General features: G+C 64.6%; 49 protein-coding genes and 1 pseudogene. 14 read left to right on the forward strand and 36 right to left on the reverse strand.

The features are described from left to right. Positions 1-110 precede the first annotated feature (110 nt). From FJ418_RS29680 to FJ418_RS29690, 3 genes are all read right to left on the reverse strand, one after another. Positions 111-536 carry an EVE domain-containing protein gene (locus tag FJ418_RS29680; RefSeq protein WP_140784520.1) on the reverse strand — a complete coding sequence of 142 codons (426 nt, stop codon included), beginning with the start codon at positions 534-536 and terminating at the stop codon, positions 111-113. Beyond that, a complete protein-coding gene (locus tag FJ418_RS29685; RefSeq protein ID WP_140871759.1) occupies positions 533-913 on the reverse strand; it encodes a VOC family protein in 381 nt (126 codons plus the stop codon). Before FJ418_RS29685 ends, FJ418_RS29680 begins: the two co-directional genes overlap by 4 nt. Positions 914-983: 70 nt before the next feature. Then, positions 984-1,694 carry a YafY family protein gene (locus FJ418_RS29690; protein WP_140871761.1) on the reverse strand — a complete coding sequence of 237 codons (711 nt, stop codon included), beginning with the start codon at positions 1,692-1,694 and terminating at the stop codon, positions 984-986. A 101-nt stretch (positions 1,695-1,795) separates the two neighbouring features. Here FJ418_RS29690 and FJ418_RS29695 point away from each other — a divergent pair, with 101 nt between their 5' ends. The 7 genes from FJ418_RS29695 (at position 1,796) to FJ418_RS29725 (ending at position 9,316) form a co-directional block, all read left to right on the forward strand. After that, positions 1,796-2,281 carry a DUF1772 domain-containing protein gene (locus FJ418_RS29695; protein ID WP_140871763.1) on the forward strand — a complete coding sequence of 162 codons (486 nt, stop codon included), beginning with the start codon at positions 1,796-1,798 and terminating at the stop codon, positions 2,279-2,281. An 87-nt stretch (positions 2,282-2,368) separates the two neighbouring features. Next, on the forward strand, positions 2,369-3,451 hold the full coding sequence (locus tag FJ418_RS29700; RefSeq protein WP_140784524.1) for a class I SAM-dependent rRNA methyltransferase: 1,083 nt from the start codon (positions 2,369-2,371) through the stop codon (positions 3,449-3,451). Further along, positions 3,452-4,312: an RNA methyltransferase gene (locus FJ418_RS29705; RefSeq protein WP_140784525.1), complete on the forward strand. Its 861-nt coding sequence runs from the start codon at positions 3,452-3,454 to the stop codon at positions 4,310-4,312. It abuts the gene before it with no gap. 10 nt (positions 4,313-4,322) lie between these two features. Further along, complete coding sequence (gene lspA / locus FJ418_RS29710; RefSeq protein WP_140644574.1) at positions 4,323-4,811, forward strand: signal peptidase II; 489 nt, start codon at positions 4,323-4,325, stop codon at positions 4,809-4,811. Positions 4,812-4,865: 54 nt separating this feature from the next. Further along, complete coding sequence (locus FJ418_RS29715) at positions 4,866-5,855, forward strand: MDR family oxidoreductase (RefSeq protein ID WP_140871765.1); 990 nt, start codon at positions 4,866-4,868, stop codon at positions 5,853-5,855. Positions 5,856-5,965: 110 nt separating this feature from the next. Further along, positions 5,966-8,245 carry a PAS domain-containing hybrid sensor histidine kinase/response regulator gene (locus tag FJ418_RS29720; protein WP_140871767.1) on the forward strand — a complete coding sequence of 760 codons (2,280 nt, stop codon included), beginning with the start codon at positions 5,966-5,968 and terminating at the stop codon, positions 8,243-8,245. Between the two features lie 183 nt (positions 8,246-8,428). Next, positions 8,429-9,316, forward strand: a complete 888-nt coding sequence (locus FJ418_RS29725) for a GNAT family N-acetyltransferase (protein WP_140644577.1) — start codon at positions 8,429-8,431, stop codon at positions 9,314-9,316. 99 nt (positions 9,317-9,415) lie between these two features. On the opposite strand, the gene FJ418_RS29730 is transcribed toward FJ418_RS29725, so the two are convergent. Then, entirely contained in the window at positions 9,416-10,048 is a 633-nt protein-coding gene (locus FJ418_RS29730) for a trimeric intracellular cation channel family protein (protein ID WP_140871769.1), read from the reverse strand. 101 nt (positions 10,049-10,149) lie between these two features. Continuing rightward, the gene (gene grpE / locus FJ418_RS29735) at positions 10,150-10,782 is read right to left on the reverse strand and encodes a nucleotide exchange factor GrpE (RefSeq protein ID WP_140644579.1); all 633 of its coding nucleotides are present in this window, start codon (positions 10,780-10,782) and stop codon (positions 10,150-10,152) included. A gap of 250 nt (positions 10,783-11,032) precedes the next feature. On the opposite strand from grpE, the gene FJ418_RS29740 reads away from it, so the two are divergent. Continuing rightward, positions 11,033-11,200: a hypothetical protein gene (locus FJ418_RS29740; protein WP_319023000.1), complete on the forward strand. Its 168-nt coding sequence runs from the start codon at positions 11,033-11,035 to the stop codon at positions 11,198-11,200. Between the two features lie 21 nt (positions 11,201-11,221). On the opposite strand, the gene FJ418_RS29745 is transcribed toward FJ418_RS29740, so the two are convergent. From FJ418_RS29745 to cysG, 8 genes and pseudogenes are all read right to left on the reverse strand, one after another. Beyond that, entirely contained in the window at positions 11,222-11,842 is a 621-nt protein-coding gene (locus tag FJ418_RS29745; protein ID WP_140644581.1) for a DJ-1/PfpI family protein, read from the reverse strand. 195 nt (positions 11,843-12,037) lie between these two features. Continuing rightward, a pseudogene (locus FJ418_RS29750) lies at positions 12,038-12,350 on the reverse strand (GMC oxidoreductase); the annotation flags it as partial. Continuing rightward, complete coding sequence (locus FJ418_RS29755; protein WP_140871813.1) at positions 12,350-12,475, reverse strand: GMC family oxidoreductase N-terminal domain-containing protein; 126 nt, start codon at positions 12,473-12,475, stop codon at positions 12,350-12,352. The gene FJ418_RS29755 and the pseudogene FJ418_RS29750, both read right to left, overlap by 1 nt. A 78-nt stretch (positions 12,476-12,553) precedes the next feature. Next, positions 12,554-13,087, reverse strand: coding sequence for a DUF934 domain-containing protein (locus FJ418_RS29760; RefSeq protein ID WP_140871771.1), 534 nt, complete (start codon positions 13,085-13,087; stop codon positions 12,554-12,556). Between the two features lie 166 nt (positions 13,088-13,253). Then, positions 13,254-14,018 carry a phosphoadenylyl-sulfate reductase gene (locus FJ418_RS29765; protein WP_140784529.1) on the reverse strand — a complete coding sequence of 255 codons (765 nt, stop codon included), beginning with the start codon at positions 14,016-14,018 and terminating at the stop codon, positions 13,254-13,256. After that, positions 13,993-15,663, reverse strand: a complete 1,671-nt coding sequence (locus tag FJ418_RS29770; RefSeq protein ID WP_140784530.1) for a nitrite/sulfite reductase — start codon at positions 15,661-15,663, stop codon at positions 13,993-13,995. Before FJ418_RS29770 ends, FJ418_RS29765 begins: the two co-directional genes overlap by 26 nt. Positions 15,664-15,706: 43 nt before the next feature. Continuing rightward, on the reverse strand, positions 15,707-16,000 hold the full coding sequence (locus FJ418_RS29775; protein WP_140871773.1) for a DUF2849 domain-containing protein: 294 nt from the start codon (positions 15,998-16,000) through the stop codon (positions 15,707-15,709). Then, on the reverse strand, positions 15,997-17,445 hold the full coding sequence (cysG, locus tag FJ418_RS29780) for a siroheme synthase CysG (protein ID WP_140871775.1): 1,449 nt from the start codon (positions 17,443-17,445) through the stop codon (positions 15,997-15,999). The genes FJ418_RS29775 and cysG overlap by 4 nt, the downstream gene beginning before the upstream one ends. A 417-nt stretch (positions 17,446-17,862) precedes the next feature. On the opposite strand from cysG, the gene FJ418_RS29785 reads away from it, so the two are divergent. Next, positions 17,863-18,303, forward strand: a complete 441-nt coding sequence (locus FJ418_RS29785; RefSeq protein ID WP_140644587.1) for a host attachment family protein — start codon at positions 17,863-17,865, stop codon at positions 18,301-18,303. Here FJ418_RS29785 and FJ418_RS29790 read toward each other — a convergent pair. Beyond that, the gene (locus FJ418_RS29790) at positions 18,291-18,476 is read right to left on the reverse strand and encodes a hypothetical protein (RefSeq protein ID WP_140871777.1); all 186 of its coding nucleotides are present in this window, start codon (positions 18,474-18,476) and stop codon (positions 18,291-18,293) included. The genes FJ418_RS29785 and FJ418_RS29790 overlap by 13 nt on opposite strands. Before the next feature lie 37 nt (positions 18,477-18,513). On the opposite strand from FJ418_RS29790, the gene ybaL reads away from it, so the two are divergent. After that, positions 18,514-20,313, forward strand: coding sequence for a YbaL family putative K(+) efflux transporter (ybaL, locus tag FJ418_RS29795; RefSeq protein WP_181167144.1), 1,800 nt, complete (start codon positions 18,514-18,516; stop codon positions 20,311-20,313). Positions 20,314-20,319: 6 nt separating this feature from the next. On the opposite strand, the gene FJ418_RS29800 is transcribed toward ybaL, so the two are convergent. Beyond that, positions 20,320-21,126 (reverse strand): helix-turn-helix transcriptional regulator, encoded by an 807-nt coding sequence (locus FJ418_RS29800; RefSeq protein WP_140871779.1) that lies wholly within the window; start codon positions 21,124-21,126, stop codon positions 20,320-20,322. A gap of 123 nt (positions 21,127-21,249) precedes the next feature. Here FJ418_RS29800 and FJ418_RS29805 point away from each other — a divergent pair, with 123 nt between their 5' ends. After that, complete coding sequence (locus FJ418_RS29805; RefSeq protein WP_140871781.1) at positions 21,250-22,167, forward strand: zinc-binding dehydrogenase; 918 nt, start codon at positions 21,250-21,252, stop codon at positions 22,165-22,167. Between the two features lie 10 nt (positions 22,168-22,177). Here FJ418_RS29805 and FJ418_RS29810 read toward each other — a convergent pair whose 3' ends face one another. From FJ418_RS29810 to FJ418_RS29840, 7 genes are all read right to left on the reverse strand, one after another. Next, positions 22,178-22,927: an SDR family oxidoreductase gene (locus FJ418_RS29810; protein ID WP_140644591.1), complete on the reverse strand. Its 750-nt coding sequence runs from the start codon at positions 22,925-22,927 to the stop codon at positions 22,178-22,180. A 65-nt stretch (positions 22,928-22,992) separates the two neighbouring features. After that, the gene (locus tag FJ418_RS29815; protein ID WP_140710174.1) at positions 22,993-25,248 is read right to left on the reverse strand and encodes a transglycosylase domain-containing protein; all 2,256 of its coding nucleotides are present in this window, start codon (positions 25,246-25,248) and stop codon (positions 22,993-22,995) included. Between the two features lie 192 nt (positions 25,249-25,440). After that, the gene (locus tag FJ418_RS29820) at positions 25,441-27,408 is read right to left on the reverse strand and encodes an acyltransferase family protein (RefSeq protein WP_181167145.1); all 1,968 of its coding nucleotides are present in this window, start codon (positions 27,406-27,408) and stop codon (positions 25,441-25,443) included. A gap of 51 nt (positions 27,409-27,459) precedes the next feature. Then, a complete protein-coding gene (locus FJ418_RS29825; protein WP_112096623.1) occupies positions 27,460-27,606 on the reverse strand; it encodes a hypothetical protein in 147 nt (48 codons plus the stop codon). A 53-nt stretch (positions 27,607-27,659) separates the two neighbouring features. Further along, complete coding sequence (locus FJ418_RS29830) at positions 27,660-27,860, reverse strand: hypothetical protein (RefSeq protein ID WP_140803336.1); 201 nt, start codon at positions 27,858-27,860, stop codon at positions 27,660-27,662. 52 nt (positions 27,861-27,912) lie between these two features. After that, entirely contained in the window at positions 27,913-28,533 is a 621-nt protein-coding gene (locus FJ418_RS29835) for a ribonuclease D (protein ID WP_140644596.1), read from the reverse strand. A 121-nt stretch (positions 28,534-28,654) separates the two neighbouring features. After that, positions 28,655-30,040, reverse strand: a complete 1,386-nt coding sequence (locus FJ418_RS29840; protein ID WP_140871785.1) for a M20/M25/M40 family metallo-hydrolase — start codon at positions 30,038-30,040, stop codon at positions 28,655-28,657. Between the two features lie 427 nt (positions 30,041-30,467). On the opposite strand from FJ418_RS29840, the gene polA reads away from it, so the two are divergent. Then, a complete protein-coding gene (gene polA / locus FJ418_RS29845) occupies positions 30,468-33,422 on the forward strand; it encodes a DNA polymerase I (protein WP_181167146.1) in 2,955 nt (984 codons plus the stop codon). 157 nt (positions 33,423-33,579) lie between these two features. Here the strand turns inward: polA and FJ418_RS29850 are convergent, their stop codons facing one another. From FJ418_RS29850 to FJ418_RS29885, 8 genes are all read right to left on the reverse strand, one after another. Further along, positions 33,580-33,984 (reverse strand): Fur family transcriptional regulator, encoded by a 405-nt coding sequence (locus tag FJ418_RS29850; RefSeq protein WP_041003614.1) that lies wholly within the window; start codon positions 33,982-33,984, stop codon positions 33,580-33,582. Positions 33,985-34,132: 148 nt separating this feature from the next. Further along, positions 34,133-35,179, reverse strand: coding sequence for an L-glyceraldehyde 3-phosphate reductase (gene mgrA / locus FJ418_RS29855; protein WP_140871789.1), 1,047 nt, complete (start codon positions 35,177-35,179; stop codon positions 34,133-34,135). Between the two features lie 111 nt (positions 35,180-35,290). Next, positions 35,291-36,433, reverse strand: a complete 1,143-nt coding sequence (locus tag FJ418_RS29860) for a Gfo/Idh/MocA family oxidoreductase (RefSeq protein ID WP_140871791.1) — start codon at positions 36,431-36,433, stop codon at positions 35,291-35,293. 5 nt (positions 36,434-36,438) lie between these two features. Beyond that, positions 36,439-37,191, reverse strand: a complete 753-nt coding sequence (locus FJ418_RS29865) for a sugar phosphate isomerase/epimerase (RefSeq protein WP_140871793.1) — start codon at positions 37,189-37,191, stop codon at positions 36,439-36,441. Positions 37,192-37,222: 31 nt separating this feature from the next. After that, complete coding sequence (ugpC, locus tag FJ418_RS29870; RefSeq protein WP_140709606.1) at positions 37,223-38,323, reverse strand: sn-glycerol-3-phosphate ABC transporter ATP-binding protein UgpC; 1,101 nt, start codon at positions 38,321-38,323, stop codon at positions 37,223-37,225. 2 nt (positions 38,324-38,325) lie between these two features. Continuing rightward, positions 38,326-39,258 carry a carbohydrate ABC transporter permease gene (locus FJ418_RS29875; RefSeq protein WP_140871795.1) on the reverse strand — a complete coding sequence of 311 codons (933 nt, stop codon included), beginning with the start codon at positions 39,256-39,258 and terminating at the stop codon, positions 38,326-38,328. Further along, positions 39,251-40,144, reverse strand: coding sequence for a sugar ABC transporter permease (locus FJ418_RS29880; RefSeq protein ID WP_140871797.1), 894 nt, complete (start codon positions 40,142-40,144; stop codon positions 39,251-39,253). The genes FJ418_RS29875 and FJ418_RS29880 overlap by 8 nt, the downstream gene beginning before the upstream one ends. A gap of 79 nt (positions 40,145-40,223) precedes the next feature. Continuing rightward, entirely contained in the window at positions 40,224-41,462 is a 1,239-nt protein-coding gene (locus FJ418_RS29885) for an ABC transporter substrate-binding protein (RefSeq protein ID WP_140836146.1), read from the reverse strand. A gap of 74 nt (positions 41,463-41,536) precedes the next feature. On the opposite strand from FJ418_RS29885, the gene FJ418_RS29890 reads away from it, so the two are divergent. After that, positions 41,537-41,836, forward strand: coding sequence for a hypothetical protein (locus FJ418_RS29890; protein WP_140871799.1), 300 nt, complete (start codon positions 41,537-41,539; stop codon positions 41,834-41,836). A gap of 12 nt (positions 41,837-41,848) precedes the next feature. Next, positions 41,849-42,895, forward strand: coding sequence for a LacI family DNA-binding transcriptional regulator (locus FJ418_RS29895; RefSeq protein ID WP_140871801.1), 1,047 nt, complete (start codon positions 41,849-41,851; stop codon positions 42,893-42,895). Here the strand turns inward: FJ418_RS29895 and gndA are convergent. From gndA to FJ418_RS29925, 6 genes are all read right to left on the reverse strand, one after another. Next, positions 42,892-44,412, reverse strand: coding sequence for an NADP-dependent phosphogluconate dehydrogenase (gene gndA / locus FJ418_RS29900; protein WP_281407593.1), 1,521 nt, complete (start codon positions 44,410-44,412; stop codon positions 42,892-42,894). The genes FJ418_RS29895 and gndA overlap by 4 nt on opposite strands. Before the next feature lie 38 nt (positions 44,413-44,450). After that, complete coding sequence (locus tag FJ418_RS29905; protein WP_140871805.1) at positions 44,451-46,088, reverse strand: copper resistance CopC/CopD family protein; 1,638 nt, start codon at positions 46,086-46,088, stop codon at positions 44,451-44,453. A 51-nt stretch (positions 46,089-46,139) separates the two neighbouring features. After that, positions 46,140-46,655: a YcnI family protein gene (locus FJ418_RS29910; protein WP_140871807.1), complete on the reverse strand. Its 516-nt coding sequence runs from the start codon at positions 46,653-46,655 to the stop codon at positions 46,140-46,142. A gap of 30 nt (positions 46,656-46,685) precedes the next feature. Then, complete coding sequence (locus tag FJ418_RS29915) at positions 46,686-47,240, reverse strand: copper chaperone PCu(A)C (RefSeq protein WP_140871809.1); 555 nt, start codon at positions 47,238-47,240, stop codon at positions 46,686-46,688. 89 nt (positions 47,241-47,329) lie between these two features. Next, positions 47,330-47,677, reverse strand: coding sequence for a hypothetical protein (locus tag FJ418_RS29920; RefSeq protein WP_140871811.1), 348 nt, complete (start codon positions 47,675-47,677; stop codon positions 47,330-47,332). A gap of 241 nt (positions 47,678-47,918) precedes the next feature. Further along, a complete protein-coding gene (locus FJ418_RS29925; protein ID WP_140836152.1) occupies positions 47,919-48,821 on the reverse strand; it encodes a GntR family transcriptional regulator in 903 nt (300 codons plus the stop codon). Positions 48,822-49,053: the final 232 nt, after the last annotated feature.

Consider the following 49,053-nt stretch of genomic DNA (forward strand, 5'->3'; position numbering starts at 1 on the left):
TCGGCTCCACTTTCGGAAACCCGGCAAGCCTGGTCAATTCATCAAGCCGACCTGTCCACCCCCAGGGGCGCACTCCAGTTTTGCGACAACGACATGCATCAAGCAACGACCTAGGTCAGGTTGGCCCCCATCGCTTCGCCGATCAGCCGGAAATCGCGTTCGCTGATCTCGAACAGGCCGAAGCGCAACTGGTAGCCCCAGTTCGGCTTGCCCGCCGTAAAATCGAGCCTGCCGAGCAACGGCTTGATCGGCGCTTCCTTGGCCTCGCGCCAGTCGACGTCGCGCCGCGCAGGCGTGAACCCGCCGCCCATGACGCCCTCATAGACTTCCCCTTGCCGCACCGTGCCTATCGCCGTGAAAGAATGCAGCCCGTCCTTCTCGCCGAGCACGGTGCTCGGCGAGTAGTAGACGATGCCGTCGCCCGGCTTGATACGGCGCAACGGGGCCGCCTTGCCGTGATTGACCTGCATGAAGCCATCTTTGCGGCCGATCCGCACGTGCTCGGCCGATGCGACGGCAACCCAGAAGGCGCTCATCCTTGCGCTCCCTCGAACGGCCAGTAGACGCGCAGACGATGATTGTCCGGATCGAGCGCGACGAAAGTACGGCCGAAATCGAGATCGGTTGGGGCCTGCAGCACGTTGAGGCCTCTGCCAGTCCAATCCGCGTAAGTGGCATCGACCGCCGCCGCGTTCTCGACGGCAAGCACAAGCTCGCCACCACCGCCTGTGGCCGTCGCAGCCGGCTCCACCGTGCGACGTGACCAGAGGCCGAGCTTGAAACCCTTGTCGAGCACGAACATCGCGAAGGTCGGCGAGGATTCGACCGGCTCGCGTCCAAGCAACGAGGCGTAGAACGCACCACTCCTTTCCGGGCTGTCGACATAGAGGATGACGAAATTCGGCGTGGTCATGTCTGATCTCCAAAGTGTCTGAACCTTGAGAACCATACGTTGGCCTGCTGTCAGATTCTGGCAGCATCGATCAGCCGGAAGCGTCTTTCGCTCCATTCTGACCCGGCGCACCGAGCGTCGCCCGCCATTCTTTCAGCATCGCCTGGCGGCGGCGCGGATAGCGGATGTCGGTCGCTGTCAGGTCGGATATCCGGTCGGCGCGGAAATGCCGGAAATCCTGGCGCGTCTCGCACCACGCCGCCATCACCCGTACCTTGTCGAAGAAGGCGAGCGCGAATGGCCAGACCACGCGCTTCGACGTCGAACCGCCGGCATCGCGATAGAGGAAACCGAGCTTGCGCTCCTCGCGGATCGCCTGCCGCACGACACCGAGGTCGATCGTTTCGACGCTTTCCGATCGCGGTCCGACAAGCAGCGTTGTTGCGTCGAGGTCCTCGCGCAAATCATCCGGCAGCACCGCCGCGATCTTTGCCAGCGCATCGGCCGCGGCGGCGGCCAACCTTCTATCCGGCTGCTTCGCCACCCAGCGCGACCCGAGCACGATCGCCTCGATCTCCTCATCGCTGAACATCAAAGGCGGCAGCATGAAGCCGGGCTTCAGCACATAGCCAAGCCCGGCCTCGCCTTCGATCGGCGCGCCCTGCCCCTGCAGCGTCGCGATATCGCGATAGAGCGTGCGGATCGAGACGCCCATCTCGTCCGCAAGCATGCGGCCACTCACCGGCCGGCGGTGGCGGCGCAGGATCTGGACAAGGTCGAGCAGGCGGGCTGAACGGGACATGATTGGCTAACCGATGTGCTGGACAATAGGGCTGGCCCGCGCATCACGGCAAGCAGACAGATGCCACGGAACGCCTGCGTCCTGTTCCCGTTGTGTGCGCAATGGAGATGCGCGGATTCCTGCTGTTCTGGTCGGTGCTGACTGCTTTCGTCGCGGCGCTCAGCCTTGGGCCCTCCTTTGCCCATGTGCTGGAATCGCTGCCCAGGTTGACCAGATGGTCGCCGGCGCTCTGGCGTGAGGCGACGGTCTTCAACGCGCAGTTCCAGCTCTTTGCCGTGATCGGAGCGCCGTTGGACGTCGTGGCGATCCTCTGTCCGGCGCTGCTTGCCTGGATGCTGCGTCAAGACCCGCTTGCCTTCCGGTTCGTGCTCGCAGCCGCATTGCTTTATGCGGTCTCGCTGGCGCTCTGGTTCGGCCTCGTCAAACCCGCCAACGACAGTCTTGCGACCTGGACGCCCGGACCGATCCCGGACAATTTCGAGGCCGTCCGGCTCCGTTGGGAGACCGGCCACATGGCGGTGACCGTGGCGAAGGCGCTTGGCTTCATTTCGCTTTGTTTCGGCCTGCTCGGTCTCCGGCAAGGCTGATGACCCACCATTGAATGAGCCGCGCTTTATTGCGCCGGTGGGCTGAGCTGTGGCAGAAGCGGGCCGAACCGCCGGAGATGATCTTTCTTGAAATCTTTTCGCGACAAACGCCGCGATGGCCGCCCGCATCCCGCAAGGGCGGAACAGCCCCGCCCGCGTGATGCGTCCCCGGCCGGACGGCAGCAGGCCGCACCCGCCGAGCGACGTGAAACGAGACCGGCGGACCGGCAGGACGCCAAACCGGCGCCGCGCGTGCTCGCGCGCCGCGAGGGCGTGCTGCCCGCCGAGCGCCTGCCATTGATCCTCGAAGTCGCGCCCAACGCCGATTACGCGCTGCTGGACAGCGGCGCCGGCGAGAAGCTCGAGCAATACGGCCCCTACCGCATCGTGCGTCCCGAAGGCCAAGCGATCTGGCAGCGGGCCCTTCCGGCGAAGGAATGGCAGCGCGCCGACGCCATCTTCACCGGCGACACCGATGAGGAAGGCATCGGCCGCTGGCGCTTTCCTAAGGCGCCGCTTGGCGAAACCTGGCCGATGAAGCATGACGGCATCGACTATCTCGGCCGTTTCACCTCGTTTCGTCACGTCGGCGTCTTTCCGGAACAGGCTTCGCATTGGGACCATATGGCGGGGCTGATCGCGGCGGCGAAGCGTCCGGTCAAGGTGCTGAACCTGTTCGGCTATACCGGTCTTGCCTCGCTGGTGGCGGCCCGCGCCGGCGCCGAGGTCACCCATGTCGATGCCTCGAAGAAGGCGATCGGCTGGGCGCGCGAGAACCAGGAAATGGCCGGCCTTGCCGACAAGCCGATCCGCTGGATCGTGGAGGACGCGGTGAAGTTCGCGGAGCGCGAGGAGCGCCGCGGCAGCCGCTACGACATCGTGCTGTTCGACCCGCCGGCCTATGGCCGCGGTCCCAAGGGCGAGGTCTGGCAATTGTTCGAGGACCTGCCGGGCCTCACCGACCTCTGCCGCTCGATCCTGACGCCGAAGCCGCTCGCCGTCGTTCTCACCGCCTATTCGATCCGCGCCTCCTTCTTCGCCATCCATGCGCTGATGCGCGATACCTTCGCCGGCATGGGCGGCACGATCGAATCCGGCGAACTGATCATTCGCGAGAAATCGGCCGGCCGCGTGCTGTCGACCTCGCTGTTCTCGCGCTGGGTGGCTTGAATGACGGCACATGACGGCGCGCGCCCTGTCGGGCAGGTCAAGGAAGTCACCAGCCTTGCCAATCCCCTGGTCAAGGACATCAAGGCGCTGGCGCTCAAGAAATTCCGCGACCAGCAGAACGCCTTCATGGCCGAGGGCCTGAAGCTGGTCATCGACGCGCTAGACCTCGGCTGGTCGATCAGGACCTTGGTCTTCGCCAAGGCCGGACGCGGCAACGCGGCCGTCGAAAAGACCGCCGCGCGGACCGTTGCCGCCGGCGGCACGGTGCTCGAAGTCTCGGAAAAGGTGCTCGCGGCCATCACCCGCCGTGAAAACCCGCAAATGGTGGTCGGTGTCTTTGCGCAGCAGACCGTGCCGCTGAAGGACATCCGCGCCAGGGACGGCGACGTCTGGGTGGCGCTCGACCGGGTGCGCGACCCGGGCAATCTCGGCACCGTGATCCGCACCGTCGACGCCGTCGGCGCCAAGGGCGTCATCCTGGTCGGCGACACCACCGACCCGTTCTCGCTGGAGACGGTGCGCGCCACCATGGGCTCGATCTTCGCCGTGCCGGTCGCCAGGGCGACCGAGCAGGCCTTCCTTGCCTGGCGGCGCGATTTTTCCGGGCTGGTCGCCGGAACGCACCTCAAGGGCGCGGTCGACTATCGCTCCGTCGATTTCTCCAGGGGGCCGGTCTTGCTGCTCATGGGCAACGAGCAGCAGGGCCTGCCGGACAGCCTCGCCGAAAGCTGCGACCGGCTGCTCAGAATCCCCCAGGCAGGCCGGGCCGATTCGCTCAATCTGGCGGTCGCCACCGGCGTGATGTTGTTCGAGATCCGGCGCGGCGCGTTGAAGCTCGAGCCTGCCAACGACAGCCGATGAGGACTGCTAAGTGAAATCCTGGTCCCCTTACGTCGTGCTGGTCGTCATCGCCATTGCGCTCGACCAGTGGATCAAGCAACTGGTCGAGAACGGTCTCGCCTTTCAGGAGAAGGTCGATCTCCTGCCGTTCCTGGCGCTGTTCCGCACCTACAACACCGGCATCGCCTTCTCGATGTTCCAGTCCTTCGGCGATACCGGCCTGGTGGTCATCGCCGTGCTGGTCGTCGCCTTCGTGCTCTACCTCGCCGCGCGCACGCCTGCCGGCCATGTCGTCGCCCGCATCGGCTTTGCGCTCATCATCGGCGGCGCCCTCGGCAACCTCATCGACCGCGCCGTCTACGGCCACGTCATCGACTACATCCTGTTCCACACGCCCGTCTGGTCCTTCGCGGTGTTCAATCTCGCCGATGCCTTCATCTCGGTCGGCGCCGCGCTTGTCGTCTTCGACGAGCTGATCGGCTGGGGCCGCGAGGCCAAGCCGCAGGATCCGGGCAATTGACCTCACGCGGTTGAAACCGCAGACTTCTCAACAGCCAGAACCGAGGAGAAAAAAATGTCGGATACCTTCAAAGCCATCCTCGTTTCGCGCGATGCGGAGAAGAAGCAGTCCGTCGATGTCGTCGACCTCGCCGAGGCCGACCTGATGGAAGGCGATGTCACCGTCGCCGTCGAGGCGACGACGGTGAACTACAAGGACGGGCTCGCCATCACCGGCAAGGCGCCGGTCGTGCGCCACTGGCCGCTGGTTCCAGGCATCGATTTCGCCGGCACCGTGATCTCCTCCTCGCATGCCGACTGGCGCAAGGGTGACAAGGTGATCCTCAACGGCTGGGGCGTCGGCGAGACGCATCACGGCGCCTATGCCGGCCGGGCGCGCGTCAAGGGCGACTGGCTGGTGCCGCTGCCCGAGGGCATGAGCGCGCATGATGCGATGGCCGTCGGCACGGCGGGCTACACGGCAATGCTCTCCGTCATGGCGTTGGAGCGGCACGGCATCGTGCCGGACCGCGGCCCGGTGGTGGTGACGGGTGCTGCCGGTGGCGTCGGCTCGGTCGCCATCTCGATCCTGTCGAGCCTCGGCTACCATGTCATCGCCTCGACCGGCCGCAACGCCGAGAGCCCCTATCTGATCGACCTCGGCGCGGCCGAGGTGATCTCGCGCGAGGAGCTCAGCCAGCCGGCGAAGCCGCTCGCCAAGGAGCGCTGGGCAGGCGGCGTCGACTCGGTCGGCAGCCATACCTTGGCCAATGCGCTGTCGATGACCTTCTACGGCGGCGCGATCGCCGCTTGCGGTCTGGCCGGCGGCATGGACCTGCCGGGAAGCGTCGCGCCCTTCATCCTGCGTGGCGTCTCGCTGCTGGGCATCGATTCGGTGATGGCGCCGAAGGCGGTCCGCCTGGAGGCATGGCGCCGCATCGGCACCGATCTCGACTTGAAGAAGCTGTCGACATTGTCGCGCACGATCGGTTTCGACGGCATTGTCGCCGCCGCGCGCGACATCGTCGAAGGCAAGATCAGGGGCCGCGTCGTCGTCGATATGTAGCTGGAAATGGCGGTTTCGCCCGCGCATGCGGTGGTTAGAATCCGCGCAATCGCTAAAATTCGAACGATCCGTCCCAGTCTTCCATAATTTCTGTCTGGCATGGTCTGCGCATGGTCGCGGACTCCGATATCAGACAGGACAGCAAAGCCGCGGGCGCTGACAGGCTCATACCCAATGCGCCGAAGCGGCGGGTGCTCGTCGCGCCGCCGCTGGCTCCTGAATTGCCCGCGGCGAGCCACGAAGGCTTGCCGTTCCTGACGATCGTCGCCATCGCCGTCATGGCGGGGCTGGCGCATCTTACCGGCGCGCCGCTCATCATCACAATCGGCCTTGCCGCCGCCGCGCTTGCCGGCCTTGCCATGCATCTGCGCAGCCGTCGCGACGAGCGGCGCACCGCAGCGCTTCTCGATGAGACCGCCGCCCGCAGCCGCGCCGAGATCGAGACTCTCGCCGATCGCATGTGGGAGATGCAGGAGAGCGAGGAACGCTTCCGCGGCCTGATCGACGCGCTTGGCGACCTCGTCGTCCACCGTGATCGCGACGGCCATATCGTTTACGCCAACAGCGTCTTCGCCTCGCTTGTCGAGGTCGACGCGCGCGATCTTGCGGGCAAGACCTTGTCCGAGCTTGGCATCGATGTCGGCATCGTTCCCGACGCCGCCTTCTCCGATCATGAATGCCTGAGTTCCACCGATGTCGCGATCCGCACCCCGAACGGGCCGCGCTGGTTCTCCTGGATCGAATTGTCGGTGCGCGACAAGGACACGGGCGCGGTCTCGCACCGCGCGATCGCCCGCGACATCACAGCCCGCAAGCGCGCCGAATCCTCACTGATCACCGCGCGCGAACGGGCCGAATACGCCAGCCTGGCCAAATCGCGCTTCCTGGCCACCGTCAGCCATGAGATTCGCACGCCGATGAACGGCATCATGGGTATGGCGAAGCTGCTTGCCGACACCGACCTCTCGCCCGAGCAGCGCACCTATGTCGGCGCCGTTTCCACCTCGGCCAGCGCGCTGCTCGCGCTCATCGAGGACCTGCTCGACTATTCCAAGATCGAGGCAGGCCGCTTCGAGCCCGAGCCGCAGCCGACCTCGCTGCGCGAAATCGCCGACAACATCATCGAGCTTCTGGCCGCGAAGGCCTTCGCCAAGAACATCGGCCTCGGCTGCCATGTCGAGCCCGACGTGCCGCAGATGATCACCGCCGATCCCGGCCGCGTGCGCCAGGTGCTGCTCAACCTCATCGGCAATGCGGTGAAGTTCACCGACGCGGGCGGCGTGCTGCTCACCGTGGCGCGCGCTCGCACCGAAACCACGGACCGCATCTGCTTCACCGTCGCCGACAGCGGCCCGGGCCTGCGCGAAGAGGACATGGAGCGCATCTTCGAGGAATTCGAGCAGTCCGACGGCACCTCGACCAGGGTGCATGGCGGCGCGGGTCTCGGTCTTGCCATCTCGAAGCGGCTGGCGACGGCGATGGGCGGCGCGATCTCGGTTTCGAGCCGGCTCGGCGAAGGGTCCGAATTCGTCCTCGAGCTTCCGGCAGTCGCCGCGACCGAGCCGCCGCCGCATCGCCATAACATCCTTGCCGACCGGCGGGCGGTGATCGTGTCGAAAAACGCCATCGAGGCCGATGCCATCGCCCGCACGATCAGGGCCCATGGCGGCATCGTCGAGATCGCGGCGACACCAAGCCAGGCCGCCCCCTTCGCCGCCGGCTGCAACGTGCTCCTGATCGACGCCGCGCTCGAAAACAGCGACGGCAGGCTGCTCAAGCGGTTGCGCGACTCGGGCTTCGCCGACTGCGAGGCCGTCACCCTGATCGCGCCGACGGATCGCGGCATGCTCGGCGAATTCCGCGCCAGCGGCTACGCCACCTTCCTCGCCAGGCCGGTGCGCGGCGAGACCCTGCTGCGGGTGCTGTTGACCAGCCATGGCTCCACGCTCGCCCAGCCGCGGCCGGAGCCGCGCGGGGCGCCCTCGGTGCGCAAGCGCGACCAGGGCCTGTCGGTGCTGATCGCGGAAGACAATGACATCAACGCCATGCTCGCGCGTGCCACGCTGTTGAAGGCCGGGCATCGCGTCAAGATCGTCGGCAACGGCAAGGCCGCGGTCGATGCCATTACCGATGCCGGCCTCAAGTTCCGCTTCGATGTGGTGCTGATGGACCTGCATATGCCTGTCATGGACGGGCTGGACGCGATCGCCGCCATCCGCCGTCATGAAGAGTCGCTGGCAATGCCGCCGATCCCGATCATGGTGCTTTCGGCCGACAGCCAGGAAAAGACCCGGCATGCCGTGCTCGCCCATGGCGCCAGCGGTTTCGTGACCAAGCCGCTCGACCCGGACGCGCTTGTCCAGGCAGTCGAGGGCCAGGTTGCCGCCTGAGGAAATTTTTAACCCTTGAACGCCTTGGCTTGCCTGGCTTTCGCGATCACAAGATAGCCGGTTGAGGGTATTGCCCAGCCGACAAAGTATTGCCCGCCACGTCGTATCACGGTACTGTCACAATCCTGTTGCACCTACACCGTATCCCCGTGCCAAGAGGGATGGCTCGAAGGAGAATCACTCGTGCATACAGTCGTGCCTGAATGTGACACTCGGCCGAATGCCGGCGGCGCCCTGCTCGCCGCCCGTACCGCCGACGCCGTCGCAAGCGGTGCTCCGCTGGGCCGCATCGGCAACCTCGAAGTGCGGCTCGCCCGCAACGAGGCCGAAATCGCCGCCGCCCAGGAAGTGCGCTATCGGGTATTCTACGACGAGCTTGGCGCGAGGAAGGACCTGTTCCAGGCGCAGGACCGGCGCGACGCCGACCGTTTCGACCCGCTCTGCGATCACCTTCTTGTGTCCGATACCTCCCTTCCCGGTCCTGAGCATCGCCGCATCGTCGGCACCTACCGCTTGCTGCGGCAGGAGATCGCCACGGCCGCCGGCGGCTTCTATTCCGAGGGCGAGTTTGAGCTCACCAAGCTGATCGCGCGGCATCCCGGCCAGCGCTTCCTCGAGCTCGGCCGTTCCTGCGTTCTGCCGGAATACCGCTCAAAGCGCACCATCGAGGCGCTCTGGCAAGGCATCTGGGCCTATATCAACCATTACGGCATCGGCGTGATGACCGGCTGCGCCTCCTTCCATGGCATCGTGCCGGCGGCGCATGCCGAGGCGCTGACCTATCTCGCCCATCATTGCCGCACCGATTCCGCCTGGGATGTCCGCGCGGTTCCGGGACGCTACTGCTCCATGGATCTGATGCCGATCGAGGCGGTGAACACCAAGGCGGCGATCGCCGCCATGCCGCCGCTGGTCAAGGGCTATCTGCGCGTCGGCGCCCGCATCGGCGACGGCTGCGTCATCGATCACGAATTCTCGACCGTCGACGTCTTCGTCGTCATGCCGGTCAAGGAGATCGGCGCCCGCTACGTCAACTACTATGGCGGCGAAGGCCAGCGCTTCGCGGCGTGATTCTAGTGAGTAGTGAGTAGTGGTGAACACCATCACTCGAGCTTTGTCACTACTGACTACTGACTACTGACTACTGACTACTCACTAACCCCTACTCCTTCACGGAATATCCTCCGGCCTTCGCCCCGGCCGGCTCTTATAGGCCGGAAACGACCAGCCGAATTTAAGCGCCCCGCCGCGCACCATGAATGCGCCCGCGAAGCCGAGCAGGCTGGACACCAGCGCAGGCAGGCCGGCAAGATCGCCAAGGGTGAAGATTGTGGCGCCGGCAAGGGCGGCCGTGACATAGATCTCGGGCCTGAGCAGAACCGAGGGCTCGCCGGCTAGCAGGTCGCGCAAAATGCCGCCGAAGGTCGCGGTCAGCACTCCCGTGATGACCGACACGACGGGCGAGCCGGCGATCGCCAGCCCCTTGGCCGCGCCCATCACCGAAAAAGCGGCAAGTCCGATGGCATCGAGCCACAGCAGCAATTTGTAGCGGGATTCGAACCGGTGGGCGCTGAAAAAGACCAGCACCGCGACCACGGCGCAGATCAGCACATAGCCGCTGTTGGCGACCCAGAACACCGGCAGGTTGAGAATGACGTCGCGCAGCGTCCCGCCGCCGATGCCGGTGACGCTGGCCAGGAACAGGAAGCCGATGATGTCGAGTTCTTTGCGCGACGCGGCAAGCGCGCCCGTCGCCGCGAAGACGGCGACGCCGGCATAGTCGAGCAACGCGATGGGGTTCATGGCTGAGCGAGTAGTGAGTAGCGAATAGTGAGTAGCGAAATAGCACGAAGCCGCGGATAAATATCAGCCCCTGCTCACTACTCCCTATTCGCTACTCACTATCAAGCATCCTTCTCGGCCTGCTCGTTCACCGGGCCCGGCTCGACCTTGGCCTCGGCGGCCGTCTTCGGGCCGCCCTTCGCGACACCGACCATCGCCGGCCGCAGCACGCGCTCGCCGATCGAATAGCCCGGCTGCACCACCTGGACGACGGTACCGGCCGGAACCTCCGGATTGGGCACCTCGAATATCGCCTGGTGGAAGTTCGGATCGAACTTCTCGCCTTCGGGCGCGAGTTTCTTCACGCCATGGCGTTCCAGCGCCGAAAGCATGGCGCGCTCAGTGAGGTCGACGCCCTCGATCAGCGCCTTGAAACCGGCGTCGCCGCCAGCCTTCGCCTCGGCGGGGATCGCATCCAGCGCGCGGCGCAGATTGTCGGACACCGACAGCATGTCGCGCGCGAAATTGGCGACGGCGTAGGCGCGGGCGTCCTGCACGTCGCGCGCGGTGCGCCGCCGCAAATTCTCCATTTCGGCCGCCGTGCGCAGCGCGCGGTCCTTCAGTTCCTCGTTTTCCTTCAGCAGCCGCACCAGCGCTTCGTAGTCGCCGTCGACGCCACCTTCCGCACGCTCGCCGGAAGCCTGGGTGGCTTCCATGTCTTCGGGCGTGCGTTCGTCTTTTGCCTGGTCGCTCATCGCGTTTCCCGTCATTCGGATTGGTCTGGATTTGCGCCCGATATCGAGGTTTGGAAGCGAAAAATCAAGGGGTAAGCGCTGGCGTCCAATGTCGGGCTGCCATTCCAAATTAATTCAAATTTTACCGTACCACGCGGCTTTGCTTGCCCTCAAATGCCGTTGCGGGAACCATAAGCGGGCTGGAGGAGTTTCGAAGCCAACACAGGATTTTGGGGCTATGAACGGCAACAAAGGCAACAGGCGCGCCGAATTGGCCAACGATATCAGGCGGCAGGCGGGCAGCGAAGCGACCAAGCGCTTTCTGCGCACCTTGCCCGCATTTCGCCTGGAAAAGGAAGTGCCCCGGCAACTGAGCGACCTGCTTGACCGCCTCAGCGGCGCAGAGGCTGAGAATGCAGGCGGCGGGCGGCGTCGGTAGCCGCGCGCCGCGACTGACGATTCAGGCCGCCTTCCGGTCGTCACGCATCAGCGCTTCGCCATGGCGGATCTCGGTGCCGAGCACTTTCAGGCATTCCCGCATGAAGGCGGCAAGGCCCGGCCAGCCCTTGGCTGAGACCAGATTGCCGTCGACATGCGCGCCGGTCGGCGCGACATCGATATAGATGCCGCCGGCAAGCGTCACTTCCGGCTCGCAATAATGCAGCGCCGCCACTTCCTTGCCGCGCACCACGCCATCGACCGCGATTAGGATCTGCGCGCCATGGCAGATGGTGAAGATCGGCTTGCCGGTCTCATGGAAATGCCTGACCAGCGCCTGCACGCGCTTGTCGATGCGGATATATTCCGGCCCGCGCCCGCCCGCCGCGTAGACCGCGTCGTAGTCGGCCGGGTTCACCTCGGCGAAGGTCTTGTTGAGGATGTAGTCGTGGCCGAGTTTTTCGGTATAGGTCTGGTGGCCCTCGAAGTCGTGCAGTGAGGTCTTGAGCACGTCGCCGGCCTTCTTGTCCGGGCAAACGACATGGACGGTGTGGCCGACCGCGTGCATGGCCTGTTCGAAGACGAAAATCTCGTATTCCTCGCTGAACTCGCCAACGAGCATCAATATCTTCTTGCCTGCCATGCCGTTTCCTCCCTTAGCTGACTATTTATTTCGCAGCACGAAATAATGACCCTATCCTAAGGGCAAGATAACGGGAGGGGAAGTCAAAATCGCACAAGTGGTCTGACCAGATGAATTTGATTGCACCTGCCGGCATACACGAACGACGCCGTGCCGGGAAAATCGAAGAGGCTGGTCCGACCAAGAAACCAAGCGTCAGGTGGTCGCCCGGATCATGTCCCGGCCTTCTTGGCGATCATGATCGTTGGCGCATTGGTGTTGCCGCCGATTAGGGTCGGCACCACCGAGGCGTCGACCACGCGCAACCCCTCCAGCCGCGCACCTTGAGCTGCGGGTCGACCACGGCCATGTCGTCGACGCCCATCTTGCAAGTGCCCGCGGGGTGGTAGATCGTGTCGGCGCGCGCCCTGATATGCGCCATCAAATCGGCACCGCTCGAAGCGTCGGCGCTGTAGATCTCCCTGGCGCGATACTTCGCCAACGCCGGCGCCTCCAATATGGCGCGCGTCACCGCACGCCCTTGAGCAGAAGAGCGGCGAGCAGGCAGACCGTCTTCGACGGGTCTTCGGAAAACCTGGCGGCAAGCGTCGAGCCGGCGGAGCCGCCGCCGGCGATGACATAGTCGTAGCGCATCCTCTCCTGCCGGCGGATGTTTCCGTCCGTTCACCTGAGAGAATGCCCGCCGGCGTGGCTTGCAAAGATGCCGCGGCGTCAGCTGGGACGCTTGCGCCGCCACGAATATTTCGGACCCCTGGGCTCCACTTCCACGGCCGGCTGGTAATAGACCGGCAGGCCACCGGTGCGGCCTTCCTCCAGGCGCTTCAAGAGCACCGGATTGGAGACCTCGAACTCGTCGAAGCCGAGCCGCAGCATGTGCGGCAACTGGTCGACCAGAACTTGCCCAGTGGCGCGCACCGCGCCCTTGAAGTCATGCCGGGCGCGCAGCAATTCGCCCTTGGAAAAGGAGCGGCCGTCATTGAAGGCGGGGAAGGCGAGCGCCACCAGCGACAGATGGTCCAGCAGGCCGGTTATCTTGTCGAGCTCGTCGCCAGGCTGCAGCAGCACGCCAAGGCGTTCGCGCGCCGACTTGCGGACCTCTTCGTCCAGCCCCAGGAAGACCTGCAGCGGCAGGATGAAGCGGCCATTGCCGGCTAGCGCCTCGGCGCTTTCGGCATGCGTCCACTCATCCTCGCGAAAACCATCCGGGGTCCAGAGGCGGGTCCCCCCTGTCGTCGATCCAGTCATCAAAATTCCTAAGTTCAAAAATCCAAGGTATGTCGAGAGTCAGGTCAGGCCGAGCCGAGAATGGTGGCTTCCGAGACCCGGAGCGGAGCGTACTTCAAGTACGTGAGCACCGGAAGCGCAGGAAGCCGCCGTTCGCAGGCCGGCCTCACCTGACTATCGGCATAGCCTAAAGTGAGGCGTCGGTCAGCGACTTTTCCAAACCGGAGAGGTGAATGCCGCACTCGGTCTTGGCGTGGCCTGCCCAGCGGCCGCTGCGCGCATCCTCGCCCGGCTGCACCGGCTGCGTGCAGGGAAAGCAGCCGATCGAAAGATAGCCATAGGCGACCAGCGGATTTTCGCGCAGCGCATGCGCGCGCATGTAGTCGGCCTGGTCGGCGGTCGTCCAATGCGCCAGCGGATTGATGCGGATGCGCGAGCCGACCGCCTCGAAGACGGGCAGTGCCGCGCGTGTCGAAGCCTGGAAGCGCTTGCGCCCGGTGAACCAGGCGCGGAACGGCTCGACGCCGCGCGCCAGCGGCTCGACCTTGCGCACATTGCAGCAGGCGTCGGTGTTGGTCTCATGCAGCCTGCCGGTCGGATCGACCTGTTCGAGCGCGGCCTCCTCCGGCTTGATCACCCTGATATCGGTCAGGCCGAAATCGGCGACCAGCGCGTCGCGATAGCCGAGCGTCTCCTCGAAATGCTTGCCGGTATCGAGGAAGATCACCGGCAAGGTTCGGTCGATCTCCGAGATCATGTGCAGAAGCACGGCGGAGTCCGCGCCGAAGGACGACACCGCGGCGACTTCGCCGCGGAAGGCTTCGCGCGCCGAGCGCTCGATGATCTCGATCGGCTTCAGATGGCCGAGCAGCGCGTCCAGCCCCGCCGCTTCCGCGGCAACGCCGGCCTCGACGCCGACTACCCTGTCAAGCGGCCTTGGTTTCGCCAGCATAGAGCGCCTCCTTGAACGGCGCGGGACCGACACGGCGGTAGGCGTCGATAAAACGTTCTTCGGGATTGAGCCGAAGGCCAAGATAGGTATCGACGATCTGCTCGATGGCATCGGTGATCTCTTCCGAGGAGAAGCCGCGGCCGATGATCTCGCCGACCGAGGTGTTCTCATCGGCCGAGCCGCCGAGCGTCACCTGGTAGAGCTCGGAGCCTTTCTTCTCGACGCCGAGGATACCGATATGGCCGACATGGTGGTGACCGCAGGCGTTGATGCAACCGGAGATCTTCAGCTTCAATTCGCCGATCTCGCGCTGCCGCTCGAGCGAGGCGAAGCGGCGCGAGATTTCCTGAGCCACGGGAATGGAACGCGCCGTGGCCAGCGCGCAATAGTCGAGGCCCGGGCAGGAGATGATGTCGCTGATCAGGTTCGAATTGGCGGTCGCCAGGCCGATCTCGACCAGCGCGTCATAGACCGCCTTCAGATCGGCGCGCGCCACATGCGGCAGGATCAGGTTCTGCTCGTGGCTGACGCGCAATTCGTCGAACGCATGCTTCTCTGCGATGTCGGCGACTGCTTCCATCTGACTGTCGGTGACATCGCCGGGCACCTCGCCGATGCCCTTGAGCGAAATCGTCACCGCCGCGTAGTCGGGATGGCGATGCGTCACGACATTCTGGTCGAGCCATTCCGAAAAGCTCTTGGAATCGAGCCGCGCTTGCTTGACGAGGGCATCGCCTTCCGGCCGGGCCAACAGCGCCGGCGGCGCGAAATAGGCGTTGATCGCCTGGATGTCGGCCTCCGGCAACTTCAAATCGGTGTCCTTGAGCTCCTGCCATTCGGCCTCGATCTGCCGCATGATCTCCTCGACGCCGGTCTCGTGCACCAGGATCTTGATGCGCGCCTTGTACTTGTTGTCGCGGCGGCCGTAGAGGTTGTACACGCGCAGGATCGCCGTGCAGTAGGACAGCAACTCGGCCTCCGGCAGGAAGTCTCGGATCTTCTTGGCGATCATCGGCGTGCGGCCCAGGCCGCCGCCGACATAAACGGCAAAACCCAGTTCGCCGGCCGCGTTCTTCTTCAGGTGCAGGCCGATGTCATGCGCCTGGATAGCAGCCCGGTCGCGCTCGGCGCCCGTCACCGCGATCTTGAACTTGCGCGGCAGGTACGAAAATTCCGGATGGACCGAGGACCATTGCCGCAGGATTTCCGCGTAGGGACGCGGATCGGCGACCTCGTCCGCGGCCGCCCCCGCGAAATGGTCGGCGGTGACGTTGCGGATGCAATTGCCGCTGGTCTGGATGCAATGCATCTCGACGCTGGCGAGATCGGCCAGGATCGCCGGAACGTCGGCGAGCGCCGGCCAGTGGAACTGCAGGTTCTGGCGCGTGGTGAAATGGCCGTAGCCCTTGTCGTACTTGCGCGCGATGTGGCCGAGCATGCGCAATTGCCGGCTGTTGAGCGTGCCGTAGGGCACCGCAATGCGCAGCATATAGGCATGCAACTGCAAATAGACGCCGTTCATCAGCCGGAGCGGCCGGAACTGGTCCTCGCTGATTTCGCCGGCAAGCCGGCGCTTCACCTGGTCGCTGAACTCGGCGACACGGGCCTGAACGAAATCGTGGTCGAACTCGTCGTAACGGTACATGCTTCGTCTTTCAGGGCGCGTCCGCCCGCTGCCTACCTTGGATTTAAACCGCCCGCGCCGCTTGCTTGCCGAGATCGGGGTGGATGGTCGGGCCGGCGGCGCGGATCTTCTCGCGCAACCGCACCGGCTCCACCAAGCCATCGACAACCGTGACGTCGATCACGTTGACGTCCAGGACTTCGTTGTTGGCGGCGGCAGCGGCGCCGATCGCTTCCAGCCGGTCCTCCGTCGCCTTGTCATGCGCGATATCGGCATGACCGACCGTCTCCGCCCAGCCGCCATCGGCGTACCAGACGGCGATGCCGTCGGAGAGCCTGTTCGCGGTGAGAACCTTCATTGCTCAACTCCTTCGGCCACGGCTGAAGCCGCGCCCTCGTGCTTATGTGCCGCGAGCGGCTCGGATTGTTCAAAATTGGCGCCGGCGACTGCGTCGCCGATGATCGTCATCACCGGTCCGGTGAGATCGGCGCGCTCCTCCAGCGACGGCAGGTCGGCAAGCGTGCCGTGGAAACGGCGGCGTTCGCCGAGGCTGGCGTTCTCGACGACGGCAACCGCCGTGTCCGGCGACAGCCCCGCTTCGATCAGCCGGCCGGCGACCTCGGCCGCGACCGAACGGCCCATATAGACGGCGACAGTCGCACCCGAGATGGCGAGCTTGGCCCAGTCGGGCAGCGAGTTGCCCTTGAGATCGTGGCCGGTGGTGAACACCATCGATGACGAAACGCCGCGCAGCGTCAGCGGCAGCTCGAAATCGGCGGCGGCGGCGAAGGCGGCGGTGACGCCCGGAACCACTTCATAGGCGATACCGGCCTCGCGAAGTGCTGCCATTTCCTCGCCGGCGCGTCCGAACACCAGCGGATCGCCGGACTTCAGCCGCACCACGCGCTTGCCGGCACGGCCAAGCTCGATGAGCAGCGCATTGATTTCAGCCTGGCTCTTGGAATGGCAGCCCTTGCGCTTGCCGACCGGCAGGCGCTCGGCGTCGCGCCGGCCCATGGCCACGATCGCCTCCGGCACCAGTGCGTCGTAGACGATGGCATCGGCTTCCATCAGCAGGCGATGCGCGCGCAAAGTCAAAAGGTCCTCCGCGCCCGGACCGGCGCCGACCAGCGCGATATGTCCTTCAACCGGAGCATCCTGGGCCAAAAGCTCGAGCGCCGCGCCATGCGCCTGAGCGAATTCGCCGGCTTCGATGGCCTTGGCCGGCGCGCCGGCGAAGAAATCGCTCCAGAAGCGGCGGCGGCGACGGCCCTTCGGCAGCGTCTCGGCGGCAGTGCGGAAAGAAGCGGCAAGCGCCGCCAGCCGGCCAAGCGACGGCGACAGCATGCGGTCGATGCGCCCGCGCAGCATCTGCGCCAGGACCGGTCCGGCGCCTTCGGTGCCGATGGCAATCGCCACCGGCGCCCGGTTGACTAAGGCCGGGGTGAAGAAATCGCAGAGATCGGGACGGTCCACGGCGTTGACCGGGATGCCCAGCCGGCGTGCGTCCTCGGCTATGCGGCGGTCGACCGCTTCATCGCCGCCGGCCGCGAACACCAGGACGGCACCTTGGAGATGCACGGCCTCATAGGCAGCGTTGATATGGACGGCGCCGGCCGACGCGATGAAATCCAGCAGGCCGTCGCTGGCATTGTCGGCAACAATGCGCAGCACCGCGCTCGATTGCGAAAGTAGCCGCGCCTTGGCAAGCGCCTCCTCGCCATTGCCGACAATGGCTACGGCTTCGCCGTCGACCCGCATGAAGACGGGAAAGGCATTGAGCTTGGCGTTGGCTGGCGACATGGCGATGAGCAATAGTGGAACAGTTTGGCAGTTTTACGCGGCCACGCCAAAAATCAGAAGGCAAGCACTCGCGCGCCGCCGAACGGCAGGCAATCGCTTTTTCGCAACCGCGAAAGGCAAGAGAAAAAAATTCTACCTTGGGAGTGAAGCCGCCAGAGCGGCATAAGAAACTGCCTTGATCCGTCGTAATTTTTAGCGCCGGACGGGGAAAGCTGCAAAACAGTTTTTTCTAAATTCTACTAAGTTAGTAGATTAAAGCCTACCTCGGCTGTTTCGGCGCCAACCTCGTCGGCTGAGAGTGATCTAAGCGCGGCCGCCAGATCGGAACAATCATGCTTCGCGGCTCGTTTGCTTAGCAATCCATTTGTCGATCCGAAGCTCCATCGATCGGCAATCATGCAAGCAAGGAGGAACGCGATGAGCATCAAGCTGAAGCACGGATTATGGGTCGTCGTGGCCGATGGCGAGAAGGCGCTCTTCCTGCGCAACCAGGGCGACAGCAAGTTCCCAAATTTGGAAGTGGTGCAGGAGATGGAGCAGGAGAACCCCGCCACGCGCGAGCAAGGCAGCGACAAGCCAGGCCGCCAGAGCAACGAGGGTCCCCGCAGCGCCGTCGAGGAAACCGACTGGCACCGTCTCGGCAAGGAACGCTTTGCCGTCGAGATTGCCGACCGGCTCTACAAGCTCGCGCATCGCGGCGAGTTCGACGCGGTCGTGCTGATCGCACCGCCGCAGGTGCTTGGCGAGATGCGCCAGAAACTGCACAAGGAGGTCGGTGAGAAGGTACAGGCGGAAATCCCGAAGACGCTCACCAACCACACCATTTCCGACATCGAGAACCTGCTTCAGGCGGCATGAAGCGGCGGAACGAACGCAGCTTCGAAGCCTGATTGATCTAAGAGCCACCTCTTTGGCGGCGCGGCGCCGATTTTCCGGCGCGCGCCGTTGCGATTCTGCGCGGCGATGGTTGCATCATCGCCGCTCTCCCCGCCATATTGCCAGGAGGCGTCGGCCCTTTGGACGGCGCTCATCCGACATCGTCAGTTTTTGAAAGGCGCTCCATAGACAATGCCGCATGACACACCCCTTATCGCCACCATCGTCGCCGGTCTGGGGCTTGCTTTTGTCTTCGGGGCTTTAGCCAACCGGTTCCGCATCCCGCCGCTCGTCGGCTATCTTGTCGCCGGCGTCCTTGTCGGGCCGAACACGCCCGGCTTCGTCGCCGATGCCAGCCTTGCAAATGAGCTCGCGGAAATCGGCGTCATCCTTCTGATGTTCGGCGTCGGCCTGCATTTTTCGCTGAAGGACCTTCTGTCCGTCCGCGCCATCGCCGTGCCGGGCGCCATCGTGCAGATCGGCTTTGCGACGCTGCTTGGCGTTGGGCTTGCCTGGCTGCTCGGCTGGTCGCTGGGGGCCGGCCTGGTCTTCGGCCTCGCGCTTTCGGTCGCCTCGACCGTGGTGCTTTTGCGCGCACTTCAGGAGCGGCGGCTGATCGAGACCGAGCGCGGCCGCATCGCCGTCGGCTGGCTGATCGTCGAGGATCTCGCCATGGTGCTGGCGCTGGTGCTTTTGCCGGCGCTCGCCGGCGTGCTTGGCGGCCAGCCCCAGGTCGACGACCATGCGAGCCTGCTCTCGCTGCCCGCCAGCTACGGCATATGGGGCGTGGTCGGCATCACGCTCGCCAAGGTCGCCGCCTTCGTCGTCGTCATGCTGGTGGTCGGCCGCAGGGTCATTCCATGGATCCTGCATTACGTCGCCCATACCGGCTCCCGGGAATTGTTCCGGCTCGCGGTGCTGGCCATCGCGCTCGGCGTCGCCTTCGGCGCGGCGAAGCTGTTCGGCGTCTCGCTGGCGCTCGGCGCCTTCTTCGCCGGCATGATCATGAGCGAATCCGAGCTCAGCCACCGCGCGGCGGAAGAATCGCTGCCGCTGCGCGACGCCTTCTCGGTGCTGTTCTTCGTCTCGGTTGGCATGCTGTTCGACCCGTTCAGCCTGATCAGCAACGGCCTGCCCATCCTCGCCACCTTGGCCATCATCGTCATCGGCAAGTCGATCGCTGCTTTCGTCATCGTCATTGTCTTCCGCTACCCGATCGCCACCGCGCTGATGATTTCGGCGAGCCTTGCCCAGATCGGCGAATTTTCCTTCATCCTGGCCGAGCTTGGCGTCGGCCTGAAACTGTTGCCAGAGCAGGGCCGCGACCTGATCCTGGCCGGCGCCATCCTGTCGATCCTGCTCAATCCGCTGATGTTCCTGATCGTGGACTGGATGAAACCCTGGCTGGAAAAGCGTGCCGGCAAGGATGCCGCGCCGGCCGTGGAGCAGCGACCAATCGGACCGGCGACCGAGCCCGGCCAGGTCGCTTCGGTGTCGGCCCCGGGCAAGGAAGACGGCCCGCCACCGAAAACGGCGCTTGCCGGCCATTCCATCCTGATCGGCTACGGCCGCGTCGGCAGCCTGGTGGGCGTGGCTCTGAAGGAAGCCGCCCTGCCCTTCCTGGTCATCGAGGATGCCGACAAGACGCTGGCGAAGCTGCGGGACGACGGCGTCGAAACCGTTGCCGGCAACGCCGCCAATGCGGATGTCTTCGCGGCTGCCAACCCGGAAGGCGCCAGGCGGCTGATCCTCGCCATCCCCAACGCCTTCGAGGCGGGGCAGGTCGTGCTCAGGGCCCGCGCGGCCAATCCGGCGATCAACGTCATTGCCCGCGCGCATTCCGACGCCGAGGTCGAGCATCTGAAAGGCCTCGGCGCCGACACCGTCATCATGGGCGAACGCGAGATCGCCCGCGGCATCGTCGAGGTGGTGACCGGCAAGACCGTCGATCGGGCCGGGCCTGCCATGGAGATCAACCCGCAGCCCGCTTGATTGGCATCACGCCACGAACGCAGAGCCGCCGTTTTGCGCGATATCGCTGAGATATTTGGCCGGCGGCTTGCCCAGCGCTTTCTTGAACATGGTGATGAAGGCGGTGACGGATTCGTAGCCGAGATCGCCCGACACCTGCTGCACGCTGGCGCCGGCGGACAGTTCCCTGAGTGCTACGATCAGGTGCAGCTGCTGGCGCCAGCGCCCGAAACTCAAGCCGGTCTCCTTCACCACGAGGCGCGCCAGGCTGCTTTCGCTGAGCGCAACGCGGTTTGCCCAATCGGCCAAGGTGCTGCGATCGGCGGGGTCGTCCGCCAACGCTTCGGCGATCCGTCGCAACCGCGGCTCGGCCGAGATCGGCAGGTGCAACTGCTGAACCGGCATAAGTGGCAGCTCGGCAAGCAGGACCTTTCCCAGGAAATCACATCTCGGCTCGTCCGGCGCGCACTCCGATAGCTCGATGATCAACTCGCGCAGCAGCGGCGAGATCGAAAGTGTGCAGCACCGGTCCGGCAACTCGGCGGCGCCCGGCTCGATATAGACGAAGAAAATCCGCGCATTCGCCGTCGCGATGTTGCTGTGTTCCATGCGGCTCGGCACCCACACCCCGCAATGCGGCGGCACCATCCAAAGCCCGCTCGGAACGCGGCAGGTGACGCCGCCGCCGAGCGCGAAGACGAGCTGCCCTTTGCGATGCCAATGCGCCGGCACCTCGGCCTTGGTCCCCGTGACATCGACGCCAATGGCGATCGCCGGCGCGGCCACGTCGTCGACGTCGAAATCCAGCCAGGGCCAGCGGAGCGGCTGTCTCATATCTGACGGCTTTTAGTGATCATTTGGCTTTATCTCTAAATTCCACAGCCGCGAAAGTCGATAGGTTTCGAGCCGTTTCCGTCGCAATCGATCGCGGCTCTCGAGCGTCATTCAAGGTGGTCCATGCTTGCTCTCGCTATCTCTTCAGACAGTCCGAACAGGCTGAAGCTCGTCGAAATTGATGAGCCAAGCTGCAATACGAATGAAGCATTGGTGGCTGTTCATGCAACATCGTTGAACCGTGGCGAGCTGCGCCTGCTCGGCATCCGTCCCGACGGCTGGATCCCTGGCCAGGACATCGTCGGCATTGTCGAGTGCGCGGCGGCCGATGGCTCCGGCCCGGCTGCCGGCACGCGCGTCGCGGCTTTGAACGACCAGGCCGGCTGGGCTGAACACGTCGCCGTTCCGACCGACCGCCTTGCCGTCCTGCCGGACGTGGTCAGCTTCGCCGACGCAGCCACGCTCCCGGTGGCGGGCACGACGGCGCTGAGAACTTTGCGCCATGGTGGCGATCTCGCCGGCCAGCGGGTCCTGATCACCGGCGCGAGCGGCGCGGTCGGCCGCTTCCAGATCCAGATCGCCCGCGAGCAAGGCGCTTCGGTGACGGCGATCGCCTCGGCCCGGCACCACGATGATCTTCGCGATCTGGGCGCCGAGCGGGTCGTCGAGTCGATCGAACTGACCGGGGGACCATTTTCATTGATCACCGAGTCGGTCGGCGGCAAAAGCCTCGCCGACGCGATCGAGCGTGTCGCGCCCGGCGGGACTGTCGTCATGTTCGGCTCGAGCAGCGGCGAGCTCACGCCGATCGGATTCCGGCAGTTCGTTCCGGGCCACGAGGGCGCAAGGCTCCAGACTTTCGCCTACTATACGTCCGGCTCGGCCATCGGCGCCGACATCGCCACGCTGCTCGATCTGGTCGCGGCCGGTCGGCTGGAGACCCGCGTGGCGATGACCGTGCCATGGACGGACATCGGCCAGGCCCTGGACGCGCTGCGGCAGCGCGGCATCAGCGGCAAGGCTGTCCTCACCATGGCCTGAAGTCAGCCAATCACACGTGCTGGCCGCCATTGATGTGGATTTCCGAGCCGGTGACGTAGGACGCCTGGCCGGAGCACAGGAAGAAGATGATGTCGGCGACTTCCGAGGTGGCGCCAAGCCGTCTCAGCGGGATCGTTTCGACGATCTTGTCGGTGCCGGGCGAAAGGATCGCGGTGTCGATCTCGCCCGGCGCGATCGCGTTGACGCGGATGCCGTGCGGACCGAAATCATGCGCCATCTCGCGCGTCAGCGAGCCGAGCGCCGCTTTCGATGTGGCATAGGCCGTGCCGGCGAAAGGATGCACGCGGGTGCCTGCGATCGAGGTGACGTTGACGATCGACCCCTTGGCGGCGGCGAGCTCCTTGAACAGCCCCCTTGCCAGCATGATCGGCGCGAAGAAATTGACCTGGAACACGTCGCGCCAGACATGCATCGGCGTCTCTATCGAATCCATGCGCCTGCCGTCTTTCAGCTTCGGCGAGATGCCGGCATTGTTGACCAGCGCGTGCAGTTGTCCGCCATGCGCCTCCAGCCGGTGGCGGATTTCCGAGACGGCGATGCCGACATCCTCCTGGTCGGCGAGGTCGACCTTGATGTGGTCCTCGGGGCCGGCCGGCCACGGGCAATCCTCGGCGAAAGCCTGGCGCGAGCAGGTGATGACGCGCCAGCCCTCGCGCGAAAAGCGCTTCACGGTCGCATGGCCGATGCCGCGGCTGGCGCCGGTGAGCACGATGGTTTTTCTGCTGTCGGTCTCGGCCATGACTTGATCTCCGGCCGGACATGTAGCCGAAGGCGCTTGCCATTACGAGAGGGCGAGTTGCCGCTTCAGCCGCCGCCCAGGATATCGAGGATCGAAGTCTGCCGCTTCTTGGTCGGTCCGCCGACATTGCCGGGCGGCACCGGATGCTTGATCGAGGCGGTCGATCCGCTGTCGCTTGGCATGTCGAAGCCGTCCGCATCGACGGTCTGGGCCGGGCGCGCCTGACGTACCGGCGCTGGCGCCGGAGCGACCGGCTGTGACTGGCCGACGGCCGCGGGCGGCGCTGGCGGCTGCGAGGCGTCAGCCGACGGGATCTCGTCCGGCACGATCGTATCGGACGGCGTCGACTTCCAGGTGCCGGGCAGCGGCCTGACCGGCACGCCTTCATGCGCGGCCACCATGAATTCGTGCCAGGCCTGCGCCGGCAGGGCGCCGCCGGTGACCTTCTTCATCGGGCTGCCGTCGTCATTGCCGAACCACACGCCGGTGGTGAGATTGGCGGTGTAGCCGACGAACCAGGCATCGCGCGAATTCTGGCTGGTGCCGGTTTTGCCGGCCGAAGGCCAGTTGAACGCCGCTTTCTTGGCGGTGCCGACCTCGACGGTGCCCGTCATCATCGAGTTCATCATGCCGACGATATCGGCCTTGATGACGCGCGGCGCGCTGCCGCCGCTGTTCTCGTAGAGCACCTTGCCGTTGGCGGTGGTGATGCGTTGGATGAAGTGGATGTCCGGCTTGTAGCCGCCATTGGCGAAAGGCACATAGGCCGAGGTCAGTTCCAGCGGCGTCACCTCCGAGGTGCCGAGCGCGATCGAGGTGTTGGCCTGCAGGTCCGACTGGATGCCCATGCGATGCGCGGCTTCCACCACGGCGTCGGGGCCGACTTCCATGGTGAGCTGGGCCGCCACCGAGTTGAGCGACTTGGCCAAAGCTGTCGCCAGCGTCACCTTGCCGTAATATTTGCCGCCGTAATTGTCCGGCGTCCATTTGCCGATCTTGATCGGCGCGTCGTTGCGGATGCTGTCAGGCGTGCGGCCGGCCTCCAGCGCCGCCATATAGACGAAGGGCTTGAAGGCCGAGCCCGGCTGCCGGCGCGCTTCCGAGGCGCGGTCGAACTGGCTGGTCGAATAATCATAGCCGCCGACCATGGCGCGCACCGCGCCGGAATCGTCGATCGACACCAGCGCGCCTTGCGTGACGTTGAGCTTCTTGCCGCTCTCGTCGATCAGCCGGCGGATCGACTGTTCGGCAAGCTTCTGCAGGTTGAGGTCGACCGTGGTGTTGATGACGATGTCGCCGCGCACATCGCCTATGAGGTCCGGGAGTTCGTCCATCACCGTATCGGCGACATAGTTTTCCGAGCCGGTCCAGTAGGACGGCGCGCGCGTCGCCGGCGCGCTCAGCGCCGTCTTGTATTCCTTGTCGCTGATCTTGCCGGTCTCGCGCATGGCCGCGAGCACGAGCTGCGCCCGCTCCTCGGCCGCCTTCGGGTCGCGCGCCGGCGAAAGCTTGGACGGCGCCTTCAGCAGGCCCGCCAGCAACGCGGCTTCCGAAAGCGTCACGTCGCGCGCGCTCTTGCCGAAATAGCGCCGCGAGGCCGCCTCGACGCCATAGGCGCCCGAGCCGAAATAGACCCGGTTGAGGTACATTTCGAGGATCTGGTCCTTGCTGTGCTTGTGCTCGAGCCACAGCGCGAGCAGCACTTCCTGGACCTTGCGCTCCAGCGTGCGGTCCGGCGTCAGGAACAGGTTCTTCGCCAGCTGCTGCGTCAGCGTCGATCCGCCCTGCGAGAAATGGCCGCCAAGCAGATTGGCGACCATGGCGCGCGACAGGCCGATCGGGTCGATGCCGAAATGCGAATAGAAGCGCCGGTCCTCGATGGCGACCACGGCCTCGGGGATATAGGGCGACATTTCGTGCAGGCCGACGGCCTCGCCGCCCGACGCACCGCGATTGGCAATCAGCGCGCCATCGACCGAGACGATCTTGATGTTTGGCGCACGGTCTGGGACCGACCACGTCGTCGCCGCCGGCATCTTGGCGCCGTAATAGACGACGATGCCGGCCGTCGCGATACCGCCCCATATGCAGAGCACGAAGCACCAGTAGACAAGCCGCGTGGCGATGCCGAGCAGCCCGCGCCGATTGCGGTCGCGGCCACGGCCGCGCGATTTCGCCTTGGCGGACCTGCCCTTCGAAGCGGATTTACGACTGCCCGGCACGACACGATCCTCCTCGCTGACCGAAAAGCCTTCGGAGGATTTCGCGCGCGGCGATCCCTCGAAGCTCGGTTCGATGCGACTGTCTCTGCGGTTCGCCATGCGCTCTTGCTTGCTGCCCCGGTGCCGATGGCGTTCGGGTTGAAGACTAGATGCGGCGGTTTAAAGGCGGGTTAAAGCAGGGTTTATGCAGCCTTTTGAAAACCCTTACGATTTTCTGAATCCAACGGTCTCGCGCTATCTTCGCAGTCGGATCCATTGCGGGGCGCCGCATGATTACGAGTGGATGGTTGCTCAAAGTCCCGCTGCCTTGGCCAGATAGGGCGCCAGCGCCAACGCGTAGGTTGCCGTCAGATGATGATTGTCGCGCAGCACGACAATGTTCCCGACCACCGCCGGGCAGCTCTCCTTGCCGCATAGCGCATCGTTCATGTCGACCACGCTCACCCCCGGCACGGACCGGGCGGCGAGCGCGTAGATGTTTTCCCGTTCGACCTCGCTGCGCGGATTGACGCATTTGCCGGGATCGGTCCCCAGGCAATTGCGCGGATCGAACAGGCTGAAAGGTGTGTTGCGGATCGCGACGACGCGCACGCCCTCACTTTTGAGCTCGCTCCAGACGCTGCGCAATCCCTCGATCATCGCGTCCCGCGCGACGCCGGTGTAGTTGCTCTGGCTGGTGATCACGAGATCGGGCTTCAGCTTCGCGATTTCGGCGAGAACCCTCTCCCGCCACAGCGCGCATTGCTCATACGGCTTGCCGTCGTCAAGGATGGTGACCCGGGTTACCGGGCAGGCCGCCTTGGTGAAGCTGACGAGCTTCCATTTTCTGTCTTTGGCGATTTTGTCGACCGCCGGCACCCATTGCGCCGCGTGGGAATCGCCCATCACGACAATGGTCCTCGTCCCAGCCGGGTCGCCGAGCGGGCAACCGGTCGCATCGATGCCCTTCTGCTCCTGATGACATTTCATCCTGTAGATGACGGGCACATCGCTGCCGATCTTGCTCAAGGGAGGCAGCGGCTTGACGCCCTCGGGGACGACGGCGTTCGCGAGCAAGGCCGCAGGCCCCGGATAATTCGGCGTTCCGATCAGGCTGGTATCGATGGGCTGCCGGTCGATCGCATGGACGAGTCCGCCCGCCACCGCCACGCACAACCCCACCGCCACCGTGCCGTCGATCAGCGGCCGCCATGCCAGGGACGAGCGCGAATGGCGATAGGGCTGTTCGATGAAGCGGTAGGAGAGACCGGAAACGACCAAGGTGGCGATGATCAGCCCAACGCCATCGAGAAGGTCGATCGCGCCGCACTGCGCCGCATAGAAAATGATCAGCGGCCAATGCCACAGATAGATCGAATAGGAGCGATCGCCGATATAGCGCAGCGCCGCGATGTCGAGGCCGCGGAAGCGGCCCATGCGTACGCTGCCGGCCGCGATGATCAGAGCCGCGCCGAGCGTCGGCAGCAGCGCCTTGAAGCCCGGAAAATCGGTCGCCCTTGTAAACAGCATCGCCGACGCAAGCATCGCCAGCATGCCGGCGACAGCCATCCCCGCCCGGGCACGCGCTTTCGGCTGGAACCGGTCCAGGGTCAGCGCCAGCAGCCCGCCAAGCGCCAGTTCCCAGACCCGGGTATGGGTAACGAAATAGGCCCATGCCGGATCGGATCGGGTGAGAGCGACGGAAGCCGCGAGCGAGCCCGCCAGGACCGCGCCGAGCACGAAGGTAAGTGTTTGCACGGGCGAGTGCCCGCGACGCCTGGCCCACCACAGCGCAGCGATCATCAGCACAGGCCAGACGATGTAGAACTGCTCCTCGATCGACAGCGACCAGAAATGCTGCACCGGGCTCGGGGCGTCCTCGGCGCCGAGATAGTCCACGGCCTGCTCGGCAAGCCGCCAGTTCTGCACGTAGAGCGCGCTTGCAATAACCTGCCTGGCGGTTTCTTCCCACCAGGCGTCCGACACGAACAGCAGCGTTCCCGCGAGCGTGACGAAGAGCGCGACGATCGCCGCCGGCAGCAACCGCCTGACCCGGCGCGTATAGAAGCCGACAAGCGAGATGCCGCTATCGCTCAGAGCCATGCGCGCAAGCAGGCCGGTGATCAGGAAGCCGGAGATGACGAAGAAGATGTCGACCCCGACATAGCCGCCGGGAAGTGCTGTCGGCCAGATATGGAAGATCACCACAAAGGCTACGGCGAGCCCGCGCAGCCCCTGTATCTCCGGCCGAAATCCCCCCGGCGCAATGTCGTCTCGCAAAGCCAGTCTAGCCCCTCACGGTGGCCAGCCACTTCCGGCTGGCCACCGTGGTCAATTCTGCTGGATCGAAATGCCCTTGTCGTCGATCTTGAGCTCGACGCCTTTCGGCCTGGTCTGCTCGCGATAGACATAGATGCCGAGCGCGATGACCACCGCGATCAGCGCTCCGATGATGAGATAGAGCGTGTTCTGCCTCATTGCGCCCCCTTGTTTCGGTCGAGACCCGCCTTAAGCTCGCAGGCGGCGGCCGCCTACTGGTCGTCGTCCTCGGATGCCGGACGCCAGCTCGTCGGATCGACCTTCTTTTGCGTGTCGCTGTCGGTGTAGACCCACCAGCCGCCGTCGCGATACTGGCCGATGGATTCGTTGACGACGCCGTCGCCGTCCTTCCACAGGATGGTGACCTTCGAGCCGTCCTTCGGCGCGCTTTCTATCGGTTTGCGCTCTGCCATCTCACTCCCTCCACGAACCGGCCCCAACGTCCTTTCGACGCGCCCGGTTCCGTCAGCTATGCGCGAAGATGTCTTCCTCCGCCCAGCCCATAAGATCGAGCTTGGCGCGGGTCGGCAGGAAACGGAAGCAGGCGTCCGCCTCCTTGGTGCGGTTTTCGCGCGCCAGGCGCGCGCCCAGCACCTCATGCAGCCTGTGCAGGTAGAGCACGTCCGAGGCGGCATATTCGAGCTGTTCGGGCGAGAGCGTTTCGGCCGCCCAGTCGGAGGATTGCTGCGCCTTGGAAAGGCCGATGCCGAGCAGTTCGTTGCAGAGATCCTTCAGCCCGTGACGATCGGTATAGGTGCGGGTGAGCCGCGAGGCGATCTTGGTGCAGAACACCGGCTCGGCCATCACACCGAAGGTGTGGTAGAGCACGGCGATGTCGAACCGGCCGTAGTGAAACAGCTTGGTGATTGTGTTGTTTCTCAACAGGCTGGCGAGGTTCGGCGCCTCTTTCTGGCCTGGAGCGATCTGGATGACGTCAGCGCTGCCGTCGCCGGGCGAAATCTGCACCACGCAGAGCCGGTCGCGATGCGGGTTGAGCCCCAGAGTTTCCGTGTCGATGGCCACCGCGCCGACATTGTAGCGCGACAGGTCAGGCAGATCGTTTTTGTGGAAACGGATATCAGTCATTCTCTTCTCCGGATCGCGGCCGCAATACCGCGCCTCGCCTGGGATGTGCCAGCAGGCGGCGCGTTGCGCTGGTCATTCGTCCTCGCCGCGATCCGGGGAAAAATCAACAGAAAGTTGAATTTCAACGCGTCAGCGCATCGAGGATTCGCGCCCAGGACCGCTGCCCCTTGTGGAAGGAGGTCAGCTCGTATTTCTCGTTCGGCGAGTGGATGCGGTCGTCGTCGAGGCCGAAGCCGACCAGCAGCGATTCCATGCCGAGATAGGTCTGGAAATCGCCCACCACCGGGATCGAGCCGCCGCCGCCGGTGGTCACGGCCTGCCTCTCCCACTCGTCCGACAGCGCGTCCTTGGCTTTGGTCAGGAACGGCGAGTCATAGGAAAGCTGGATCGCCGGCGAGCCGCCATGCGGGTGGAATTCTACCGAGCAGTCGTCGGGGATGCGCTCGCGCACAAAGGCCTGGAAGGCGGCGCGGATCTTCTTCGGATCCTGCTTGTGAACGAGCCGGAACGACACTTTCGCCGACGCTTCCGCCGCGATCACCGTCTTGAAGCCCTTGCCGGTATAGCCGCCGATGATGCCGTTGAATTCCGCGGTCGGCCGCGCCCAGGTGAGCTCGAGCACCGAGCGCCCCTTTTCGCCGGCCGGAATGGAAAGTCCGACCGGTCCAAGGAAGGTCTCGGCCGTTTCGCCGAGCCCTTCCCAGGATTTCAGCACCTGCGAGGGCGTCTCCTCGACGCCCTCATAGAAGCCCGGAATGGTGACATGGCCGTCCTTGTCGTGGACGTCGGCGAGAACCTTGGCCAGGATGCGGATCGGATTGGCGGCCGGACCGCCATAAAGGCCCGAATGCAGGTCGCGGTTGGCCGCCTTGACGGTGATCTCCTCGCCGACCATGCCGCGCAGCGACACGCAGATCGACGGCGTCTCGCGATTCCACATGCTGGTGTCGCAGACCAGCGCGAAATCCGCCTTCAGCTCGGCGGCGTTGGCTTCCAGGAACGGCTTCAGCGACGGCGAGCCGGATTCTTCCTCGCCCTCGAACAGGATGGTGACGCGGCACGGCAGATTGCCGTGCACCTGCTTCCAGGCGCGGCAGGCCTCGACGAAGGTCATCAGTTGCCCCTTGTCGTCGGCCGAGCCGCGTCCGGTGATCACTTTGCGTCCAGGCTCGATCTCCTTGATCGACGGCGCGAACGGATCGGTTTCCCACAATTCGATCGGATCGACCGGCTGGACGTCGTAGTGGCCATAAAACAGCACATGCGGCGCGCCTGCCGGCCCCTCGTGATGCGCCACCACCATCGGATGTCCGGGCGTGTCGCGCACGCTTGCGTCGAAGCCGATCAGCTTGAGTTCGGCCACCAGCCATTCGGCCCCCTTGCGGCAGTCGGCGGCAAAGGCGGGATCGGTGGAGATCGACTTGATGCCGAGCAGGCCGAACAGCCGCTCCAGGCTCTGGTCGAGGTTCTGGTCGAGACGGTCGAGGACGGGGGAGAGTTTGGACATTTTGGGGGGCCTTTCGATTTTTGCGGCAGACCCTAAAGGGCGATGCGGAAAACGAAAAGCCGCGATCGTTGGACCAAGCGGGAAAGGCTAGCCTGGAGGCAAAAAAGAACCGCCGTGGTGGAGGGGGAACCACGGCGGTCTTTACTCGAAACGATGCGGCAGCCCGGAGAGGGGGGATAGGCTGCCGCAAGTTGCCCGGGATAGGCGGGGGACGGGCCTTACTCCGGACTTCGGCGAAAACTGCCGATGAGATGTATTTGGGTCTGTGAACGTGGCGATTCAAGGGCACGAAAATTACACTTTTGTAACATGCCCGTGAGCAGTGGATTCCCGCCAGGACAGTATCTGCCAGGGGTGTTGCCCGAACTGGCAGGTTGCACAGCCTTTGGCATGGACCGCGAAGGCTGGCCGCGCTATCCCTGCCGGCATGAAAAAAGGCGATCACCTCTTCCTCGTCGACGGCTCCGGCTACATTTTCCGCGCCTATCACGCGCTGCCGCCGCTGAACCGCAAATCCGACGGCCTGCCGACCAGCGCCGTGCTCGGCTTCTGCAACATGGTGTGGAAGCTGATGCAGGATGCCCGCAACACCAGTGTAGGCATCGTGCCGACGCATTTCGCCGTTATCTTCGACTATTCCTCGAAAACCTTCCGCAGCGATCTCTATCCCGAATACAAGGCGAACCGCTCGGCGCCGCCGGAGGACCTGATCCCGCAATTCGGGCTGATCCGCCAGGCGACCGTGGCCTTCAACCTGCCCTGCATCGAGATGGAGGGGTTCGAGGCCGACGACATCATCGCGACCTATTGCCGGCTGGCCTGCGAGGTCGGCGCCGACACCACCATCATCTCCTCCGACAAGGACCTGATGCAACTGGTCGGTCCGACGGTCGGCATGTACGACCCGATGAAAGACCGCCAGATCGGCATTCCCGAGGTGATCGAGAAATGGGGCGTGCCGCCGGAGAAGATGATCGACCTGCAGGCGCTGACCGGCGACTCGGTCGACAACGTGCCGGGCGTGCCCGGCATCGGCCCGAAGACCGCGGCGCAGCTGCTGGAACAGTTCGGCGACCTCGACGGGCTGCTGGCGCGCGCTTCCGAGATCAAGCAGGACAAGCGCCGCGAAACCATCATCGCCAATACCGACAAGGCGCGCATCTCGCGCGAGCTGGTGACACTGAGGAACGACGTGCCCCTGAAGGAGGGACTGGACGATTTGGTCCTGCATGAGCCAGACGGGCCGAAGCTGATCGGCTTCCTGAAGACGATGGAATTCACCACGCTGACGCGGCGCGTCGCCGAGGCGACCGCCACCGAGATCGGCGATGTCCAGGCTTCCGCCGTCACCGTCGAGCGCGCCGATACCGCGCATGGCCCCGATGTCGGCGCCGGCGCGCCATCGAGACAGCCGGCACCTGAATCGAAGGGCACCGCGAAACCTGCCACAAGGGGCGAGGATGCGCCGCCGCAGGGCGACACCCCTTCGCTGCTCTCGGCGCTGCGGCTCGAACAGGCGGCGGCCCGCAAGATCGACCCCTCGGCCTATACCGCCATCCGCGATGCGGCGGCGCTCAAGGCCTGGATAGTCGAAGCCCGCGACGCCGGCGTCCTTGCGCTCGACGCCGAGACCAGCTCGTCCGATCCGATGCAGGCCGACCTGATCGGCATTTCCATGGCGATTGCGCCGGGCCGGGCTGTCTATGTGCCGCTCGCCCACAAGAGCGGCAATGGCGACCTGCTCGGCGGCGGCATGCTGGAGAACCAGATCCCGGTCCGCGAGGCGCTGGCGCTGCTCAAGCCGTTGCTCGAGGACCGGTCGGTTCTCAAGATCGTCCAGGACACGAAATACGACATCGTCGTGATGGGCCGGCACGGCATCGAGGTCGGGCCGTTCGACGACACGATGTTGATCTCCTACGTCCTTGACGCAGGCACCTCCGGCGGTCACGACCTCGTCTCGCTGTCGGAGAAGTGGCTCGGTCACGCGCCGGCCTCGAAGAAGGAACTCGCCGGCTCGGGCAAGAGCGCCATCGGCTTCGACCAAGTCGATATCGAGCGCGCGACGAGATACGCCGCCGAGCAGGCCGACATTGCGTTGCAGCTCTGGCTGGTGCTGAAGCCGAGGTTGGCCGCCAAGGGCCTCGTTTCCGTCTACGAGCGACTGGAGCGGCCGCTGGTGCCGGTGCTTGCCCGGATGGAACAGCGCGGCATCTCGGTCGACCGCCAAATCCTGTCGCGACTGTCGGGCGAATTGGCGCAGGGCGCCGCCCGCGTCGAGGAGGAAATCTACGGAATCGTCGGCGAACGCATCAACATCGGCTCGCCCAAGCAGCTCGGCGATATCCTGTTCGGCAAGATGGGCCTGCCGGGCGGTTCCAAGACCAAGACCGGCCAGTGGTCGACCTCGGCGCAGCTTCTGGAAGACCTTGCCACCGAAGGCCACGAGCTGCCGCGCAAGATCGTCGACTGGCGCCAGCTCACCAAGCTGAAATCGACCTATACCGACGCGCTGCCGGGCTTCATCAACCCCGGCACCAACCGCGTCCATACCTCCTATGCGCTCGCCGCGACGACGACGGGACGGCTGTCGTCCTCCGATCCCAATCTGCAGAACATCCCGGTGCGCACCGCCGAGGGCCGCAAGATCAGGACCGCCTTCATCGCCGAAAAGGGCCACAAGCTGGTCTCGGCCGACTACAGCCAGATCGAATTGCGCGTGCTTGCCCATGTCGCGGAGATCCCGCAGCTCAAGCAGGCTTTCGCCGACGGCGCCGACATCCATGCCATCACCGCATCGGAAATGTTCAACGTGCCGGTCGAAGGCATGCCTTCGGAGGTGCGCCGGCGCGCCAAGGCGATCAATTTCGGCATCATCTACGGCATCTCGGCCTTCGGCCTCGCCAACCAGCTGTCGATCCCGCGCGACGAGGCGAGCGCCTATATCAAGCGATATTTCGAGCGCTTCCCGGGCATCCGCGACTATATCGAGGAAACCAAGGCCTATGCGCGGGAAAACGGTTTCGTCGAGACCATCTTCGGCCGCCGCATCCACTATCCGGAGATAAGGTCGTCCAACCCGTCGGTGCGCGCCTTCAACGAGCGCGCCTCGATCAACGCCAGGCTCCAGGGCACCGCCGCCGACATCATCCGCCGTGCCATGGTGCATATGGAAGAGGCGCTGGACAAGGCGAAACTCTCCGCCCGCATGCTGTTGCAGGTGCATGACGAACTGATCTTCGAAACGGTGGACTCGGAGGTGGAGGCGACCATCCCCGTGGTGCGCCGCGTGATGGAGAACGCGCCGATGCCGGCGGTCTCGATGTCGGTGCCGCTGCATGTCGACGCCCGGGCGGCGAACAACTGGGACGAGGCGCATTAGGCGCTACCCCACGCTGTAAGAGCGTCGAGATTCAGGTCAGGTCGAGTCGAAAATGGTGGGTCCCGAGAACCGGAGCGGAGCGTACTTAAAGTACGTGAGCACCGGAAGCGCAGGGAGCCGCCATTTGCAGGCCGACCTCACCTGAATATCGGCGTTCTTACGCCGCTTCAGCCCTGCATTTGGCACACACCCCGCGAAACTCGATCACCGCTTTTTTCGCCGCAAATCCCGTCGAGCGCACCCATTCGTCCAGCCGGTGATCGACATCGTGGTCGGACATTTCGGTCACCTGCCCGCAATTGTCGCAGATGGCGAAGGCCGTCATCGAATGGCTGTGATCGTGCGGCTCGGCGCAGGCGACGAAGGAGTTGAGACTTTCGAGCCGATGCACGAAGCCGGACTTCACCAGCGTGTCGAGCGCCCGATAGACCTGCAGCGGCGCCCGGAAACCGCGCTCGCGCAGCTGGTCGAGCAGCGTATAGGCGCTGAGCGGCCCGCTGGACGCCTCGAGCTTTTCGAGCACGCAGAGCTGGTTCTTGGTTAGCGCATCTCTTGCCGTCATCTTGTTCGCCCAATCGACGCTCGCAGCAGATCTCGCATGCGAACGACCTCAATTCCCCTGAGATAGCGACGAAAGAGTGATTTTGCCACTGTTTCTGAAGCGCGCCCCCTCCGACACGACGCGATGGCGATGGTTCGCCGGCTAATCTCTACTTGCGCGGCGGTCCCTTGCGTTCGGCGGAAGCCGCCCAAAGGTTGATGTCGGACTCGCGCGCGTAAGTGTCGATCTCGGCCAACTCGGCATCGGAGAACTCGAGCGCCTTGAGCGCGCCGACGCAATCCTCGACCTGTTCCGGCCGGCTGGCACCGATCAGCGCCGTGGTCACGCGGCCTTTGCGCAGCACCCAGGCCAGCGCCATCTGCGCCAGCGTCTGGCCGCGGCGGCCGGCAATGGCGTTGAGCGCCTGGATGTTGGCGATCGACTGGTCGTTGATGAAGGCGGGCTTGAGCGATTTGCCTTGGGATGCGCGGCTGCCGTCGGGAATGCCGCCGAGATATTTGTCGGTCAGCATGCCCTGCGCCAGCGGCGAGAACACGATCGAGCCGATGCCGAGCCCCTCCAGCGTGTCGAGCAGCCCGTCCTCCTCGACCCAGCGGTTGAGCATCGAATAGCTCGGCTGGTGGATCAGGCATGGCGTGCCGAGCTGCCGCAATATGTCGGCCGCCTCGCGCGTGCGCTGCGAATTGTAGGAAGAGATGCCGGCATAGAGCGCCTTGCCCGAGCGCACCGCGTGGTCGAGCGCGCCCATCGTTTCCTCGAGCGGCGTCTCGGGATCGAAACGGTGCGAATAGAAGATGTCGACATAGTCGAGCCCCATGCGCTTGAGGCTCTGGTCGAGGCTGGCCAGCACATATTTGCGGCTGCCCCATTCGCCGTAGGGACCGGCCCACATCTCGTAGCCGGCCTTGGTCGAGATGATGATCTCGTCGCGGTAAGCAGCGAAATCGGTGCGCAGTATCTCGCCGAACGCGGTTTCCGCCGAGCCGGGCGGCGGGCCGTAATTGTTGGCGAGGTCGAAATGGGTGATGCCGAGGTCGAAGGCCTTGCGCACGAGCGCCTGCTTGGTCCTGTGCGGCGTATCGTTGCCGAAATTGTGCCACAGCCCGAGCGAGATCGCCGGCAGCTTCAGGCCTGACCGCCCGCAGCGATTATAGATCATCTTCTCGTAGCGGTTTTCGGCGGCGACATAGGGCATGGGAAATCCTCGGGGTCGAAGCGGCGCCGCGGGCGCCGTCATGGCGGATTGAATCGATGCTTGTCCCCCACCATTACCCTCTCCTCGCCGGGACGGGGAGAGGGTCGCCACCTACTTTTTCTTCGCCAGCAGCGCCTTGGCGTCCTTAACGCCGAGCGCGGCGGGCCGCTCGCAGGTCGTCTGCATGGCGACGTACTTGCCGCTTTCGCCGGAACGCAGGATGCCGGTCATGACATCGACCGCGTGCAGCGCCAGCTCCATCGAGCAGCGATGCGGCCGTCCCTCGACAATCGCGACCGCCATGTCGGCCAGGCCGGCGGTGCGGTAGTTCGCCATCATGCCATGGCCATGCATCTCGTTCGGCACGCCGAACGGATGGTTCCATTTCGGTAGTTTCTTCACCGGCTTGGCCGAGTCGGTGAAGCGCACCTCGCCGCCGAAGAAATTCGGGTCCGGCACGAAGACGGTGCCCAATTCACCGTAGAGCTCCATCGGCGCGTGGCCATGGCTCCAGACGTCCCAGCTGGTGTTGAGCGTGATCACCGCGCCATTGGCGAATTCAAGCAGCGCATGGATGGTGGTCGGCGTGTTCACCGGGATCTTTTCGCCCGCACGCGGCTTCGACGAAATCGTACGCTCCTTGGCCGGCGTCGTCGCGAAGGCCGCCACCTGTTTCACCGGCCCGATCAGCTGGATCAGGTTGGTGACATAATACGGCCCGATATCCAGCACCGGACCGGCGCCCGGCTGGAAGAAGAAGTCCGGGTTGGGGTGCCAGTGCTCCATGCCGTGGCCCATCACATGGCAGGTGCCGCTGGTGATCGCGCCGAGCTTGCCGCTGTCGATCAGATCGCGGACCAGTTGGGGCGCGGCGCCGAGGAACGTGTCTGGCGCCGAACCGATGCGCAGGCCCCTCTTCTCGGCCCGTTTCTTGAGATCGAGCCCTTCCCCGACCGACAGCACGAACGGCTTTTCCGAATAGACATGCTTGCCGGCGTCGAGCACCGCTTTGGAGACTTCGTAGTGTACCGCCGGAACCGTGAGGTTGACGATGATGTCGATCTCGTCGTCCTTGAGCAGGTCGTTGACCGTCTCGGCACGCAGCTTGAACTCCTTTGCCCGCGCTTTCGCCGCATCCATGTTGATATCCGCGCAGGCGCGCATCTTGATGCCGCGAAACAGCGGCGACAGCGAGAAATACGCCTTCGAGATGTTGCCGCAGCCGATGACGCCGACGCCAAGTTTCTCTGCCATTTCGATCACTCCTGCCAGCTCTTGGCTGCCGCGATGGAGCGGCGGGCATAGCGCTCGATGTCGTTGGGGTTGTCCTGCTCCATGATGAAATACTGCGCCGCGCTCTTGGCGCGCAATGTCTTGAACAGGCCCGCCCAGTCGATCGTGCCGTGGCCGACGTCGGACCAGCCGTCCTCGTCCAGCCCCTCGCCCGGCTTCGCCATGTCCTTGACGTGCACGGCGACGATGCGCTTGCCGTGCTTTTCGATCCAGGGCAGCGGATCGGCGCCGCCGCGGATCACCCAGGCGACGTCCATCTCCCAGCCGATGTCGGGCGCGGCGGACAGGATATGGTCCTGCGGCAGCGAGCCGTCGGCAAGCGGCTTGAACTCGAAATCATGGTTGTGCCAGGCAAAGCCGTAGCCGGCCTTCTTTGCCACCTCGCCGACCTTGGCGAGACGCTCGCCGAAGCCGCGCCAGCCGGCGGCATCGGACGGGCGCTGATCGGACATCAGATAGGGGCAGATCAGGAGCGTGATGCCGAGCGCGTCGGCGGTTTTGCGCACGCCGTCGAAATCGTTCTCCAGCGCGTCGATCGAGAAATGCCCGGTCGGCATCGCAAGCCTGTTCCTGTCGAGCTCGGCGCGGAACGCTTTCGGGTCGTCATAGACGCCGCCGAAGCCCTCGACTTGGCTGTAGCCGAGCTCGCCGAGCATTTTCACCACGCCGTTCCATGGCTGGAAATTGCGGGCGCTGTAGAGTTGGAATGACCAGTTCATCTGTCCTGTCCGTTCTGTTGGTCCTGGGGAGTTAAATTCGGTTGCCGGTTTGAGCGTCGAAGAGCGAGGCGCGCAGCGGATCGAAGCCGATGCCGACCGCATCCCCGTTCTTCGGCGTGCGTTCGGAGGTGACGCGCACGGTGAAGTTCTGCCGGCCTAGTTTCAGCCACACCAGTGTGTCGGAGCCCATCGGCTCGACGACCTCGACATTGGCTGTCGCGGTGAAGGGCCACCCCGTGCCGCTGTTGAAGGCGACATGCTCTGGCCGGATGCCGAACACAGCAGGGCCCGGCGCCGGCTCCTTCTCGAAGGAATAGGTTGCAAGCGGAATGCGCAGATCCTCGACGGCAAAGTGCCAGTCGCCGCCGTCCTTCTCCAGCCTGCCTTCGATGAAATTCATCGCCGGCGAGCCGAGGAAGCCGGCAACGAAGCGGTTGACGGGGCGGTTGTAGATCGTCTGCGGCGCGTCGAGCTGCTGGATCACGCCGCCCTTCATCACCGCGATCCGGTCGGCCAGCGTCATCGCCTCGATCTGGTCGTGGGTGACGTAGATCATCGTGTTCTGCAAGCGGCGGTGCAAAAGCTTGATCTCGACGCGCAACTCCGAACGCAGCTTGGCATCGAGATTGGAGAGCGGCTCGTCGAACAGGAAGACGTCGACGTCGCGCACCAGCGCGCGCCCTATCGCCACGCGCTGGCGCTGGCCGCCGGACAGCGCCGAAGGCTTGCGCTGCAGCAGCGGCTCGATCTGCAGGATCTCGGCGGCGCGCGCGATGCGCTTGGCGATTTCGTCCTTCGCCACGCCGGCGACGCGCAGGCCGAAGGAAAGGTTCCTCTCCACCGTCATCTGCGGGTAGAGCGCATAGGACTGGAACACCATGCCGATGCCGCGGTCCTTCGGCTCTTCCCAGGTGACATTCTTGCCCTTGATGAAGATGCGCCCGTCGGAAATGTCGAGCAGCCCGGCGATGCAGTTGAGCAAGGTCGACTTGCCGCAGCCGGACGGCCCGAGCAGCACGATGAATTCGCCGTCGGCGACATCCAGGTTGAGCGTCTGCAGCACCGAGACGGCACCGAAATTGAGCGAAAGGTCCTGGATCGAAACGCTGGGATTGGCGATTTCAGCGGCCATCATCATCCTTTCACCGCGCCGGCGGCGATGCCGCGCACGAAGAGCTTGCCGGAAATGAAGTAGACGACGAGCGGAACCAGCCCGGTCAGGATGGTCGCGGCCATGTTGACGTTGTATTCCTTCACGCCCTGCACCGAGTTGACGATGTTGTTGAGCTGCACCGTCATCGGATAGGTGTCGGGGCGCGTGTAGACGACGCCGAACAGGAAGTCGTTCCAGATGCCGGTCACCTGCAGGATGATGGCGACCACGAAGATCGGCAGCGACATCGGCAGCATGATGCGCAGATAGATGCCCCAGAAACCGGCGCCGTCGACGCGCGCGGCGCGGAACAGTTCCTCCGGCATCGAGGTGAAATAGTTGCGGAAAAGCAGCGTCAGGATCGGCATGCCGAAGATCGAATGCACGATCACCAGGCCGGTCAGCGTGCCGTAGATGCCGATCTCGCGCAGGATGATGACGATCGGATAGATCATCACCTGGTAAGGGATGAAGGCGCCGACGATCAGGATGATGAAGAAGGTGTCGGCGCCCTTGAAGCGCCAGTTGGCCAGGGCATAGCCGTTCACCGAGGCGATCGCGATCGACAGGATCACCGACGGCACGGTGATGCGCACCGAGTTCCAGAAACCGCGCGAAAGCCCGTCGCAGTTGAGCCCCGTGCACGCTGTCGCCCAGGCTTTCACCCAGGGTTCGAAGGTGATTTCCACCGGCGGCGAGAAGATGTTGCCGAGGCGGATTTCCGGCATGCCCTTCAGCGACGTGACGATCATCACGTAGAGCGGCAAAAGGTAATAGAGCGCCACGACGATCAGCGTGCCGTAAAGGAAGATATTGCGGCGCGACAGCACGTGCCGCGGCTTGGGCCCGCTCGGGCCGGTGGCATTGCGCCCGAGCGCTTCGGCACCGGTGGACAGGGAGGCGACGTCAGCCACGCTTCTTGCCTCCGAATTCGAGATAGGCCCATGGCACGATGACGATCACCACCGACAACAGCATCATGGTCGAGGCGGCGAAACCCTGGCCGAGGTTCTGGGCGAAGAACATGTAGTCGTAGACATATTTCGCCGGCACTTCCGACGCGATACCGGGGCCGCCGCTGGTCTGCGCCACGACCAGGTCATAGACCTTGACGATGCCGGCGGCGATGATCACCAACGTGGTGATGAAGACCGGCCGCATCATCGGGATGACGATGAAAAGATAGGTTTTCCAGGCCGGAATGCCGTCCACCCTCGCCGCCTTCCAGATGTCCTCGTCGATGCCGCGCAGGCCGGCGAGCATCAGGCACATGATCAAGCCCGTGCCTTGCCAGAGCGCCGCGATCGAAATGCCGTAGATGACGATGCTGGAATTGTAGAGCGGATCGAAGCTGAAGCTCGTCCAGCCGAGGTCGCGCACGACGCGTTGGACGCCGAAATCCGGATTGAGCAGCCACTGCCATACCAGCCCGGTGACGATGAAGGACAGCGCGAAGGGATAGAGGAAGATGGTGCGGAACGTGTCCTCGAAACGGATCTTCTGGTCGAGAAGGGCAGCAAGCAGGAAGCCGATGACCAGCGAGAACACCAGCGAGATCACGCCGTAGATCAAAAGGTTCTCGATCGACACCAGCCAGCGCGATGTCGACCACAGCCGGTGATACTGGTCGAGCCCGACAAAGTTGAGCCGCGGCAACAGCTTCGAATTGGTGAAGGAGTAGAGCACCGTCCACGCCGTGCCGCCGACGAACACCACCAGCGCGGTGAGCACCATCGGGATCGATGCGACCTTGGCGTTCAGGTTGCGGAAAAGCTGGTTCGGGCGTTCGCTGCTGCTCATCTCGGCCGGCCGGGCAATGAGGACATCGAGCTCCCGACCCCGATAGGCTGGGGTCGGAAGCCGGCGGGGGCGCCGGTCGTCAGTCCGCCGAACCGATGATCTCGGCGAAGCGCTTCTGTGCCTCTTCGATCGTCATGTCGGGCTTGGCGAAGAACTCGGAGAACAGGTCCTCCTTCTGCTTCTGGGTGTCCTGCGAAAGCAGTTGGTCCGTCCACGGCATGACGGCGCCCTTGGCGAGGATGGCGAGGCCCTTCTTCATGCAGTCGTTCGCCGTATTGAGGTCGACATCGCCGCGCACCGGTAGCGAACCCTTCTTGAGGTTGAAGGCGACCTGGGTCTTCGGATCGAGCAAGGTCTCCGCGAGCACGACCTGCGCCTTCGCCTTCGCCTCGTCCTTGAGCAGCGGGAAGTAGAAGGCGTCGCCGCCGGTGGCGATGACTTCGTTCAGGCCGAGGCCAGGCAGGCAGGTATAGTCCTTGCCGGCGGTCTTGCCGGCGACCTGGAACTCGCCCTGCGCCCAGTCGCCCATGATCTGGCCGGCGGCCTTGCCGGTGATGACCAGATTGGTCGCCTGGTTCCAGTCCTGCACGTTGGTGTTCTTGGCCATCTTGCGGGCATCGTCCGCCGCCTTGAACACCTTGGCGATCTCCGGGCCGGCCGCGAAGGTGGCGTCCTTGTCCTTGTAGACCTTGAGGAACGTGTCGGTGCCCCCGGTCGCGGCCATCAGCACGTCGAAGGCGCCCGAGGCTTGCCAGGCCTGTCCGCCGACCGCGAGCGGAATGATGCCGGCCTTTTCCAGCGCCGGCGCATCCGCCACGAATTCATTCCAGTCCTTCGGCACCGGCAGGCCGGCCTTCTGGAAGGCCTCGTTGGACAGCCACAGCCACTGCCAGGAATGGATGTTGACCGGCACGCAATAGATCTTGCCGTCGATGGTGCACGAGTCGAGCAGGCTCTTCGGCCGCACGATTTCCGTCCACTTGTCCTTGGTGGCGATATCGGTGAGGTCGCGCATCAGCCCAGCCTGCACCAGCTCTTCCGCCTGCCGGCCGTGGTTGAACTGGGTGGCGCCCATCGGGTCGCCGCCGGTGATACGGCTGATCATGATCGGCCGCGCCGTGCCGCCGGAGCCTGCAATGGCGCCGTCGACCCAGTGATTGCCTGTCGCGTCGAATGCCTTGGCAAGCTCGGCCACCGCCGCCGCCTCACCGCCGGAAGTCCACCAATGGGTGACTTCCAGGTCGGTCGCGGCCGCCGGACCGGCGAAGTTGAGCGCAACCGTCGCGGCGAAGGCGGCAGTCAGGAATTTGTATCGCATTTCGGCTTCCTCCCAGAATCTGAAACGTTACAGATTTTCGATACGGCAAATGATCCTCCTAGGCAACCCTCGCCTTGAAGCCAATCAAGATTTTTTCGAGGCACGAACAAAATCTTTCTTCCGACGCGGCAATGCCGGCGCTGGAACAGTCGATTGGTGCAAAAAGTAGGCTTGGGCCGATATTTCTTTGTGATTCCAGCGACTCTCGGTTCATCGCCGCACCCGCGATGCAAAGGGGTGCGACCTTGCCGGTCGATCACGAAGATTGGCAATCTGTAACGTTTCAGTATATTGAACCGAGCCACAAGCTGAAGGTCGCGCAAATGTCACCGCCGCACGATTGCCGGTCGGCCCTGCGGCTGCTATGCGCCTGACGGGCGGGACGAATGGATAGACGGATAACGAAGAAGGGCGACGACGACACGTCGGGCAAGGAGCGGCCGACGCTGAAGACGCTTGCCTTCATGACCGGGCTTGGCGTCACGACGGTCTCGCGCGCGCTGAAGGATGCACCCGAGATCGGCGCCGAGACCAGGCGTCGCGTCCAGCTCGTCGCCAAGCAGATCGGCTACCGCCCGAACCGCGCCGGCGTCAGGCTGAGAACAGGCAAGACCAACGTCGTCTCGCTTGTGCTGAACACCGAGCACGAGCTGATGAGCTTCGTCTCCGACATCATCTACGGCGTCACCGAGGTGATCGCCGATACGCCCTACCACCTGATCGTCACGCCCTATTCGCGCTCGCAGGATCCGCTGGATCCGGTGCGCTATCTGGTCGAGACGGGCTCGGCCGACGGCGTCATCATCTCGCGCACCCAGCCCAACGATCCGCGGGCGCGCTACATGCTGGAGCGCGGCATTCCCTTCGCCACGCATGGCCGCACCGACATGGGCCTGGTGCATCCCTATCACGACTTCGACAATTACGCCTTTGCCGGCGAAGCCGTCCGCTACCTCGCCGGTCGGGGCCGCAACCGGCTTGCCCTTGTGACGCCGCCGGTCGGTCTCACCTATTACGGCCATACGGTGAACGGCTTTGCCGATGCGCTGAGCGAGGTGGGCGTTGGCGAGGTGCCGTTCAACACTGTCTCCATCGACCAGTCGATCGAGCAGATCAGGACGCGGACCGCGCAGTTGATGCGGCGCAAGGACCGGCCCGACGGCTTCGTCAGCAGCGCCGCCGCAGCGACGCTCGCCATCGTGGCCGGCATCGAGGACGCCGGGCTGAAACTCGGCCGCGACGTCGACGTGGTGTCGAAACAATCGTCGGAGCTGCTGCATCTGTTCCGGCGCGAACTGCTGGTCGTCAACGAGAACTTCCGGCTGGCCGGCTCCGAGCTCGCCCGCGCGGTGCTCGGCTGGATCGGCGGCGCCGACCCCGGCTCGTTGCAGTCACTCAGTACCCCGAGCGAGGTTCTGCCTTATCGGGGTTAATGCCCCGCGCCGCTGCCCCACGGGCCGTGAAACGCCCCGTGCTCGCCGATACGCTCGAAGCCGTGCGCGCCGAAGAAATCGCGCTGCGCCTGGATCAGGTTCGACGTGCCGCGTCCCTGCCGGTAGCTGTCGAAATAGGCAAGCGCTGCTGACAGCGCCGGCACCGGCGACCCGGCCTCGGAGGCACGCGCCACGATGCGCCTGAGCGACGGATGCGCCTCCTTCATCAAGGCGATGAAGGCCGGTGCCATCAGCAGGTTGGTGGAAGCGCTGCCTGAACCGAACGCCTCGGCCATCGTGTCCAGCATCTGCGAGCGGATGATGCAGCCGGCGCGCCAGATCTTGGCGATGGTCGGCATCGGCAGGTTCCAGTTGAATTCCTTCGAGGCGCCGCTCATCACCGCGAAACCCTGCGCGTAAGCCGCGATCTTGCCGGCGAACAATGCCAACTCAAGATCCCTGAGCAGCGCGGTCTTGTCGCCGGAGATCTTTTCGACGCCGATATCGCCATAGGCCTTTTCCGCCGCCTGCCGCTCGTCCTTGATCGAGGACAGCACGCGCGCCGCGACCGCCGCCTCGATCGCCGTCGCCGGGATGCCGAGCTGCTGCGCCTCGATCACCGACCATTTGCCAGTGCCCTTCTGTCCGGCGCGATCGAGGATGATGTCGACCACCGGCTTGCCGGTCTTGGGATCGTCGGCGGCCAGCACCTTGGCGGTGATCTCGATCAGGTAGGAGTTGAGCCGACCCTTGTTCCAGCCGTCGAAGACCTTGCCGATCTCCTTGGGCGCCATGCCGAGCCCGTCGCGCAGGATGCCGTAGATCTCGGCGATCATCTGCATGTCGGCATATTCGATGCCGTTGTGGATGGTTTTCACGAAATGGCCGGCGCCGTCGGTGCCGAGCCAGGCGGCGCAGGGCTCGTCTTTGAACTTGGCGGAGATCGCGGTCAGCACCTTCTCGACGCGCTTCCAGGACTCCTCGGTGCCGCCGACCATGATCGACGGCCCGTGGCGCGCGCCCTCCTCGCCGCCCGAAACGCCCATGCCGATGAAGGTCAGGCCCGAGCCGGACAATTCCGAGAAGCGGCGCATCGTGTCGCGGAAATTGGCGTTGCCGGCATCGATGACGATGTCGTTGTTGGAGAGCACGGCGCGCAGCGCCGCGATCTGCTCGTCGACCGGCTTGCCGGCCAGCACCATGATGATGATCGGCCGCGGCGGCCGGATCGCCGCGGCGAGCTCCTCCAGGCTGTAGCAGGGAACGACCATGTCCTTCAGCGAACCGGCGCTCTCGATAAAGGCGTCTGTGCGCGACGGCGTGCGGTTGAAGACGGCGATGCGGTGCCCGTGCTCAGCGATGTTGAGCGCCAGGTTGGAGCCCATCGTGCCAAGGCCGATCAGGCCGATTTCGGCTTTTTCCATCGTTTCTTCCCTGCGTTCGGATGCCTGTTGTGGGCTGCGTCCTGGAGGACGCGCCTTTTCCAGATGATTGACGGGCCTTGGCGGCGGCGTCAACCGTCTCGCCGAATTGTGTCGGGTTGGCTTCGGGTTGGTTATTGCGCCCTGATCTCTATGGGAGCCTCGATCTTCACCACCTCGAAGTCCGAGACGAGGATGTCGAGCCGCGCATTCCAGCGGCCGGGCAGCGGGATGACGAGATTGTCGATACGCCAGGTGCCGTCGCCCGGCTTGGTCGCTGGCCGCTTGATCGGCTCGATACCGGAATCCGGCTTCGACAGCACCAGCGTCACCGCCTTGGCATCGAGTGGCCCGAAATCGCCGGTCATGATCACCACCGAAGCGGCGACCTCGCCGGCATGGCCGGGCGTGATGCTGAGATCGGCCATCGCCTTCAGCGTGTGGATGTGGATCGACACCGGCTGCGCGGCGGCGATCGCCAGCGCGCGCGGCGGCGGGGTGAAGCGCCAGCCGGCGGCGACGCCGAAGATGGCAAGCACGATGACCACCTCGATGCGGATGGAGCGCGCCAGCCGCCGCTGCACCTCGGTATCGCCGGCCTCGGCAGGCACCGTCAGCGTCCAGCGGTTGACCGCTGCAAGCGTGAACAAGAAGAGCAGCAGAGCCAGCTTCAAGAGCAGCAGCCGGCCGTAGGACGTGTCGATCAATGCTGCCGGCTGCCGCACCTGGATGATCGCCAGCACGATACCGCTTGCGGCAAGCAGGATGACGACCGGCAGGATCGCGCGGGAGAAGCGGCGCAGAAAGGCTTTCGCTTCCGCCGGCTGCCGCCGCAATGCCAGGCCGAGCGGCGCCAGCGAACCGGCCCAGAAGGCGATTGCCGCGCCATGCAGGAACACCAGCGGCCGCGTCAGCCATTGCGGTTCGGCCGCACTGGCGTGGCCGCTCGCGGCAAGGGCGCCGCCGACGCAGAGCAGAGCCGCGCTTGCCGACAGCTTGCGAAGAGCCGAAGATCCGGAAAGCGAAAGCAAAGCGAGACCAAGCGCGATCAAGCCGATCAGCACCGTCCAGACGAAGCTCGTTTCCAGCGCGGTCTTCCAGACGGCCGGTGTCGCAAACCGGGCGAGTGGGACGCCAAGCCCATCCAATCCCTGCAGGCCGAGCGATAACGGCGCGCCGGCGAGGCCGAAAAGCAGTGCCGCGGCGACAAAGCGCTGGCCGCAGCGCCGGTCCTCGGCCAGCCAGGCGAGCGCGAACGCGCCGCCGACGCCGAGGAAGAGGCCGGCATAGACAAACAGCCTGGCCGCCCAGATCGCCGCGCGCAGCGTCCAGTCGATGGCTTCGCCCGCCACAGGCGCGGCGCTTGGCGCGCCGATGGAAAACAGCGCCGAGCCACCGACAGGATGACCGTCGACCGACGCCACCCGCCAACTCAGCACATGCGTGCCGGGTTTGAGCGTTTCGGGATTGTCGATCTCGATCGTCTGGTCGTTGAGACGGAAGGATGTGAGCGCAAGCTGCGAGCCGTCCGGCCGCACAAGCGTCAGAACCAGCGGCGAGACGGGCTCGCTGAAGGTCAGCGAAAATCGCGCGGGGCTTTGCGACAGCACCACGCCGTCGGCCGGATCGGTTGCGACCAGCGCCGCATGCGCGAAGGCACGACTGGGCAGCGCCAACACCGATATAGCCACGAGCGAAACGAACAGCCAGGCAAGCGGGCCGATATGTCGGCCCGCGGTCCGGTTCGTCGAGGAAGGCTGTGCTGCGTTCATGCCGTCTTACAGGAAATGGTGGCACGCCCGATCGGGCGCGCCACCAGGAGATTATTTCTTGGGCAGCAATTTGATGCCGGGCGCCGGAGTTTCCAAGGCGTCCTCATCCTGGCCCGCCGCGGGGATCTCGATCCAGCGGCTGGTGGCGTCGCCGCATTCCTGCACCACCGGGAAATAGAGCATCTGGCCGGCCGGCAGGTCGGCCGCCAGCGCGGCGCGGAAAACGAACTCGTCATAGAACTCGTCTGGCAAATTGCCGCCGCTCCAGTCCACTTCCTTGACGCCGGTGGTCAGCGTCTCGCCATAGAGCTGGTAGGATTTCTCGTACTTGCCCTTCTTGGTCTGCAGCGTCCAGCCGGGCTTGGGCATCGGCTTCACCGCAATGACGCCTTCGGGGATCTGCACGCGCACGGCGGTCGTCGCCTTGCCCTCGCAGCCATGCGGCACCCGCAAGACCGCCTTGTAGGTGGAGCCGACAGCCGCTTCCTGCGTTTCGAGCGTGATGTGGGCGAGCGCGGCATTGGTCCCGAGCGCGAACAGCGCGCCGGCAAAAAGATATGTCTTCATGAATTGTCCCTCTGATTTCGAATTGGCGGATTACTCAGCGTGGTCCATGTCCATATCGCCACTGCCCGTCTCGCCCATGCCTTCGACGGCAAACTCGACTTTCACGCTGCCGGCCTTCTCGAAGGTCAGCATCGCCGGGAATTTCTCGCCCTGCTTCGGCTGCCGCTTCAGCCCGGTGAACATCAGGTGGTAGGCGCCCGGCTTCAACACGACCTTGCCACCGGCCGGGATCTCCAGCCCGCCCTCGACCGGCCGCATGGTCATGACGCCGTCCTTGACGCTCATCTCATGCAGTTCAGCCTTGTCGGAAATGTCGGAGGAAATCGACAACAGCCGGTCCGGCGCGCTGCCCTTGTTGATCACGATGAAGTAGCCGCCTGCCACCTTGGCGCCGGGCGGCGTCGCTCGCGACCAGGGGTGCTCGATCTCAAGGTCTCCGACCTTGAATTCATGCGCGAGGGTGGCGGGAATGCAGGCCAAGAGTAGAAGAAGGCTGAGCACGGCAAGGCCAACGCGCTGCTGGAGGTGGAACGGCGGCGCGCCGCGAAGGGCATAGGTCCGAGCCCGGGGAAGAAGATTGGACATGATTGCTCCATGGATATGAGGATCGCGCCGCTTTGCGGCCGCGAACAGTCTGATCTTTGGATGAATAGGCCCGCGGAACGTTCCGCGGATCAGACCATTGCCGGCGGCGCGCGCGGATTGGCCGGAGAGCGGTCGCGGGCGAAGTCCTGGTGCCGGAAGGCCGGAAGCTGGAAGGCGACCGCCTCGAAAAGCCGGGTCCCGGCCAGCGTGACGGTTTCCGGCGGCGGCAGATGCGCCGGCGAAACCATGCTGCAGCCGAGCGAGCAGCAGGACGGCATATTCTGCTGGTGGGGATCGCCGCCGGGGAGCTTTACCGCGCCTTCATGGGTGCAGATGACGTTGCCGAAGGCATCGAGTTGCGACGGCGCGCCGAACGCGAAAGCGCCGAGAGAGGACTGAAGCAACAGGAGCAGCGCCGCGACGAACGCGGCCGGCATGCTCCATCGTTTCAGCCGGATATTCAACGCAAAGCCTCTCCCGGAAACTTGATCGACACTAGAGCAATTCCAGGAAAAGTGTGAAACGGTTTTCCGTCCGGGATTGCGACCAATAAGGAAATAACACGGAGGATGCGGCTGGAAAATCGACAAAACCGCGCTGCGGCAACGCGGCGCGACGCGCTTGTTTTCATGCATTGTCGTTATCCCAGAACCGCTGCACGCTTCTGGGCGACATGCATTAGGCGGGCTGCGCCTGCCGTCCCTCGGGAATGGAGCTCAGCAGCGTCTGGCGCGCCGACTTCAGGTGCTTGCGGCAGGCGGCGTCCACCTTGCCAGGATCGCGCGATTTCAGCGCCGCGATATAGGCAAGATGCTCCTGGACCGCGACCTCGTTGCGCTGGCGCTCCTCGGCCTTGTTCCACTGATAGTGGTAGTGAAAGATCATCGCGATGACATCGTAGAAGTCGACGATGAAGCGGTTGTGCGAGGCGCGGTGGATCAGCCGGTGGAAGCGCTCGTCGAGTTCGGAGAATTCGTTGAAGCGCGTGGCGATTTCGCTGGCGAGCTGGCGGTGCTGGACCTCCAGCATGTCGAGGTCCACCCAGACCGCACTGTCTTCCGGAAGCGCGACGAAAGCCGCCGCCGAGCGCAGTTCGAACATCTCGCGGATCTCGGTCAGTTCCAGCGCGAAGGCGCGCGTGAAACCCTTCAGCACCCAGTGGCTGTTGCGACGCTTCTCGATCAGCCCGAAGCGCGAGAAGCGGATCAGGAATTCGCGCACGCTGGTGGTGCCGACGCCGATCTCGCGCGCCAGCTCAAGCTCGTTGATCTGCATGCCGGCTTCCGCGCCTTCCGCAAGCAGACGCCGCATGAAGGAGCGCTCGATGATCTCGGCAAGCGAATCGGTCTCTTCCTCGGGGAAGAAATCCTCCGGCCGCGGCGCCCTGAGCACCGTCTTGTTGCGTTTGTTCCAGGCGATCAGCCCGGTTTCTTCCATGCGCGAAAGAATGCTGCGCACCGTGGTGCGGCTGACGCCGAGCAGCGTGCCGAGCTCAGGTTCCGACGGCAGGCTCTTGGTCTCGTCGAGCAGCCTGAGGCAGCGGTTGAAGGCGTCCTTGTAGACATTGTTGCTCTTCGACATGCCCGTATTCCCCAACGCTTGCCGCGGCCTGCCGGAAGCGCGATATGATCGGTGTTCCCAGAGCGGTTCAGCGTTTCCCGGAATCGCCGAACTGCTCCAAATCTTTGTTTCTGCGCAATTCCGGACGGAAAACCGCTACGCACTTTTCCTGGAACTGCTCTAAGGTTTGTTGATATTCAGGATTCCCATCTTGGCTTGGTCGTGATTCAAGCTTTTGATGGAACGATTCGTG

Origin of the sequence: Mesorhizobium sp. B2-8-3 (assembly GCF_006440815.1) — a bacterium.
Lineage (GTDB): Bacteria > Pseudomonadota > Alphaproteobacteria > Rhizobiales > Rhizobiaceae > Mesorhizobium.

What these genes read in the sequence shown, in the direction of transcription:
- FJ418_RS29680 (WP_140784520.1), bottom strand. Translation starts at nt 536, where the DNA reads ATGAGCGCCTTCTGGGTTGCCGTCGCATCGGCCGAGCACGTGCGGATC.
- FJ418_RS29685 (WP_140871759.1), bottom strand. Translation starts at nt 913, where the DNA reads ATGACCACGCCGAATTTCGTCATCCTCTATGTCGACAGCCCGGAAAGG.
- FJ418_RS29690 (WP_140871761.1), bottom strand. Translation starts at nt 1,694, where the DNA reads ATGTCCCGTTCAGCCCGCCTGCTCGACCTTGTCCAGATCCTGCGCCGC.
- FJ418_RS29695 (WP_140871763.1), top strand. Translation starts at nt 1,796, where the DNA reads ATGGAGATGCGCGGATTCCTGCTGTTCTGGTCGGTGCTGACTGCTTTC.
- FJ418_RS29705 (WP_140784525.1), top strand. Translation starts at nt 3,452, where the DNA reads ATGACGGCACATGACGGCGCGCGCCCTGTCGGGCAGGTCAAGGAAGTC.
- FJ418_RS29715 (WP_140871765.1), top strand. Translation starts at nt 4,866, where the DNA reads ATGTCGGATACCTTCAAAGCCATCCTCGTTTCGCGCGATGCGGAGAAG.
- FJ418_RS29720 (WP_140871767.1), top strand. Translation starts at nt 5,966, where the DNA reads ATGGTCGCGGACTCCGATATCAGACAGGACAGCAAAGCCGCGGGCGCT.
- FJ418_RS29730 (WP_140871769.1), bottom strand. Translation starts at nt 10,048, where the DNA reads ATGAACCCCATCGCGTTGCTCGACTATGCCGGCGTCGCCGTCTTCGCG.
- grpE (WP_140644579.1), bottom strand. Translation starts at nt 10,782, where the DNA reads ATGAGCGACCAGGCAAAAGACGAACGCACGCCCGAAGACATGGAAGCC.
- FJ418_RS29745 (WP_140644581.1), bottom strand. Translation starts at nt 11,842, where the DNA reads ATGGCAGGCAAGAAGATATTGATGCTCGTTGGCGAGTTCAGCGAGGAA.
- FJ418_RS29755 (WP_140871813.1), bottom strand. Translation starts at nt 12,475, where the DNA reads ATGCGCTACGACTATGTCATCGCCGGCGGCGGCTCCGCCGGCTCGACG.
- FJ418_RS29760 (WP_140871771.1), bottom strand. Translation starts at nt 13,087, where the DNA reads ATGACTGGATCGACGACAGGGGGGACCCGCCTCTGGACCCCGGATGGT.
- FJ418_RS29765 (WP_140784529.1), bottom strand. Translation starts at nt 14,018, where the DNA reads ATGCTGGCGAAACCAAGGCCGCTTGACAGGGTAGTCGGCGTCGAGGCC.
- FJ418_RS29770 (WP_140784530.1), bottom strand. Translation starts at nt 15,663, where the DNA reads ATGTACCGTTACGACGAGTTCGACCACGATTTCGTTCAGGCCCGTGTC.
- FJ418_RS29775 (WP_140871773.1), bottom strand. Translation starts at nt 16,000, where the DNA reads ATGAAGGTTCTCACCGCGAACAGGCTCTCCGACGGCATCGCCGTCTGG.
- cysG (WP_140871775.1), bottom strand. Translation starts at nt 17,445, where the DNA reads ATGTCGCCAGCCAACGCCAAGCTCAATGCCTTTCCCGTCTTCATGCGG.
- FJ418_RS29785 (WP_140644587.1), top strand. Translation starts at nt 17,863, where the DNA reads ATGAGCATCAAGCTGAAGCACGGATTATGGGTCGTCGTGGCCGATGGC.
- FJ418_RS29790 (WP_140871777.1), bottom strand. Translation starts at nt 18,476, where the DNA reads ATGAGCGCCGTCCAAAGGGCCGACGCCTCCTGGCAATATGGCGGGGAG.
- ybaL (WP_181167144.1), top strand. Translation starts at nt 18,514, where the DNA reads ATGCCGCATGACACACCCCTTATCGCCACCATCGTCGCCGGTCTGGGG.
- FJ418_RS29800 (WP_140871779.1), bottom strand. Translation starts at nt 21,126, where the DNA reads ATGAGACAGCCGCTCCGCTGGCCCTGGCTGGATTTCGACGTCGACGAC.
- FJ418_RS29805 (WP_140871781.1), top strand. Translation starts at nt 21,250, where the DNA reads ATGCTTGCTCTCGCTATCTCTTCAGACAGTCCGAACAGGCTGAAGCTC.
- FJ418_RS29810 (WP_140644591.1), bottom strand. Translation starts at nt 22,927, where the DNA reads ATGGCCGAGACCGACAGCAGAAAAACCATCGTGCTCACCGGCGCCAGC.
- FJ418_RS29815 (WP_140710174.1), bottom strand. Translation starts at nt 25,248, where the DNA reads ATGGCGAACCGCAGAGACAGTCGCATCGAACCGAGCTTCGAGGGATCG.
- FJ418_RS29825 (WP_112096623.1), bottom strand. Translation starts at nt 27,606, where the DNA reads ATGAGGCAGAACACGCTCTATCTCATCATCGGAGCGCTGATCGCGGTG.
- FJ418_RS29830 (WP_140803336.1), bottom strand. Translation starts at nt 27,860, where the DNA reads ATGGCAGAGCGCAAACCGATAGAAAGCGCGCCGAAGGACGGCTCGAAG.
- FJ418_RS29835 (WP_140644596.1), bottom strand. Translation starts at nt 28,533, where the DNA reads ATGACTGATATCCGTTTCCACAAAAACGATCTGCCTGACCTGTCGCGC.
- FJ418_RS29840 (WP_140871785.1), bottom strand. Translation starts at nt 30,040, where the DNA reads ATGTCCAAACTCTCCCCCGTCCTCGACCGTCTCGACCAGAACCTCGAC.
- polA (WP_181167146.1), top strand. Translation starts at nt 30,468, where the DNA reads ATGAAAAAAGGCGATCACCTCTTCCTCGTCGACGGCTCCGGCTACATT.
- FJ418_RS29850 (WP_041003614.1), bottom strand. Translation starts at nt 33,984, where the DNA reads ATGACGGCAAGAGATGCGCTAACCAAGAACCAGCTCTGCGTGCTCGAA.
- mgrA (WP_140871789.1), bottom strand. Translation starts at nt 35,179, where the DNA reads ATGCCCTATGTCGCCGCCGAAAACCGCTACGAGAAGATGATCTATAAT.
- FJ418_RS29860 (WP_140871791.1), bottom strand. Translation starts at nt 36,433, where the DNA reads ATGGCAGAGAAACTTGGCGTCGGCGTCATCGGCTGCGGCAACATCTCG.
- FJ418_RS29865 (WP_140871793.1), bottom strand. Translation starts at nt 37,191, where the DNA reads ATGAACTGGTCATTCCAACTCTACAGCGCCCGCAATTTCCAGCCATGG.
- ugpC (WP_140709606.1), bottom strand. Translation starts at nt 38,323, where the DNA reads ATGGCCGCTGAAATCGCCAATCCCAGCGTTTCGATCCAGGACCTTTCG.
- FJ418_RS29880 (WP_140871797.1), bottom strand. Translation starts at nt 40,144, where the DNA reads ATGAGCAGCAGCGAACGCCCGAACCAGCTTTTCCGCAACCTGAACGCC.
- FJ418_RS29885 (WP_140836146.1), bottom strand. Translation starts at nt 41,462, where the DNA reads ATGCGATACAAATTCCTGACTGCCGCCTTCGCCGCGACGGTTGCGCTC.
- FJ418_RS29895 (WP_140871801.1), top strand. Translation starts at nt 41,849, where the DNA reads ATGGATAGACGGATAACGAAGAAGGGCGACGACGACACGTCGGGCAAG.
- FJ418_RS29905 (WP_140871805.1), bottom strand. Translation starts at nt 46,088, where the DNA reads ATGAACGCAGCACAGCCTTCCTCGACGAACCGGACCGCGGGCCGACAT.
- FJ418_RS29910 (WP_140871807.1), bottom strand. Translation starts at nt 46,655, where the DNA reads ATGAAGACATATCTTTTTGCCGGCGCGCTGTTCGCGCTCGGGACCAAT.
- FJ418_RS29915 (WP_140871809.1), bottom strand. Translation starts at nt 47,240, where the DNA reads ATGTCCAATCTTCTTCCCCGGGCTCGGACCTATGCCCTTCGCGGCGCG.
- FJ418_RS29920 (WP_140871811.1), bottom strand. Translation starts at nt 47,677, where the DNA reads ATGCCGGCCGCGTTCGTCGCGGCGCTGCTCCTGTTGCTTCAGTCCTCT.
- FJ418_RS29925 (WP_140836152.1), bottom strand. Translation starts at nt 48,821, where the DNA reads ATGTCGAAGAGCAACAATGTCTACAAGGACGCCTTCAACCGCTGCCTC.